The sequence below is a fragment of the Coprothermobacter sp. genome, assembly GCA_013824685.1.
In the GTDB taxonomy this organism is placed as follows: domain Bacteria; phylum Caldisericota; class Caldisericia; order Cryosericales; family Cryosericaceae; genus Cryosericum.
Window position 1 is genome coordinate 1 of the sequence record PNOG01000011.1, and the last position, 57,671, is coordinate 57,671.

Annotated in this window: 49 protein-coding genes (1 of these 49 running past the window's edge); 19 read left to right on the plus strand and 30 right to left on the minus strand. The window is 59.9% G+C overall.

The annotated features are described in order from the left end of the window. The 3 genes from C0398_03885 to C0398_03895 all read right to left on the minus strand — a co-directional run. The coding region (locus C0398_03885) for a heavy metal translocating P-type ATPase (GenBank protein MBA4365131.1) at window positions 1–663 on the minus strand (663 nt) is incomplete at its 3' end. A gap of 209 nt (window positions 664–872) precedes the next feature. After that, the gene (locus C0398_03890; GenBank protein MBA4365132.1) at window positions 873–1,124 is read right to left on the minus strand and encodes a hypothetical protein; all 252 of its coding nucleotides are present in this window, start codon (window positions 1,122–1,124) and stop codon (window positions 873–875) included. 361 nt (window positions 1,125–1,485) lie between these two features. Next, a complete protein-coding gene (locus C0398_03895; GenBank protein ID MBA4365133.1) occupies window positions 1,486–1,701 on the minus strand; it encodes a YHS domain-containing protein in 216 nt (71 codons plus the stop codon). 810 nt (window positions 1,702–2,511) lie between these two features. Between C0398_03895 and C0398_03900 the strand changes: the two genes are divergently transcribed. Beyond that, window positions 2,512–3,510 carry a hypothetical protein gene (locus tag C0398_03900; protein ID MBA4365134.1) on the plus strand — a complete coding sequence of 333 codons (999 nt, stop codon included), beginning with the start codon at window positions 2,512–2,514 and terminating at the stop codon, window positions 3,508–3,510. Window positions 3,511–3,686: 176 nt separating this feature from the next. Here the strand turns inward: C0398_03900 and C0398_03905 are convergent, their stop codons facing one another. Continuing rightward, the gene (locus C0398_03905; GenBank protein MBA4365135.1) at window positions 3,687–5,492 is read right to left on the minus strand and encodes a peptidase M3; all 1,806 of its coding nucleotides are present in this window, start codon (window positions 5,490–5,492) and stop codon (window positions 3,687–3,689) included. A gap of 400 nt (window positions 5,493–5,892) precedes the next feature. Between C0398_03905 and C0398_03910 the strand changes: the two genes are divergently transcribed. The 5 genes from C0398_03910 to C0398_03930 all read left to right on the plus strand — a co-directional run bounded on the left by C0398_03910 (window position 5,893) and on the right by C0398_03930 (window position 12,284). Beyond that, the gene (locus C0398_03910; GenBank protein MBA4365136.1) at window positions 5,893–7,506 is read left to right on the plus strand and encodes a hypothetical protein; all 1,614 of its coding nucleotides are present in this window, start codon (window positions 5,893–5,895) and stop codon (window positions 7,504–7,506) included. A gap of 131 nt (window positions 7,507–7,637) precedes the next feature. Further along, window positions 7,638–8,366, plus strand: coding sequence for a hypothetical protein (locus C0398_03915; GenBank protein MBA4365137.1), 729 nt, complete (start codon window positions 7,638–7,640; stop codon window positions 8,364–8,366). An 8-nt stretch (window positions 8,367–8,374) separates the two neighbouring features. Next, the gene (tilS, locus tag C0398_03920; protein ID MBA4365138.1) at window positions 8,375–9,772 is read left to right on the plus strand and encodes a tRNA lysidine(34) synthetase TilS; all 1,398 of its coding nucleotides are present in this window, start codon (window positions 8,375–8,377) and stop codon (window positions 9,770–9,772) included. A 31-nt stretch (window positions 9,773–9,803) separates the two neighbouring features. After that, complete coding sequence (gene hpt, locus C0398_03925; protein MBA4365139.1) at window positions 9,804–10,370, plus strand: hypoxanthine phosphoribosyltransferase; 567 nt, start codon at window positions 9,804–9,806, stop codon at window positions 10,368–10,370. 39 nt (window positions 10,371–10,409) lie between these two features. Beyond that, window positions 10,410–12,284: a cell division protein FtsH gene (locus C0398_03930; protein MBA4365140.1), complete on the plus strand. Its 1,875-nt coding sequence runs from the start codon at window positions 10,410–10,412 to the stop codon at window positions 12,282–12,284. A 76-nt stretch (window positions 12,285–12,360) separates the two neighbouring features. Here the strand turns inward: C0398_03930 and kbaY are convergent, their stop codons facing one another. From kbaY to C0398_03950, 4 genes are read right to left on the minus strand one after another with little or no spacing between them, the layout of a single operon-like run. Then, the gene (kbaY, locus tag C0398_03935) at window positions 12,361–13,215 is read right to left on the minus strand and encodes a tagatose-bisphosphate aldolase (GenBank protein ID MBA4365141.1); all 855 of its coding nucleotides are present in this window, start codon (window positions 13,213–13,215) and stop codon (window positions 12,361–12,363) included. Window positions 13,216–13,233: 18 nt separating this feature from the next. After that, complete coding sequence (allB, locus tag C0398_03940) at window positions 13,234–14,613, minus strand: allantoinase AllB (GenBank protein ID MBA4365142.1); 1,380 nt, start codon at window positions 14,611–14,613, stop codon at window positions 13,234–13,236. A gap of 12 nt (window positions 14,614–14,625) precedes the next feature. Next, on the minus strand, window positions 14,626–16,377 hold the full coding sequence (gene ade / locus C0398_03945; GenBank protein ID MBA4365143.1) for an adenine deaminase: 1,752 nt from the start codon (window positions 16,375–16,377) through the stop codon (window positions 14,626–14,628). Between the two features lie 10 nt (window positions 16,378–16,387). Continuing rightward, window positions 16,388–17,740, minus strand: a complete 1,353-nt coding sequence (locus tag C0398_03950) for a hypothetical protein (GenBank protein MBA4365144.1) — start codon at window positions 17,738–17,740, stop codon at window positions 16,388–16,390. A 79-nt stretch (window positions 17,741–17,819) separates the two neighbouring features. On the opposite strand from C0398_03950, the gene C0398_03955 reads away from it, so the two are divergent. Beyond that, entirely contained in the window at window positions 17,820–18,878 is a 1,059-nt protein-coding gene (locus C0398_03955) for a hypothetical protein (protein ID MBA4365145.1), read from the plus strand. Window positions 18,879–18,954: 76 nt separating this feature from the next. Here the strand turns inward: C0398_03955 and C0398_03960 are convergent, their stop codons facing one another. Continuing rightward, window positions 18,955–20,802 carry a hypothetical protein gene (locus tag C0398_03960; GenBank protein MBA4365146.1) on the minus strand — a complete coding sequence of 616 codons (1,848 nt, stop codon included), beginning with the start codon at window positions 20,800–20,802 and terminating at the stop codon, window positions 18,955–18,957. A 174-nt stretch (window positions 20,803–20,976) separates the two neighbouring features. Here C0398_03960 and C0398_03965 point away from each other — a divergent pair, with 174 nt between their 5' ends. Further along, window positions 20,977–21,768 carry a hypothetical protein gene (locus C0398_03965; protein MBA4365147.1) on the plus strand — a complete coding sequence of 264 codons (792 nt, stop codon included), beginning with the start codon at window positions 20,977–20,979 and terminating at the stop codon, window positions 21,766–21,768. 84 nt (window positions 21,769–21,852) lie between these two features. On the opposite strand, the gene C0398_03970 is transcribed toward C0398_03965, so the two are convergent. From C0398_03970 to C0398_04010, 9 genes are read right to left on the minus strand one after another with little or no spacing between them, the layout of a single operon-like run. After that, window positions 21,853–22,668, minus strand: a complete 816-nt coding sequence (locus C0398_03970) for a ferredoxin (GenBank protein ID MBA4365148.1) — start codon at window positions 22,666–22,668, stop codon at window positions 21,853–21,855. Between the two features lie 7 nt (window positions 22,669–22,675). Beyond that, window positions 22,676–23,254: an electron transport complex subunit RsxA gene (locus C0398_03975; protein MBA4365149.1), complete on the minus strand. Its 579-nt coding sequence runs from the start codon at window positions 23,252–23,254 to the stop codon at window positions 22,676–22,678. Window positions 23,255–23,262: 8 nt separating this feature from the next. Then, a complete protein-coding gene (locus C0398_03980; protein MBA4365150.1) occupies window positions 23,263–23,931 on the minus strand; it encodes an electron transport complex subunit RsxE in 669 nt (222 codons plus the stop codon). Then, a complete protein-coding gene (locus C0398_03985; protein MBA4365151.1) occupies window positions 23,928–24,950 on the minus strand; it encodes a hypothetical protein in 1,023 nt (340 codons plus the stop codon). The genes C0398_03980 and C0398_03985 overlap by 4 nt, the downstream gene beginning before the upstream one ends. Beyond that, window positions 24,947–25,939: an NADH-quinone reductase gene (locus C0398_03990; GenBank protein ID MBA4365152.1), complete on the minus strand. Its 993-nt coding sequence runs from the start codon at window positions 25,937–25,939 to the stop codon at window positions 24,947–24,949. Before C0398_03990 ends, C0398_03985 begins: the two co-directional genes overlap by 4 nt. Next, window positions 25,929–27,269: an electron transport complex subunit RsxC gene (locus C0398_03995; GenBank protein MBA4365153.1), complete on the minus strand. Its 1,341-nt coding sequence runs from the start codon at window positions 27,267–27,269 to the stop codon at window positions 25,929–25,931. The genes C0398_03990 and C0398_03995 overlap by 11 nt, the downstream gene beginning before the upstream one ends. Further along, window positions 27,270–27,755 (minus strand): hypothetical protein, encoded by a 486-nt coding sequence (locus tag C0398_04000; GenBank protein ID MBA4365154.1) that lies wholly within the window; start codon window positions 27,753–27,755, stop codon window positions 27,270–27,272. Between the two features lie 27 nt (window positions 27,756–27,782). Further along, window positions 27,783–29,120 (minus strand): bifunctional folylpolyglutamate synthase/dihydrofolate synthase, encoded by a 1,338-nt coding sequence (locus tag C0398_04005; protein MBA4365155.1) that lies wholly within the window; start codon window positions 29,118–29,120, stop codon window positions 27,783–27,785. Between the two features lie 24 nt (window positions 29,121–29,144). Continuing rightward, window positions 29,145–31,781, minus strand: a complete 2,637-nt coding sequence (locus tag C0398_04010; GenBank protein ID MBA4365156.1) for a valine--tRNA ligase — start codon at window positions 31,779–31,781, stop codon at window positions 29,145–29,147. 152 nt (window positions 31,782–31,933) lie between these two features. On the opposite strand from C0398_04010, the gene smc reads away from it, so the two are divergent. After that, window positions 31,934–35,386, plus strand: a complete 3,453-nt coding sequence (gene smc, locus C0398_04015) for a chromosome segregation protein SMC (protein ID MBA4365157.1) — start codon at window positions 31,934–31,936, stop codon at window positions 35,384–35,386. Window positions 35,387–35,503: 117 nt separating this feature from the next. Next, a complete protein-coding gene (locus tag C0398_04020; protein MBA4365158.1) occupies window positions 35,504–36,469 on the plus strand; it encodes an aldo/keto reductase in 966 nt (321 codons plus the stop codon). A 74-nt stretch (window positions 36,470–36,543) separates the two neighbouring features. Here C0398_04020 and C0398_04025 read toward each other — a convergent pair whose 3' ends face one another. The 6 genes from C0398_04025 to C0398_04050 are packed head-to-tail and all read right to left on the minus strand — an operon-like array spanning window position 36,544 to window position 44,079. Further along, window positions 36,544–37,740: a hypothetical protein gene (locus tag C0398_04025; GenBank protein MBA4365159.1), complete on the minus strand. Its 1,197-nt coding sequence runs from the start codon at window positions 37,738–37,740 to the stop codon at window positions 36,544–36,546. Continuing rightward, complete coding sequence (locus C0398_04030) at window positions 37,737–39,164, minus strand: Asp-tRNA(Asn)/Glu-tRNA(Gln) amidotransferase GatCAB subunit B (protein ID MBA4365160.1); 1,428 nt, start codon at window positions 39,162–39,164, stop codon at window positions 37,737–37,739. Before C0398_04030 ends, C0398_04025 begins: the two co-directional genes overlap by 4 nt. Then, complete coding sequence (gene gatA / locus C0398_04035; protein ID MBA4365161.1) at window positions 39,161–40,582, minus strand: Asp-tRNA(Asn)/Glu-tRNA(Gln) amidotransferase GatCAB subunit A; 1,422 nt, start codon at window positions 40,580–40,582, stop codon at window positions 39,161–39,163. Before gatA ends, C0398_04030 begins: the two co-directional genes overlap by 4 nt. After that, on the minus strand, window positions 40,575–40,871 hold the full coding sequence (gene gatC / locus C0398_04040) for an Asp-tRNA(Asn)/Glu-tRNA(Gln) amidotransferase GatCAB subunit C (protein MBA4365162.1): 297 nt from the start codon (window positions 40,869–40,871) through the stop codon (window positions 40,575–40,577). The genes gatA and gatC overlap by 8 nt, the downstream gene beginning before the upstream one ends. A gap of 22 nt (window positions 40,872–40,893) precedes the next feature. Next, window positions 40,894–42,915 carry a DNA ligase gene (gene ligA, locus C0398_04045; GenBank protein ID MBA4365163.1) on the minus strand — a complete coding sequence of 674 codons (2,022 nt, stop codon included), beginning with the start codon at window positions 42,913–42,915 and terminating at the stop codon, window positions 40,894–40,896. A gap of 12 nt (window positions 42,916–42,927) precedes the next feature. After that, a complete protein-coding gene (locus C0398_04050) occupies window positions 42,928–44,079 on the minus strand; it encodes a hypothetical protein (protein ID MBA4365164.1) in 1,152 nt (383 codons plus the stop codon). Between the two features lie 137 nt (window positions 44,080–44,216). Between C0398_04050 and C0398_04055 the strand changes: the two genes are divergently transcribed. The 3 genes from C0398_04055 to C0398_04065 are packed head-to-tail and all read left to right on the plus strand — an operon-like array spanning window position 44,217 to window position 48,019. Beyond that, the gene (locus C0398_04055; protein ID MBA4365165.1) at window positions 44,217–45,662 is read left to right on the plus strand and encodes a peptidase C69; all 1,446 of its coding nucleotides are present in this window, start codon (window positions 44,217–44,219) and stop codon (window positions 45,660–45,662) included. After that, window positions 45,556–46,998 carry a hypothetical protein gene (locus C0398_04060; protein ID MBA4365166.1) on the plus strand — a complete coding sequence of 481 codons (1,443 nt, stop codon included), beginning with the start codon at window positions 45,556–45,558 and terminating at the stop codon, window positions 46,996–46,998. The genes C0398_04055 and C0398_04060 overlap by 107 nt, the downstream gene beginning before the upstream one ends. A 25-nt stretch (window positions 46,999–47,023) precedes the next feature. After that, window positions 47,024–48,019 carry a 6-phosphofructokinase gene (locus C0398_04065; GenBank protein ID MBA4365167.1) on the plus strand — a complete coding sequence of 332 codons (996 nt, stop codon included), beginning with the start codon at window positions 47,024–47,026 and terminating at the stop codon, window positions 48,017–48,019. 96 nt (window positions 48,020–48,115) lie between these two features. Here C0398_04065 and C0398_04070 read toward each other — a convergent pair whose 3' ends face one another. From C0398_04070 to C0398_04085, 4 genes are read right to left on the minus strand one after another with little or no spacing between them, the layout of a single operon-like run. Then, entirely contained in the window at window positions 48,116–48,943 is an 828-nt protein-coding gene (locus C0398_04070) for an NAD(+) synthetase (protein MBA4365168.1), read from the minus strand. Next, window positions 48,940–49,779: a carbon-nitrogen hydrolase gene (locus C0398_04075; protein MBA4365169.1), complete on the minus strand. Its 840-nt coding sequence runs from the start codon at window positions 49,777–49,779 to the stop codon at window positions 48,940–48,942. The genes C0398_04070 and C0398_04075 overlap by 4 nt, the downstream gene beginning before the upstream one ends. Further along, window positions 49,776–50,342 (minus strand): hypothetical protein, encoded by a 567-nt coding sequence (locus tag C0398_04080; protein ID MBA4365170.1) that lies wholly within the window; start codon window positions 50,340–50,342, stop codon window positions 49,776–49,778. The genes C0398_04075 and C0398_04080 overlap by 4 nt, the downstream gene beginning before the upstream one ends. Beyond that, window positions 50,339–50,671: a hypothetical protein gene (locus tag C0398_04085; GenBank protein ID MBA4365171.1), complete on the minus strand. Its 333-nt coding sequence runs from the start codon at window positions 50,669–50,671 to the stop codon at window positions 50,339–50,341. The genes C0398_04080 and C0398_04085 overlap by 4 nt, the downstream gene beginning before the upstream one ends. A gap of 83 nt (window positions 50,672–50,754) precedes the next feature. Here C0398_04085 and C0398_04090 point away from each other — a divergent pair, with 83 nt between their 5' ends. From C0398_04090 to C0398_04115, 6 genes are all read left to right on the plus strand, one after another. Next, complete coding sequence (locus C0398_04090) at window positions 50,755–51,012, plus strand: transcriptional regulator (GenBank protein MBA4365172.1); 258 nt, start codon at window positions 50,755–50,757, stop codon at window positions 51,010–51,012. Between the two features lies 1 nt (window position 51,013). Beyond that, window positions 51,014–51,382 carry a thioredoxin gene (trxA, locus tag C0398_04095; protein MBA4365173.1) on the plus strand — a complete coding sequence of 123 codons (369 nt, stop codon included), beginning with the start codon at window positions 51,014–51,016 and terminating at the stop codon, window positions 51,380–51,382. Between the two features lie 104 nt (window positions 51,383–51,486). Further along, window positions 51,487–52,515 (plus strand): heat-inducible transcription repressor HrcA, encoded by a 1,029-nt coding sequence (gene hrcA / locus C0398_04100; GenBank protein ID MBA4365174.1) that lies wholly within the window; start codon window positions 51,487–51,489, stop codon window positions 52,513–52,515. Between the two features lie 3 nt (window positions 52,516–52,518). Next, window positions 52,519–53,244: a hypothetical protein gene (locus C0398_04105; GenBank protein MBA4365175.1), complete on the plus strand. Its 726-nt coding sequence runs from the start codon at window positions 52,519–52,521 to the stop codon at window positions 53,242–53,244. Further along, complete coding sequence (locus tag C0398_04110; protein MBA4365176.1) at window positions 53,241–54,572, plus strand: hypothetical protein; 1,332 nt, start codon at window positions 53,241–53,243, stop codon at window positions 54,570–54,572. Before C0398_04105 ends, C0398_04110 begins: the two co-directional genes overlap by 4 nt. Next, window positions 54,569–54,934 (plus strand): histidine triad nucleotide-binding protein, encoded by a 366-nt coding sequence (locus tag C0398_04115; GenBank protein MBA4365177.1) that lies wholly within the window; start codon window positions 54,569–54,571, stop codon window positions 54,932–54,934. Before C0398_04110 ends, C0398_04115 begins: the two co-directional genes overlap by 4 nt. On the opposite strand, the gene C0398_04120 is transcribed toward C0398_04115, so the two are convergent. Together C0398_04120 and C0398_04125 are read right to left on the minus strand one after the other, a co-directional pair. Further along, window positions 54,931–55,431 carry a hypothetical protein gene (locus tag C0398_04120; GenBank protein ID MBA4365178.1) on the minus strand — a complete coding sequence of 167 codons (501 nt, stop codon included), beginning with the start codon at window positions 55,429–55,431 and terminating at the stop codon, window positions 54,931–54,933. The genes C0398_04115 and C0398_04120 overlap by 4 nt on opposite strands. Continuing rightward, window positions 55,428–57,671, minus strand: the 3' portion of a protein-coding gene (locus C0398_04125; GenBank protein MBA4365179.1) for a DEAD/DEAH box helicase. It continues 66 nt past the right edge of the window; the window shows 2,244 of its 2,310 coding nt (coding positions 67–2,310); its start codon lies off the right edge, out of view — the gene reads right to left on this strand; its stop codon occupies window positions 55,428–55,430. The genes C0398_04120 and C0398_04125 overlap by 4 nt, the downstream gene beginning before the upstream one ends.

Below are 57,671 nucleotides of genomic sequence, written 5' to 3' on the forward strand. Positions count from 1 at the left end.
CACGCGGTCCCCAGCCGCAAGGTGCGCAACCGGGTGGTCCATGACCGTGCCGTCGGGCATGATCACGTGTGCATCAGAGGGCATGAGACGTGCCAGACTCTCCAGCGCGCGGGAGGCCCCCATCACCGACTTCATCTCCAGCCAGTGGCCAAGGAGCATGATGTCGATCAGCGTCGCCAGCTCCCAGTAGAAGACCATGCCCTGAAGACCTAGCGAGACCGTGGCGCTGTAGACAAAGGCCACTGTGATTGCCATCGCGATGAGGGTCATCATACCGGGGGTCCTGGCCTTGAGCTCTTCGAACATCCCTGTGAGGAAGGGCGTGCCACCGTACACGTAGATGAATGCCGACAGTGCGAACAGGAGCCACGTCGAACCGGCAAACTGCAGCTTCGTGCCCAGGTGCAGCAGCATCTGCACGGGCTCCGAAAGGAGCAGAACCGGGACAGTCAAGACGAGACAGACGAGGAATCGGTTCTGGAAGTCACGGATCATGTGAGCGTGGTGGTCATGCCCTTGGTGTTCGTTGTGCTCTGTGTGACCACCCGGCATCACATGCTCAGCATGCGCCATGTCTTCGTGCATGTTGTGGTCGTGTCCTTCCTGATGCATGGCGTGTGCGTCACTTGTCAGGTCGTGATGCGTGTGCTCATGGTCATCCATGTGAAGCCTCCGCTTGTCTGGCGAACTATGCCCAGTCTAGGCCAAAGACCCAGATACTCAACGTGTCCGCACCCCAGACATAGTGAGTATGTGGAACCATGGCACGACGTGAAGCGCGAGCAACGCCCGAACGGAGATGCACACCAATAACCAGAGCGGTTCGGATTTCCCGACGCGCTCGGCAACCTCGGACGATGGAGAAGAATCCGCTAGTGCCTCTCGGGGGCGTCCCTGGGTGTCGGCACGCCTTTGTGTGAGCCGGGCATTTCAATATACCTCTTGGGGTTCCCGTGAAACGAGTCCTTGCACCACTGGCTGCAGAAGCCATAGGTCTTGCCTTCGAACTCCTCCGTGTATTCGGCCTCGAAATTGTTGAGCAACATGCCACAAACTAGATCCCACTGGTTGAAACAAGTCTTGGTCATCAGAGTCTCCTGGGTTGACGAACCCACTTCTCGCATCGATGAGGACAATAGCGCGTCACCCCGCAGGATACCTGCAGGGTATCGCCCGCATGTACCGTGACACCCGGTCGAGCTGACTCGACACGTCTTCTGCCCGGTCACACGCCAGTCGGGATGCGTTCACCATAGCGCAAATACGTGGACAACCATGAAAGCAGCAGACATGTGAGTAGTCATAACATGATGTACCTCCAGTTGGCGGGATCTCTCACTCATCGCTCCAATTGCCGTCGACACACCAAAATCAACATCTCTGCGGGCAAAGCCCAAAGTCGAGATGTTCAGCACGGCCCCGACGCAAAGAGCGGCTCGGAGGAATCCGAGCCGCTCGGCGTTCATCGTGATGAGGAAGTCAGTGTTAGTGCTTCTCGGGAACCTCTCTGGGTGCTGGCATTCCTTTGTGCGATGCCGGGTTCTCGATGTACTTCTTGGGATTTCCACGGAACAAGTCCTTGCACTTCTGGCTGCAGAAGCCGTAGGTCTTGCCTTCGAACTCCTCGGTTTTCACTTCGTTCGTGTCCTTGAGCAACATGCCACAGACTGGATCGAACTCGTTAACATGCGTCTTGCTCATCGTAGCCTCCTTGGCTCACAAGCCAACCTGACAGGACATCGGTATTGAGACCACCAAGCCTGAATCGAATCACCTGCCCCGCGCACAGCGCAACATACAACGCAATACCGGAATATGGTTCAGTTACACACAGGATTCGTTCCGGTCACACCACAGTATGCAATATTTAACTGTAGCACGAGCAGATAAACAATGGTGAACAAAGCAAGATTCTTAATGCTTCAGTAGGTGCGGCTATTCTTACGAAGCAGCCCCGGGTCTGCTACTGCTCACCTCATCGCCCCAACGCTTTGCAGCTCAGCCCTGATAGCACCCAAACATCCATTGACTCAGTCCCGCCTTGAGCCAATTCGCCTGAAGCGCTGCACGTGTCTCAAGCGGCGGGCGAAGATCCTAAGAACCCTTCTTCGAGACACATGGATCGAGTATTGGAGTGAGATATCTATAGCACCTGAGTAGTGGTTCTAGGGACTCAGGTAGTGAGCACGGGGAAGGCATCCCGGTGTTCGAGTATGGTGCTAGGTCATCCCCGGTCTTGGTAGTGCAGCACTTGAGGACTCATGGCCGCTCTCGTTCTTGGATTGCTCAACAATCTTTTGGTGAGTCTAGACAATTCTACGAGCAGAAGGTTCCAACCGGGGGCTACTGGGTCCACCAGTCACTCTATCGTCTGTCTTTCCTCAATAGCTGCTTCCGGCCCTTGCCAGGTCGTGGCGTTCCCGCTTGTCAGCCATCATGGTGAGGAACACCACGGGAGCGTCTCTCGTCTAATCTACGGAACATGGTACGATAGGGACAGGAGGTGAAGACATGCGACGATATGTTGCGCTTGGCTTGGCAGGACTTTTGGCGTTCTGTCTGGTCGTTCCGGGAACGGCGCTCTGCGCTGGCGGCGTGACTTCGACGGTATCGACGGACAAGACCGTCTATCTTCCGGGCGATACGGTCCGGCTGACATACCGGCTGAAGAACGACTCTTCTGATGCACTGACGTTCGCATTCACGTCGAGCCAGCGCTTCGACTTCACGGTGGCCGGCGGTGGCGTCCTCTTCCGGTGGTCCAAAGGACGGTTGTTTGCTGATGTGATGGGCGCCCTTTCGGTATCAGGCGGCGGGAGCCTCGTTCAGGAGTCAACATGGAAGGTGCCGACCGATGCCCACGAGGGTGCCTACACGGTGATGTTCTCCCTGACAAGCCATACTGCGCTCCCATACTCTGCTTCAACGTCTTTCGGCGTCGGTGCGTCCAGTGGTAGCGCGTCTCCTGCCTTCAAGGACATCATTGGGAGTTTTGCTCGCATCTCTATTGAACGCCTGCTGTCCTTGGGGATCGTCACTGGCTACACTGACGGCCTGTTCAGGCCACAGGGTCTCGTCACCCGCGCCGAAGGTGCTGCCCTGGTCGCCCGCGCCCGCGGACTTCAACGTGCCGCCGGAACAACGGTGCGGTGGGCAGACGTGACTCCGCGCCATTGGGCGTACCCTTCCATCATGGCACTTGCCGCGTCACTGGACGAGGCCTCGCTGACATGGACAGGTCCACGCTTCGACCCGTCGAGACCGATGACGCGCATACAATTCATCGTGTGTCTGATGGCGCCCGCAGGGGATGTGGGGTCGCTTCAACTGCCGTTCGCGGACGTGGCCGAAGATGCGTTCGGCTGGCGTGAGGCGTCGGCGGCATATGCCCGTGGCATCGCGGTCGGAACACTGGAGTCGGGCATCAGGAGACTGCGACCGGATGACCCAATAACGCGAGCCGAGGCGGCAACTCTCATCGACCGCTTCCTGGCCCTGCATCAGGAGTAGGGGGGAAGCCAGCCGTTACTGGAGACTGTTACAGAAACGGAACCGTCCCGAACTGTAACAGTGTTACACTGTGGGACGGTTCCAAAAGTGTAACACTCTCGCGGCAAGGCACATTCGCAGCCCGACCTCCCCTGTTGCAACACCCCGATGTCGATGACATCGGGGTGTTTGTCGTGCTACTTGCGCTCAGACACGAGCTTCTCGAGGGGCTCGACCCAGCGGGTGCGCATGAAGTCGAAGCCCTTCTGCCAGAAGGCCTTGTCGCGTGGGTCGATGCCGGCCAAGCCAAGGATCTCGGCAGGGGTCATGGCGCTGCCTGTCTCAAGGATGCGGTAGTAGACGGGCTTGAACTTCTCGCCTTCCTCCAGGTACTTCTGGTACAGTGACAGCACGACGAGTTGCGCGAAGTTGTAGGCGTAGACATAGAAGGGCCACAAGAACATGTGCTGGACGATGGTCCATTCCATGTCGTAGTGTGCGGGGATGGAGACGGAATCGCCAAACATGTTGGCCAGCTCCTCGTGGTAGATGGAGCGGAGCTCATCGGTGGACAGCTGATGGTCGGCGATGAGGCCGTGCGTACGCGTCTCGAACCGGTGGAACATGTTCTGACGGAAGGTCGTGGCGAAGGCCGACTCCAGCTTGGAGCAGTAGAGGGCGATCTTCTCCTCGGGGTCCTTCATGCGGCCCAGCAGGTAGTCGGTGACGAGCATCTCGCCAAAGACCGAGGCCACCTCGGCGAGGGGCAGAATGGGGTCGCGGTTGACCGCAGTCTGCTTGGCCGAGAGGATGCCGTGCATGCCGTGTCCCAGTTCGTGCGCCATGGCCTCCACGTCGTGGCTGGTCCCGGTGAAGTTGAGCATGACCCACGGATGCGCGCCGGGGAGATTGAAGGTGCAGAAGGCTCCACCCGTTTTGTTGGGCAGAGCGCGGCCGTCGATCCAGTTCTTGTCGAAGAACTCCTGGATGATGTCATGTGCCCGCCGGTCGAACTTGGCATACGCATCCAGGACGATAGTCTTGGAGTCGTTCCACGTGTATGTGTGGGGTTTGGCACTGATGGGCGCGTAGATGTCCGCCAGCGTAAGCTTCTTGCTGTTCAGAAGGCGCGCCTTGAGGGTGTAGTACCGCTCGACGATATCGACGTTGTCCCTGGTGACGTCGGACAGCGTGTTGACGATCTCTGCGTCCAGCTCGTTCTCCAGGTTGCGCATGCCCATCGGTTCGTCCACGTGGCGCAGCTCGCACTCGATCTGGTGGTCCTTGAGCAGGGTGTCGAAGACGTTGGTAATGACGAGGCTGTTCTCGGCGTACTTGCCAAAGTACTGTTTCATGGCACGTGTGCGCAGACGCGAGTCGGTGCTTTGCCGCAGTGAGCGGATCTGCTCGCCGTTCATGATCTTGCGCTCGCCCTTCACGGTGACGATGTACTTGAACGAACTCGTGAGCTCCTGGTAGATGCGCTGAACGGCCAGCTTGCCTGTCAGGTCTCGCTTGCTGAGCAGCATCTCTTCTTTCTCGCTGAGGAGGTGTTCTCTCCGCTTGCGCAGGAACAGCAGGTAGTGGCGGTAGTTGTCCAGTGCCTTGTCGGCGACAAGGTGTGCAAAGATTGCCTCGTCCATCTGGCCCAGTTCGATCGGAAAGAACACGAGCGTATTGGCAATGTCGCTGCCCAGTTCCTGTGCCTTCATGACCAGGTTTTTGGCGCCCTCGTCCAGGTTGTCGGTCGTGAGCATGAGTTCGGCGTACTCGCCGATCCGGCCAGTCGCGGAACTGATACGCTCTTCTTCGACCATGAACTTCCTGAGTTCAGCCGGGGTGACCTTGCCGGCTGCGACCCTGCCGCGGTGCTTCGCAGCGAGGGCGGTGGCGTCCCGTCGTACCGCCTTCATATCGCGTGCGATGCGCGGATCGTCAAGGCTCGCATACAGGGCACTCAGGTCCCATATGACGTTCTCCGACCCCAGTTTCGCTGCTTTCATTGATTCCTCCTTAAGGGTATGTTTGTTCGGACACCTTATGATATCACACAATACCGGCGCCTCAATGCTCCAATTCTCATTCCCGCCGTCCTCTCCGTCATTCCCGCGGATGCGGGAATCCAGTCCTTTTGTTGAAGGGTTCAGTCAAGGTGTAACAGTCTCGGAGAAAACGGAACCGTCCCGAGAATGTTACAACAACTACGGCTGTCCCCTGTTACACTGTTACATCCGTCATTCCCGCGCATGCGGGAATCCAGTCCTCTTGCTAACGGGTGCAGCGAGAGCGTAACAGTCTTGGAACCGTCCCGAGAATGTTACAACAACTACGGCTGTCCCCTGTTACACTGTTACACCCTGTTACAGATGTGAGGTGGCGGTAGGGCACAACGCAGCTATACTGATGCAGCGCACGAAGACGGGGCGCATGCTTGATCCGAAGGGAGTGTTGACTGTGGAAAACGATGGTGAAACGATCTCGAGGGTTGCGGCGAAGCGACCCGAGAATACCCCGCGTCAGGCGGCATTCTGGAAGGTCTCGGGCTCATTCCTCTCGAAGGTGCTGGGGTTTCTGCGGGACATCCTTGTGGCGAAGATCTTTGGTGCCACCTACATCGTGGACGTTGCCCAGCTCGTCGAGAGTGTGATCCTGAACATCGTCAGCTTCGTCACGTCTCCCATCTCGATTCCACTTGTCCCCGAGCTGACGCACGCTCGCTTACAGAGCGAACGCGACTACCGTGGTCTCCTGAGCTCCGTGTTTGGCCTGTTTTCGATTGTCGGCCTGGTTCTCTTCACGGCGGTCGCTGTCTTCCCACGCACGTTCGTGACGCTGTTCAGTGGCGGGTTCAAGGGTGACGTCGAAGTCTACGCCGAGTACACGTACCGGTGGATGGCAGCTCTGTCATTGATTGTCGTCATCTCGGCGACCATGAAGACGGCGCTGGCCGTCAAGAAGGACTTCGTCCTGCTGTCGTTCGGCGACGTCCTCATGAATATGGTCGTCATCAGCGGACTGCTGTTCGGCGCGCGCCAGATGGAACTGCCTATCCTCAAGACCGGAGCGCAGCTTCTATCAGCGCTTGCGCTTTGGGCATACTTCGGGATTCGTGAGAAGTGGTTCATCCTGCCGCGGTACGGTCACTGGGACCCCAGGGTGAAGTCGCTGCTCAAACAAGCTGGCCCTCTGTTCATCGGCTCGGCGACGGACATGCTGCTGATTCTCATCGACCGGACGATGGCTTCCTTCCTCCCCGAAGGCTCGATTGCTTCGCTGGGGTACGCTCAGAAGATCTACCTTCTGCCACTTGGTGTCTGGGCGGTTCAGATTGCGGAGTCGTCGTATCCCTACATCGTCTCGGCGTTTGCCACGAGCGACGTGGCGAAGGCCTATCGACTGGCTCGTGGCTCCATCCAGCGTATCCTGTTCTTCGTCGTGCCCGCCGTGGCCGGCCTGCTGCTGCTTGCCCCGTCCATTGTCCGTGTCATCTACCAGCGGGGAGCCTTCAGCGAGGCAAACACGGCTCTCGTGGCGCGCGTTCTGCAGGGGTACATGGGTGTGCTGCTGTTCAGCTCGGTCCAATACATCGAGACCAGGCTCTTCTATGCCAGGCGCAATACCATGACCCCCATGTTTGTCAGCGTTGCCAGTCTGGGGATCAACGTCGCCCTCAACTACCTGTTTGGCTTCGTGTTTCATCTCGGCGCGTACGGGCTTGCCATTGCCTCGTCGATCGCCGCCTTTGTGAGCATGACGCTTATGTATCTTGTGTACCGGCGCATGTATGGAGCGGTCGACTATACCCTGATATTCCGGGACGTGCTGAAGATCGGTGGAGGCACACTGATCATGGCTGCCATGATTGTCGGCCTGCAGGCCCGAATCCACATCCTGCCACTCATCGCTGTCAGTTTCGCCTCGTACATGATGGTGACGGCGCTCCTGCGGGAAGACGAGGCGACGGGCTACCTGAGGATGGGCCGCAGGCTCCTCGCGCGCGTTGGCAAGAAGAGCTGATGCTCACGCCGTGATTTTGTGAGTTTGTCGATTTGCACTAAACTACTCTGTGGCGGCAGAGGCTGAATGCGTGCTGCGAAGGCAGCTGCGCCTGCGTCATGGGCACGCTGGACATGGAGAGGGAGGTTGAGATGACACGAAGGCCGCGAGGTGCTGAACCAGAGGTGATCGACGAGCCCAGGGAGAACGAGGATGTCCGTCACTGTGCTTCGCTGAATGCGTACGGCAGGTACCTGTACGGCCAGGGCAGGTGGGAAGAAGCGCGTGTCTTCTTCGTCAAAGCCTCGAACGTCCTGCCCGACGATGACGTGACGCGTAAGAACCTTGCCGTTGCCTCGAGTGCCTGCGGCTTGAACGATGAGGCCATCGAGATCCTCGCCGATCTGACGGCTAGACTCCCGAATGAGGCATCTCTGCACAACAGCTACGGCCTGGTGCTGCACAATGCCGGTCGCCTCCAGCAGGCGGGGATCGAGTTCGCCCAGGCAGCCGAGCTTGCCCCATCCGAGTACATCTATTGGCATCACAAGGGGACAAATGCTCTTGCCCAGCACAGGACGTCCGCTGCGATAGCAGCGCTGGCCCGTGCCATCGCTCTCCCAGGGGCCGCTCCTGTCTGCTACTACAACCTGGCGATGGCTCTGGGTGCGGCAGGCGAGACGGAACGCGCTACGATGTTCCTGCAGAAGGCGATCGCGCTGCGACCAGACGACCCCGGACTCCTTGTGCGTGCGGTTAAGATCATGAATGGTTGGGGGAGGCATGCCATGGCCATCGAGTGCCTGCAAGCGTTCACCCATGCGGGCAGGCGAAGTCGCGAGGTCGAGGCACTGCTCAGCGAACTGCTTGCTGACGGCTGATCGGGCTCATGCTTCAGGACGACGTCTGGTCATACTGCAGCTCCCTTGAGCTGCTGGCCCCTGGTACCCGTGTGGTCGTCGCCGTTTCGGGCGGGTCGGATTCGGTCGCGCTGCTGCGCCTTCTCTGCTCGCTGCGGGAAACCTGTCATCTCGACGTGATCTGCGCCCATTTCAACCATCAGCTCCGCGGTGCCGAGAGTGATGCGGACGAGGCGTTTGTGCGGGAACTGGCAGGTTCGCTGGACGTGCCCTTTGAAACAGGATCTGACAATGTGGGTGCGTATGCTCTGGAACACCACCTCGGCCGCGAAGAAGCAGCCCGGGAGCTGCGGCTTCGCTTTCTTCGCACGACGGCGCTCACGACGGGAGCTGCGTGCATTGCCACGGCTCACACGCGGGATGACCAGGCGGAGACGGTCCTGTTCCGGCTTCTCAAAGGGACCGGCTTGCGGGGGATGGCGGGCATCGCACCTCGGACAGGGATGTTCATCCATCCGCTGCTCGCAGTGTCAAAGGAACAGCTTCAGAGCTGGCTGAGGGCGCAGGGTTTCGTCTGGCGCGAGGATTCCTCCAATGCGGATGCGCGGTATGAGAGGAACTTCCTCCGCGCGAGCGTGATCCCGCTGATCGAGAGTCGGTTTCCTGCCGCGAAGACGGCCGTCTCCCGAACGGCGAACATCGCACGTGCCGCATGTGAGTTGTTCGAGCGGCAGACCGAGCAGGTGACGGACAACATCGAGATCCTGGAAGCGGGCGACGGGAGGCATCCAGGCGCGTTGCGCCTTGCCAAGGCGGCACTTGTGAGCCTGCCTGACCCCTTACTGCAATATGCGCTCGAGGAGGTGTTTGCGACGTCAGGCGTCGGTCCCAGTTTCGAACGGCTGACGCGGAGTACTCAGGCTATACGGAGCGGCAGGACGGGCATGCGCGTAACGCTGGATGACCGTGTGACGCTGGAGGTGGGTTACCAGCACGTTTATGTCTACGGCGCCGCGTTTACCGGCCGTGTCCTCGAACCACAGGAGATAGGAACGTTCCCCACAACAGTCGACTGGTTCCGGAGACGCCTGACCTTCGAGGGGAAGACGCCTGCGGACCTTCCGTCGGACCTTCGGGACGTTGGTCCGAAGGAAGTATGGTTCGACCTCGACGCAGTGCGATTGCCGCTCTCGGTACGCCACGCGCGGCCCGGGGACCGCATGACGACGTTTGGGGGACATCGACGCAAGCTGCAGGACCTGTATGTCGACGCAAAGGTAGACCGGGTGCTCCGGGCGCGGCGGCCGGTGGTGTGCGATGCAGATGGCATCATCTGGGTGCCCGCCCTTGCCCGCAGCGCCACAGGAGTAGTGACAGCAGAGTCGCGCCGCTTCCTGCGCATTGTATACTATAGTTCACAGTGCTAAGTTGTCTCACAGTGGGAGCGGGGTAGAATACATGGACATGAGAGACGATATACTAGAAGTTCTGGTCTCGACCGAGGAAATCCAGAAACGCACAGCCGAGCTGGGGCAGCAGATAGGACGTGACTACGAGGGCAGGAACCCGCTGATGATCTGCATTCTGCGGGGCGCCGTCGTGTTCCTGTCCGACCTCATCCGCTCGGTGCCTGTTCACGTCATGGTAGACTTCATGGGCGTGAGCAGCTATGGCGGCACCAACATGGATAGCACGGGCGTCATCAAGATCACGCGTGACGTCGACGCCAACGTGGCGCACCGCGACATCATCATTGTCGAGGATATCGTCGACACAGGCCTTACGATGAAGGCGCTGATCGATCTCATGAAGACGAGGGGCCCCAGCAGTATCGAGATCTGCACGTTCCTCTCCAAGCCGCAGCGCCGAAAGGTGGACGTGGACATCAAGTACTGCGGGTTTGAGATTCCCAACAAGTTCGTCATCGGTTACGGGCTGGACTACGACGAGAACTACCGGAACCTGCCATTCGTCGGTGTCCTGAAATCCGAGGTCTACGAGAAGAGAAAAGAGGAGAAAGGATAAGTGGCCAACCAGAAGAAGAATGCAGGCTCTAACCCGAATCTGCTGAAAGAGCTCATCGGATGGGCCCTTCTCTTTGCCGTGCTATGGGGCGCCTATTCGCTGTTCAGGCCTGCTGTGGCCCAGCCGGCGCAACTCACATATACCGATTTCGTGGCCAGGGTTCAGGCCGGAGAGGTCAAGGACGTCAAGTTCGAGATTTCGGACGTTGTCCAGACCGGTACGGGAACGCTGAAGGACGGCACCAAGTTCACGACCATCGCGCCCCTGTATGACGCCAGCCTGTATCCGCTGCTGGTCGAGAAGGGTGTGCAGGGGGACTTCAACAAGGCGCAGACGAGCATCTGGCTGACGCTGCTGGTCAATGTCCTGCCGTTTGTGCTCCTGATCGGGTTCTGGTTCTTCATGATGCAGCGCATGCAGGGCGGCCAGAACAACCAGGTGTTCAGCTTTGGGAAGAGCAAGGCCAAGCTGTTCATGGACAACCGCCCGCGCGTGACGTTCAAGGATGTTGCGGGTCTGGATGAGGCCAAGGAAGAGACAGGCGAGCTGATCGACTACCTCAAGAACCCCAAGAAATTCTCGGCAATGGGTGCCAAGATTCCCAAGGGCGCCTTGCTGGTCGGACCTCCTGGTTGTGGAAAGACACTGCTTGCGCGTGCGATCTCTGGCGAGGCCAAGGTGCCGTTCTTCAACGTGTCGGGTTCGGAGTTCGTCGAGATGTTTGTCGGCGTGGGCGCAAGCCGCGTCAGGGACTTGTTCGCACAGGCGAAGCAATATGCTCCATGCATTGTGTTCATCGACGAAATCGACGCCGTGGGGCGCCATCGCGGCGCAGGCATCGGCGGCGGCAACGACGAACGTGAGCAGACCTTGAACCAGCTGCTCGTCGAGATGGACGGCTTTGACGCGAATAAGGGCATCATCATCCTTGCGGCAACGAACCGGCCTGACGTTCTGGACCCGGCTCTGCTGCGTCCGGGCCGCTTCGATCGGCGCGTTGTCGTCGACCTGCCGGATGCCAAGGGACGAGAGGAGATCCTCAAGGTGCACGCTTCGGACAAGCCGTTTGCAATTGACGTCATGTTAGGCACGATCGCCAAGGAGACCGCCGGCTTCACAGGAGCCGACCTGGAGAACCTGCTGAACGAGAGCGCACTGCTTGCCGTCCGCAGGGGCAAGACGGATATCACGATGGAAGAGGTCGAGGAAGCCATCGACAAGGTCATCGCTGGACCACAGAAGAAGTCCAGAGTCATCAGCGCCGACGAGCGCCGGCGCATCGCCTACCACGAATCCGGGCATGCTGTCGTCGGCAAGGCTCTGGCCGCGCGTGAAGAAGTCCACCGCATCAGTATCGTGTCACGCGGTATGGCCCTCGGGTTCACGTTGCAGCTCCCCACAGAAGACCGGTACATGCGCACGAGCGAGGAGCTCCTCAGAGAAGTTGCCGGCCTGCTCGGCGGAAGCGCTTCCGAGAGACTCTTCCTGGGAAGCATCTCGACCGGACCTTCGAACGATCTCGAGCGGGCCACGGACGTCGTCCACCGCATGATCCGTGCGTATGGCATGAGCGAGAAACTCGGTCCCCTGACCTATGGCAAGACCAGTGACCTGGTGTTCCTTGGGAAGGAACTCAGTGAGGAGCGCAACTACAGTGAAGAGACCGCCCAGACCATCGACGCTGAGGCCAGACGCCTGGTTGAAGAGCAGTACCGCCGCGCGACCGAAGTCCTGGAGATGAATCGTGCCGTGCTGGAGAGTCTGGTGACTACCCTGCTGGACAAGGAGACGTTGCAGGGGCCAGAACTCCAAGAGGCGCTCAGGGGCGTCATCGACCTGACGGCGAGCACTGTGCACATTCAGGCGCCCGCTTCGCAGTCTGGTTCGCCGGTGAGCACGCAGCCTGCCTCATAGTCCGGACACAGAGATATCAGCAAGGCCCCAGCCGTCAGGCTGGGGCCTTTTCTTGTCCTGAACGCTCGTAGCGTTCTCAGGCGCGGTTGGCAGTGCCAAACAATTCGATCTTGCCGCGCACGCCATCCCTGATAGCCTGCAACTGTGGCTTTGCAAGATCCCGGAACCCAATGGCGTCCGGGTTCTGCTCGAACATCGCCTTGACGGCGAGGGCGGCTTTTTTCTGCAGGAAGGTTGCAATATTGATCTTGGTGATGCCTAGCTGGATGACCTGCCTGACATCCTCATCCACTGCGCCCGAGGCGCCATGCATGACAAGCGGGACAGTCGGCATGGCTTCGTGCAGCTTTCGGCAGAGTTCGACATCGAGATGGGCGGCCTGGATGGCCATGGCGTGGACCGTTCCAATGGAAACAGCCAGAGCGTCGACATGCGTATCAGCGAAGAAGCGAACTGCCTCGTCGACTGCGGTGTAGTGCATATCCTCGGCCTCGGCAGCTTCGCCGTCCTCGGACTTGCCGACCTTGCCGATCTCCGCCTCGACGGCCACGCCTACCTGGTGGGCGGCTTCGACGACCTGGCGCGTGATGGCGACGTTTTCGGCGTATGGCAGCGAGGAACCGTCAAACATGACGGAGCTGAACCCGGCACGCAGTCCTTCGACACACCGCAGGAAGCTCTTGCCGTGATCGAGGTGCACGACGACGGGAATGGCAACCTTGGCAGCGTAGTGACGGGCGATCATGCTCAGTTCTTCGAGCCCCGCAAAATCAGAGCTGCCCTGCGAGATCTGGAGGATGACAGGCGCCTTCATCTCAACCGAGATTTCGACGACAGCCTTGGCATATTCCAGGTTGTGGATGTTGTACGCGCCGACCGCGTAGTGGTTCGTGAGTGCGTCCTGCGTGACTTCTTTCAACGTTACCAGCATTGTGCCACCTCCACGTGGTTAGACAGCCTTGATGTATTTTCCGTAGCCGGCTCCTGCAGGAAACCACCCCGAACCGTCGTAGACCTGATTGCCGCGCACAAACGTCTGGCGGACCGCGCCTCGCAGCTCGCGCCCCTCAAAGGGCGTGTACTTGTTCTTGGCGTAGAGGTCCTGGGCGTGCACGGTCAAAGGCGCATTCAGGTCGATGCAGGCGAAATCGGCATCAGAACCGACTGCAAGGACGCCTTTCCGCGGGAAGAGGCCAAGACGCTTTGCCGGGTTGGTACTCATGATTTCGCCAAACCTATAGAGGTTCATGTCCCGGACCGTGCAGGCTTCGTGCAGCATCAGCGGCACACGGAGCTGAACGCCAGGCATGCCCGCATAGGCATTCCAGATATTGTCGGTGACCTTCTCCCGTGGGTAGATGCCGGCTGCATGGTCGGTCGTCACGTAGTCGATCGTCCCGTCCAGCAGCCCCGCCCAGAGCACCTCGTTGTCGTAGCGGTCGCGAAGAGGCGGCGTGCACTTGGCCAGACTGCCCAGGCGCACAAAGTCTTCCCGGTTGAGCATCAGGTAGTGCGGGCAGGTCTCAGCCGTGGCGTCGATGCCCTGACCCTTGGCCTGCCGGACAAGGTCGACTCCTGCGGATGTTGACATGTGGACGATGTGGACGCGCGTGTGTTCGCGCCGGGCGAGAGCAAGGACCGTCGAAACGGCGAGGGGTTCCGCATCGTAGGTGCGGCCGTCCTTGTATGCCAGAGGGTCCGAACGGCCCTCCCGCATGATCTTGTCGGTGTAGTACGTGGCAAGGAAGTAGTCCTCGGCGTGCACCGCCACCAGCATGTTGAAGTCGCGTGCAGCCTCGAAGAGCATCACCATCTGGCGCGTATCGAGACGCGGATAGGTCTGCATGCCCGAGATGGTATAAGCCTTGATGCCGACGACGCCCAGCTCCTTGAGTTCCGGCAGCAGTCGGCGGAAGGCGCCGCTGTCGATGAAGGTTGGGGTCGTTCCGCCCCAGAACGCGTAATCGACGTAGGCCTTGGACTCCACAGCCTTCATTTTTGTTCTGAAGTTGTCGGACGTGGTCACCGGCGGAAGCGACGTGCACGGCATGTCGACGATGGTCGTGACACCGCCCGCGGCAGCCCCCATCGTGCCGGTGCCGAAGTCCTCGCGTTCCGTGAAGCCGGGATCGTCGAAGTGGACATGGCCGTCGACCCCGCCCGGCATGACAAAGAATCCATGCAGGTCGGTTGCGGCGACTCCAGCAGGAGCAGGCTCACCGCGTGCAGGGGAGAACTTTTCGATGATGCCGTCTGTGACCAGCATGTCGACTGCCAGGAGCGTACCGTCGGGTTGTGCTATCTGAGCGTTCTGGAAGAGCAGCTGCATGGCAAACCTCCCTTAGATGAACAGACTGACGACTTTGAACTTCTCGACGTCGATCAGGCCGAAATCCGTGATCTTGAGCTTTGGAATGACCGGAAGAGCCATGAACGCCAGTGTCATGAACGGATCGTCCAGCGGGCAGCCTGTTGCGTCGCGCATCACCTTGCCCAGGTCATCCAGGCGGGCCGCGACCTCAGGTACGGACAGGTCGGACATGAGACCGCCATATGGGAGCGGGAGAGAACCGACAACTTGTCCGTTGGCCGTCACCGCGAGGCCGCCGCCAATGAAGGCGACCTGCTGTACGGCCAGCAGCATGTCGCGGTCGGCAACGCCGCACACGACGATGTTGTGGGAATCGTGGGCAACCGATGAGGCCACCGCCCCCTGTTTCATCTGGAAGCCGCTGATGAACCCTACGCCCACGCGCCCCGTGGCGTGATGGCGTTCGAAAACTGCCACCTTCAGGACGTCCTGGTCGGTGTCCGACACAACAAAGCCGTGTGCGTCGACTCTTGGGTCGACGCGACGCTCGCCGGTCACAACCTGATGGGGGATCAGCTGCAGGACTCGGAGCTGCTTGCCCGGCTCGGCCTTGACACGCAGGCTCTGGTAGGTGGGAGTAGCTATGTTGATGCTGTTCTTGATGCCGTAGCTCCTCGAGGGATGCCCGTCGTCAGCGCCCAGGTAGCGTCCGTCCTTTGCCACCAGTTCTCCCTTGGCATAGGTGGATGACGGCTGAACGTGCCGCGGGTCCGGAAAGATGATGAAGTCGGCCCAGTAGCCGGGGGCAATGGCCCCTTTGCGAGGAAGGTTGTAGTGGGTGGCCGGGTTGAGCGAGCCCAGGCGTACGGCGGTCGGGAGGTCGACACCTGCTTCAAGCAGCAGGTTGACCGCGTAGTTGATATGCCCTTCCGCAAGCAGGTCGGACGGGTGCCGGTCGTCTGTCGCCAGCATGATGCGGTGCATGTTCTCTCTGGTCAGCAGTGGAATCAGGGCTTTCACGTCCCGTGTCACCGATCCCTCGCGCATCATGATCCACATTCCGCGGGCCAGCTTTTCACGGGCTTCATCTGCCGTCGTGCATTCGTGGTCGGTCGAGATGCCCGCGCCAATGTATGCCTCCAGGTCTTGCCCGGTGATGAAGGGCGCGTGCCCGTCGATCAGCTGTCCATCGAAGGCGGCCAGCTTGGCGAGGACCGCCGGATCCCTGAACAGGATGCCAGGGTAATTCATGAACTCCGCAAGACCCAGGACTCGCGGGTTGTGGCTCAGCTCCGACAGACGGTCAGCGTCAAGCGTCTCGCTGTTGGTTTCGAGGTGTGTCGCCGGGACACAGGAGGGGAGCATGAAGTAGAAATCCAGCGGAGAGTTGCGCGTGGCCTCGAGCATGAACCGGATGCCGCGCGCTCCAGCGACGTTGGCGATCTCATGCGGGTCCGCGATCACTGCGCCGGTGCCACATGCAAGCGCCACCTTGGCGAATTCGCCCGGGACGACCATGGTGCTCTCGATATGCATGTGGCCGTCGACAAAACTGGGCGCAGCATAGGCGCTTTTGCCGTCGACGACCGTCACGCCGTCATATCGCCCGATTCCTGCGATCTGGCTGCCCGATACTGCAATGTCGACATCGTCCTCGATGTGCCCGTCAAAGACGTTCACCAGGTGGATGTTCCTGATGACCACGTCTGCCGGTGTGCGGCCGGCTGCGACGTCGATCAGCCGTGCGATGCGTTCCTGAACTGTCTGAGTTTTGCGGTTCATGCGTCTTGCCTCACGCCTTTTCCAGAATGCGGACCAGCTCAGTGTTTGCCTGTTCGACAAGAGCCTCCTCGTCACATCCGATGACCTGGCCATCACGGTAGACGATTCTTCCATCGATGATCGTACACGCTATATTGCTTGTGGACGCCTCGTAGACCAGTCGACAGTATACGTTTGTGTGAGCTCCCGGCTGAGCGAACATGTCCCGTCCAAGGTCCACAAGCACAATGTCGGCTCGCTTGCCCGGTTCCAGCGTTCCCAGTTCCTCGTCCATGCCGAGTGCTTTTGCGGCATCCACAGTCACCATGGAAAAGACCTGTTCGGGAGTCATTGTCTGTGGCCCGTATTGCGGCCTGAACGCCGTCGCCAGAACGGCGAGCTCACGTACGGCGTCCATCCTCCCTCCATACACGGGACTGTCGAACCCGGGAAGGACCGGCGTTCCCTTGCGGACAAATTCGGGGAGGCGGGACAGGGGGCGGCCGAGTTTCAGATCGGCCGTCACGTTGATGACGACGCGCGCGCCGGCCTTGCGGATGACGTTCTGCTCCAGCTCCGAGGCAAACGACGGGTTGACCAGGAACGTATGCTCTCCCAGGACCCCCATCGTCTCGAGAGAAGCCAGCTCCTGAGGGCCGCTTTCGCGGCGCATGCGCTCGATCTGGCTCTTGTCCGTTGTCAGGACGATCTTGAGGGGATAGCCACCTGCATCGGCGAAAGCCTTGGCCTGTGTCAGGCACTCATCGGTACAAAAGAGAGGGTTCGTGGTGTTCACCGCATATCGCAGCAAGCCGCCCTGGCCGCTCGCTGCGATATCGTGGACAAGCGCCTGCGCGTCGGACATCTGTTCGCGGAGCGACATGCGCAGAGTCTCAGGCCAATCCGGCGTGCGGTCGGCCAGCAGGCGTCCGCCGATGAGCCTGAACCCGAGCGTGCGGGCTGCCTGGAAGATCTGATCCATGTGGCGCATCGAGCCGCCTTCGAAGAGCGTCGTGACGCCGCTGCGAATCGACTGGCACATGCCGAGTTCAGCCGAGCAGCGAACCTGTTCGGGAGAAAAGCCTCCAACAAGCCTGAGAGCCGTTCTCTCGCGCTCGGCATCATCCAGGATCTGGTCGGTCTGACCACGAAGAAGGCTCAAACCGAGGCGAGCATGACCAAAGATCAGGCCAGGCAGGACAATCATGCCTGACGCGTCGATCGTGACGTCAGGGCGTTCGCCGCGGCCGATGGCAGTGTCGATGCGCTTGATACGTCCGTCAGCGACGAGCAGGTCAGCCTTGAGGGGCTGACGGTCGCCACCCATGGTCAGCAGTGTTCCGTTCTTGATGAGCAGCTTGTTCATAGTAGTTGTTCTGGTCATTGTACCCTGCGAGCACCTCTTTGTCAAAGCGCGGACGCCTGTGCGAAACCATGTATACTATTGACGACGAGGAGGGACCATGAGCCAGACAGTCATGATAGAAGCATTGGGACAAGGGATCGATGCCCGGACTCAGGCGCTCGACGATGTGTTTCGCTGGATGGAGCCTCAGGGGCTCGATGGCAAGAGAGTTCTTGTGTTGCTTGGTGACATGCCTGTGCGGCCGGACCTGGTGGTGCGGACGGTGCGGACGCTGTCCGGAGCGGCCCGGGTCGACCTTGCGGCAAGGTCTCTGGCTGGCTATGATGAGGCATATCGGAGCGCCTTGACACGCCTGCTGGGCGAACGTGGCGACCTGATCGAGATGATATCCGGGGAGTACGAGTCGCTGACGGTGCCCGAGAGGTCCTACGCACGCCAGCTGCACAAGATGGAGACCCCCGAGCGTCGGTACATCAAGCAGGCATTCGTGTCACGATGCCTTGCCGAAGCTGACCTGTTCGTTGTCGTACGCGGCCTCGAGCTCAACAGGTTCTCCGGCGTTCATGGTATCTTCGCCACTGTCCTCGACTGCGTTCCCACAAAGACGCGGACGGAGGTCCTGAGCTATGCGGCATATGGACTGATGGGAGAGGCTCTTCTGGATATCTGGTCCGCGATCGGGGGAGTCTTCCTGTTTGGTGTCTTCGACGGCGAACGGGCCTGCGAAGAGACGTACGGGAGAACCGCTGAGACCGGCGTGATCCTGGCCGGGATCGACCCCGAGGAATTGGACGGCTATGCGCTCATCGCAAGTGGTGGCAGGGTTTCCTGGTCGCCGTTCGGGTCTTCGGCATCGGCACGCATCGGGAGGAGCGGTCGCGGAAGGACGGCGGATGTTGCCTCCAATATCTCGCTGGATGAACTGCGGGCACGCGTGCCCGACGGGTTCCTGCAGAAGCCCCCTGTCCGCAGTGCATTTGGCTCTCCACCTGTCTTCCGGTTTTCCAGACGTCCAGACAACTTCGACACGCTTGTCTGCCCGACGGGCGCGATCGAGGAAGGACAGAACGGCATACCACTCATCAGGCGCGCAGCGTGCGTCACATGTGGGTGGTGTCTCAAGGAGTATGCCGAGGTATCGGCGTCAAGGAGATAGGTCCTCAAGGCCTCAGCATGAAGAAGGGGCGCACACGTGCGCCCCTTCTTCATGCACTGCGTCGGCCCCTTCGGTCCTAGCTGAAGGAAATAAGATCCTCGAGGGATTCGGCCGATATCTCTGGAGCCTTGAGACTCGCTGTCTCGACGATACTGACGTCCTTGTAGTTCTTCGAGATGTTCTTGTACGTCGTGAGGTAGTTCTGATACCCCATCTTCTTGGTCACCAGCAGAGCTTCGCCGACAAATCCCGGCGCCTCGAGGCGCATTGCCAGATCCCGGGCAATCGACAGCTCGATGGGAGACAGAGCGACGACGGTGAGCTTGATCACCTGGCGCATCTCCTCTGGCACGTTCTGCAGGTCCTTGGCCGAGACGGCAAGTTTGGAGATACGATTGCGATACCCGCCGCGGAACAGCTGCGCCAGCGCGCCGGCGTCAGCGACAACGCCATCTTGCAGCAGCGTGTCGAGTTCGACATCGCCCGAGAACATGGAGGGCGGTGGGGCTGGCCTGCTTGCTGGAAGCGGTGCGAACGGGGGTACGGGGACAGCGGTGCTTGCTGTGGCGCCAGCCGCAGCCATCGTCTGCTGGAACGATTCCTCGTCGGCCAACAGTCGCGACAGGAGGTCCGCGCTGGACGGTGTCGGCGGGTTGGCCTCCGGCAATTTCGTCGCCGCGGGTTCGTTTTCTGCCTCAACAGGGACGACCTCAACAGGAACTGCCTCGGGTGTTGCTACGACTTCTGACGTTTCTGGCGCTGCTGGCAGTGCCTCTTCAGTAGGTGAGACTTCCTCAAGGACCGGAGTAGTCATCTCCTCGGCCGAACCTGGCTCTTCGATGGAACCTGACTGCAGGGTGACAGGTTCCTCTGGAACGGGGATTTCTTCAGCCTGAAGGGTCCCCTCGGCTACCGAAGGCTCTTCGGAAGGCAAGGGTCGATCGAGAGGCACAACGGTGTCAGAAGCGGTGCTTTCAGGCTCAACGGGCTGGACCGGAGCTTCCTGCCCGATAGGTCTCAGGTCGGGTTCAGGGAACGGTTCGGGGAGTGTTTCTGGGGGCAGTTCCTGGGCAAAGGAAGTGTCCTGCAGAGGAGTGAGGAGAGCTTCCGAAGGGATGTCGGCTGGAGCTGTCGGAGCAGCCATGATGGGTTCCGGCTGTTCGGTTTGAGCCGCAGGTGATTCTGCCTCGGACGAGGTGAACTCCAGCGGCGGCGGCATGTCTGGCGCAATCGTGGCGGCAGCATCCGCGGGTACGGTGGGCACTACAGTGGACACCGCATCTGTGCCGCCGAAGAAGCCAAGTGGCTCCAGGGCAATCTCAGGGACGGACAATGGTTCGAGCCGCGTATGCGATGATTCCTCGGCGACTGCGGGTTGGGCTGCCGGTTCCTGCACCGGTGGTGTTTCCGGCTTTTCGTGGGTTCGTGCCAGTTGATCCAGTGATGTCGCCGGCGACGGTTTTGGGCCTTGTTCCACAAGGCCGAACTCAATGACGTTTTCTCCCTGCCCTGCTGTTCTGGGGGACACTCTGGGCAGGCGCTTGCGCACGTTGTGCCGGGGACGCAGAGCGAGGACAAGGATGATAAGGGCAAGAACGACAACGATCCAGAACATCCATATCGCCACAAGCTCAGGCGCCACTGAGAGGCCAGTCACCAGGCGTCCCAGAATTGGCACGATCAGCGCAGACACAGGCAGAAACAACCGGACGGCGAGGTCATTGATCGCCTGTGTCGCAGTCTCGAGAATCTTGAGTGCCTGACCCGAAACGAAGAAATCACGGACACTCATAGACACCGAGGCAACAAACGCACCAGCCGAGCTGGACGAATCCGCCTGAACACACGCCGTCGGCACAAGGGCCACGAAGGCGCAGCAGAATACCAGAAGTCCTGTCAGAGTGTTTCTCGCTTGTTTTCTCATACCATGAGCACCATCCTTGTAGCAAGAATGTTACAGGCCATTCGCCGTTTTGCAACTATGCAGTGCCTGTCCGTGTGCTGCCCCGCTCGGTCAGCTTGTGCAGACTGGTACAGCAAGTATAATGCCAATATTGAAAAGAGTGATGCACATTCGGGCGTCAATGCGGAGGCGCGTATGCCATTGGCTGGTGATCTATCGGGGTTGAGCGTCGATGAAACCATTTTGTTCATCATGAGGGGTGGAAAATCGGGACGCCTCGTTCTGAACCACGATGCTGTGGAGAGCTCGCTGTATTTTGACGCGGGGGCAATTGTCGAGGTGATCCATGGTCGTGCTCATGGTGTGGAAGCCCTTGCCGGTGCGTTGGCCACATGCTCTACCGGACAGGTCACCTTCTACGAGGACGAACAGATACCGGCACCCTCGATGCACGTGGACGAGTCCCAGTTGTCCAGTATGGCGCGACAGGCGCACATTGAGGCGGACACAATGACACCTGCTTTGCCAGACATCGACGAGAAGTTGACGCTGAGGCTGTCATTCGCAGACCCTCCTTCGCTGACACCATTGCAGTGGCTGCTGCTGGCCCAGATCCCCCAGCGTCGCACGTTGCGACACCTGTGCAAGGGGCGAGACCCGCTCGCGGTCAAGAAGGCCTTGTCTCCCCTGCTCCTCAGCGGACTCGTGCAGCGGACTGGACAGGTCATGTCTCCAGATATCGTCGGAGTCCGTCTTGCCGTGGTCAAGGGGTACACGCGGGACGAGGAAGCCGTCGAAGTGGACCAGGAGATCGTTGCGGGATGGCGAGAGTCGGGTATCTTCACGGGGCGGGTGCTCGTCGGAGAGCACGTCTTCACTGCATTGGCGAGACAGGGATTGGGCAAGAGCATCCTGATGTCTGTGCCTGCTTGCCGGCTATGCGGTGTGCGCGACGCACAGGAGGTCAACGTCACCCCTGCGCCATGAGACGCTGTGCCAAGATCCAGAACATCAAACCCCCGGCCGCACGGCAGGGGGTTTGATGCATGAGGACTGAGTTGTTCTCGACAATCAGGACCTGAGGATGTCCTTCTCGATGAGCTTGAAGACCTTTGTGGGACACTTGGCGACGCAGATGCCGCATGAGGTGCACAAGTGCTCGTCCACGACAGGGAGCCCGCGTTCCATGTGAATAGCTCCTTCGGGACAGGACTTGACGCATATCTCGCACTTGATGCAACCGGTCTTGCATGTCGCGATGACCTTCGATTTCACGGGATTCCGATTGGAACAGAGGGGCATTGCGCCCTTTCTGGCGCGCGAAACCTTCGTGAGAACGTTCTGGGGGCAGGAATCGACGCACTTCCCGCACCCGGTGCACTTGACCGTGTCCACATGAGGAAGGCCGTCGTCCCCCATATGAAGCGCGTCGAACGGACAGACTACGGTGCAGTCGCCGAGGCCGATGCACGACCACTGACACAGCTTCGTGCCTCCCGACGTTATCTTGGCGGCACGGCAGGACTGAATGCCTGCATAGTCGGCTTTGAGAGGGGCCTTGTCTTTCGATCCCTGGCACACGAGAACGGCGATCTGGTCGACAGCGCTGGATGTGAGGCCGAGCAGTGCGGCGATCTGGTCGCCCGCATTCCTGCCACCCGTGGTGCAGCGGTCAGGAGCGACCGTCTGATGGGCGACCGCAAGCGCGAAGGCGTCACAGCCCGCGAAGCCGCAGGCGCCGCAGTTGGCCCCAGGGAGGATGGCACGGACCTTGTCGACCAATGGGTCACTGGGGACCGCGAACTTTTCGCGGAAGAAGCCCAGGGCGATACCGATCAGCAAACCGAGGATGGCAGAGACAATTGCTGTTTCGAGGACAATTCTCATCGGGACCTCACTTGATGAGCCCTGCGAAACCCATGAATGCCACCGCTATGATGCTTGTCGTGAGGAACAGGATAGGCGTATCCATCATGAAGGCGGGAATCGCGGAGTTCTTGAGCCGCTGACGCACACCCGCCAGGAGGAGCATCGCAAGCAGATATCCCAGCGACACAGCGACTGCAAAGACGATCGACTGCACGAAGTTGTAGTTGTTCGTGATCTGATCGAACGTGACAGCCAGGATGGCGCAGTTGGTCGTGATCAGTGGGAGATAGATGCCCATGGCATGGTAGAGCGTAGGGACGCTCTTCTTGAGATAGAACTCGACCAGCTGGACCAGCGCGGCGATGACCACGATAAACACCAGGATCTCGAGGAACTCGAGCCCATTCGGCTTGAGAATCCAGTGGTAGATGGGCCACGTGACGGCTGAAGCCATCACGGTGACGAAGGTTACGGCCAGTCCCATGCCCACCGACTGTCCTACGTCGGACGTCATGCCGATATAGGAGCATAGTGCGATGAAGCGCATGAGGATGATATTGTTGATGAGGAACGCCGCGACGAAGATCTTGATCAGGTCAGACATTTCCCCTCCTATGCCTTTTCGGCCGAGCTGTTGCCGGGCAACGTGCAGCAGCTATCCTGGGTCGGTTCCGGTTTTCTGCCAGCCAGCAGTTTTCGGCGCAGGTCGTTGCTTGCTGCCATCCAGAGGGCGAAGACGAGAAAGCCACCGGGTGGCAGGATGAAGAAGATCATGGGTTCGAAGGATGACGGCATGATCTGGAATCCCAGAAGCGTGCCGTTTCCCAACAGTTCCCGGACAACCGCCAGGGCGACGAGTACCCAGGTGAAGCCAATGCCCATCCCGAGACCGTCGAAGAGAGAGTCGAGCACAGGCTGCTTGGAGGAGTAGGCCTCGACGCGTCCCATGACGATGCAGTTCACCACGACGAGCGGGATGAAGACACCCATGGACTTGGAAAGGGCGGGAAAGTACGCTTTCATCTCGAGGTCCATGATGGTCGTGAATGCGGCAATGACAATCAGGAAGATGGGCATGCGGATGCTGTCCGGAATCAGGTTTCGGAACAGTGAGATGATGACCTCGGACAGGACCAGGACGAAGGTCAGCGCGAGGCCCATGCCGATTCCGTTGGCCACGCCGGTGGTGACGGCCATCGAGGAGCAGAGGCCGATCATGATGACAAACAGCGGGTTCTCGACGATGAGACCGTTGACGAAGATACCGAACAGGCGTTTCACAGGCCACCTCCTGCAAGGGCCTTGACGAGAGCGTCGGCAGTTGCTTTCACGAGCGCTGTGGCTCCTGCGCTACTGAATGTAGCCCCTGAGGCTGCGTCGATGTTCGCGCCGACCTCGAGAGGTGCGCCGGCTTTCTTGCCGACGAACTGCTGGGCGAATTCTGGTGCGAGAATCGAACTGCCCAGGCTGTCGGTACACTCCAGAATCTGAACGCCAAGAATCGTTCCATCAGTAGCAACGCCTACAAGAACGGTGACGTCACCATCATAGCTTGTCGCCTTGGCTTTCGCGGCTGCGCCGACGATAGCTCCGGCTTTGGTTCCCACAGACGTTTCCAGGATGGAGACACCAGGAATGCTGGACGTCGCAGGTCTGGAGGACGTTCGGACGGTATCCGCCGACGGAAGGACAGCTTGTGGCTCTTGGGATGAACCTCCAATGCCGAGGACGTCGGAGACAGCCTTGCCAACGACCTGAACCAGATTGGTAATGGCTCTGCTCGTGATGGTTGCACTGGTGATCGCGAGCACGTCCTCCTTGACGACGAAGGGGTCGGTGAGTCTCTTGCCGGCGAACTGCCCCGGGAATGTCGTCCTGGTGGTCTTGTCGACGTAGTACGTTGAGCTTGCGGCATTCGCGCCGAGACCGGGGGTGTCCTTGTTCTCGAGGACTTTCACGCCCGTGATGGTTCCGTCGGTCGAAACGCCGACGATCAGGGTCGTAAGGCCGCCGTAGCTGGGACCTTGGACCTTGACAGCTATGCCGAGTGATCCTGAAGGGCCGTTTGCCGTGTATGCTGCATCGAAGGTGACCTTGGGGTTTGTGGACTTCACCGTATCCGTTGGAGTGAACCCAGTTGCCTTGGGGAATACTTCGCGAAGACCGGCCTGGAGATCGGCCTCCTGACGCTGCGCAATGGTCTTGCTCGTACTGTTGTAGACGAATGCAAGCCCGACACAGCCGACAGTGCAGTATACTGCCAGGATGAGCCCCAGCTTGATCATCTGCCAGCGCTTCATGTGTTCACCTTCCTGGGCTTCACGAACCCGAACTTGTGGGGGATGATCTTGTCCAGATACGGTACGACGACGTTCATGAGCAGGATGCCGTAGGTGACGCCCTCAGGGAAGTTGCCGAGTTGACGGATGAGAACCGTCATGAGTCCTGCGCCAATGCCAAAAGCCCACTTGCCAACGGGCGTCACAGGGGTCGTAACATAGTCTGTGGCCATGAAGAACGCTCCCAGCAGGATGCCGCCGGCCAGCACCGAGAAGACCGGGTCCCGTCCAAAGAGCCAGGACGCGGCGAATGTCGTCGCGACCATGGCGACCGGTGTCCGCAGGTCGATGATGCGTGTCACTACCAGGAACGCGGCTCCCAGCAGGAGCAGTAGCCCAGACGTCTCACCGATACAGCCTGAACGGTTGCCAAGGAACATCTGAAGGTACAGAGCCGACTTTTCACTGACCCCGACACTCTTCATGACGTCGGTGAGGGCTCCGCCCAGCTTCAGGATACCGAGAGGCGTCGCAGTCGTCGTCGCGTCGACGGCAGCCGCGTGCAGAGAGGGAGACCAGCGTGTCATGAACGCCGGCCAGCTCATCACCAGAATGGCGCGCCCCACGAGGGCCGGATTCGCGAAGTTGCCACCGAGCCCTCCGAACAGCTCCTTGGCCACGACGATGGCGAACGCCGAGCCGACCGCAGCCATCCACAACGGTGAGGACACCGGCAGGATGAGCGCAAGCAGCATTCCCGTGATGACCGCGGACAGGTCGGTGATGTGTGTCTCGCGGCGAAGCGCTGTGCGGAACAGGAATTCGGCAGCAACGGCACTGACGACGGATACCGCAGTAACCAGCAGCGCCCGGGGTCCGAAGTAGTAGACGCCTCCGGCCAGGGCGGGGAGCAGGGCGATGATGACCATGCCCATCGTTTTCTGGATGTCGTTGCCGGTCACGAAGTGTGGTGCACCGGACAAGACAAGCTTCATCGCCTTATTTTCCATGGCGGGCCTCCTTGGCACGCTGGTTGCGGAGAAGGTCCTTGCCGAGCTTGAACTGCTGGGTGAGAGGGATACGTGCCGGGCAGACGTAGCTGCAGGCACCGCATTCGAAACAGTCAACAAGGCCGATGGCATCGGCACGGTTGAGATCATCGGAGAGGAGCGCGGCATTCAGCAGCATAGGCAATAGCCGTGCCGGACAGGCATCTGCGCAGCGGCCGCAGCGGATGCACTGACGCTCCACATACTGCTTCGATTCCGCGGCAGTGAAGAACACGATACCGCTGGTGCCCTTGGCGACCGGGATCTGCAGCGATGGTACGGCGACACCCATCATGGGGCCGCCGAACATGACTTTGCGGAGGTCGTCGCTGATCTGAATGACGTTGGGAATGAGGTCAGCGATGAGTGTCCCGATGGGGGCGTACAGGTTTTTGGGTGTTGCGCAGGCTCCGCCTGAGACGGTGAAACCACGTTCGATCAGCGGTTTGCCGTCAGCGAACGCTTCTTTGATGGCCTTGAGCGTCCCGACATTCTGGACGATGACGCCGATGTCAGCCGGCAGTCCGTGAGAAGGGACTTCACGTCCGGTGACGGCCTTGATGAGCATCTTCTCCCCGCCTTCGGGGTACTTGGTTGCAACGAGGACAGCCTCCATCGGAATGCCGTGACTATGCCCGGCAAACTGCTGTTCGATGACAGGAAGAGCGTCCGCTTTGTTGGATTCAATCGCGACGACTGCTCTCGTGGCTCCCACAATGTGTGCCGCAATGGCCAGTCCCTCGACGACGTCCGCAGGCGATTCGATCATCGTCCGGTAGTCGATCGTCAGGTAGGGCTCGCATTCTGCACCATTGGCAATGATGGTGTCCACGGGCTTGTCTGCAGGGGGAGCCAGCTTGACGTCAGTGGGGAAGGATGCGCCGCCCATGCCGACGACTCCAGCATCGCGCAAGCGAGCGATCGCTTCCTCACGTGAGCAGACAAACGCGTCGAGCGGCGGCATGTACGCTGTTTCGTTGGTTCCGTCAGCTTCAATGAAGACAGCCATGCCGTCCTTCAGATTGCTCTGGGGGGCAGGCTCGATCTTCTTGACGATGCCGGTGATGGATGCATGAACTGCCGCTGCAGGACAGGCCTGAACATCGCCGATCTTCTGGCCTTTCAGGACGCGGTCTCCGACCTTTACGAGCGGCTGGTTCTGGGCCCCGATGGCTTGTGTCAGGTGAATGACGACGGACGTAGGCGCTGGCACGTATTCGATGGGCAGGTCTCTGGTTGGTTCCTTGTGCTCAGAGGGGTGAATGCCCCCTCTGAATGTTTTCAGACTCATCTATGCCAACGCTCCTTTCGCTTCAGCCGGTTCGACCTTGTGCCCGCAGTGTGGGCACGATTTCCAGTTTGTTTCCATGAGTTCGCCGCATGCCGGACATATCGTGCGGAGTTCATTGCCGCATGCGGGACAGAACCGGTACCTTGACTTCACTTCGTGTCCACAAACCGGGCACTTTCTGTCCTGCTCGTCCATGAGGAACGCATAGTAGCTTCTCTCGAGCTTGAGAACGTCATTGTTCAACTTATCCGCCATGTGGTCGTCGAGGGTCAGGGGGTCGCGGACCAGAAAGTATACAATCAATGGCAGCAGCCCGAGGCCGACCACGGTGAAGACCGACCAGACGACGGTGTTGGCGCCTCTCCTCGACGTGTCCTTGATGATCCAGACGAGGATGACGGCGACAAGGACAGCCGCGCCCAGCAGGATGGAACTCAGGTTCGGGACGACCGTGTTCTGCCAGAATTCGACCAGTAATGTAGTCATGATGTCACCTCCCAGTGCGAACAAGGATCATGGACGCACAAATGTGTAGAGACCCATGAGCTTGCGGACTGCTCCCACAAGGTAAAGGGAGCCTGTCACAAGCAGCCATGAGCCGTCTGGCGTCAGGTTTCGGGCTCTCTCGTATGCCCGCTCTGTGTCGTCTTCCACGACGATGGAACCATGGGGATGGTAGCGCAGGAACTTCTCCTCCAGTTCCCAGGGGCTGGCAGCCCGGCTGCTGTCAGGGACGCGGGTCAGGACGATGGTGTCCACCTCAGGAGCCAGCATGCTGGCGATCCCATCCATGTCCTTGTCCATGAGCACGCCGAACAGCATCGTGAACCGCTGGCCAGGGAAATGGGCATGCAGCGATTTCACGAGGTACTTGGCCGCTGTCTGCGTGTGTGCACCATCCAGAAGGACCGTTGGCATACCGGGAACGAGCTCCATGCGTCCGGGCCAGAACGTTTGTTGGAGAGCGCGCCGCATTGCAGCCTCAGAGACGTCGATGCCATCTTTGACGGTCAAAGCGATAACGGCACTGATCGCGCTTGCTGCATTCTGGACCTGATGAGTGCCGCGGAGCGAGATCGTTACGTCAGGGAGCGAAACCTGACGACCGAGGACCACGCCTGCATAGTCGAACGTGACGGAGTCCGGTGTGAACCGCTGCGAGGAGAAGGTGTAGTCTCGTCCAGCGAGGACAATCTGGTTTTCCATCGTCTCAGCCTGGGCGAGCAGGGTCGCCTGGGCGCCCGGGTAGTCCTGATGGCCGAGGACGGTGATGCCTCCGTGCTTGATGATGCCGGCTTTCTGGGTCGCGATCTCTTCGACGGTGTTGCCAAGCCGGTCCGTATGTTCCAGTCCGATATTCGTGATGACGGCAACCTCGGGCACGAGGATGACGTTGGTGGCATCGTACAGTCCTCCGAGACCGACTTCCCATACGACCACGTCGACCCTCCTGCGGGCGAAGTGCACGATCGCCATGGCGGTGAAGACCTCGAAGACGGTGACCGGATCGTCTTCCGAGACGGTGCCAATCGCACTCCAGACAGCGTCGAACGCGTCAAGGAAGTCCTCAGGCGAGAGCATTGCCCCATTGACTGAAATGCGTTCGCCGACATCTACGAGAGAGGGACTGATGTAGAGGCCGACGGTGTAGCCGGCTTCCTCGAGCATGCGTGCTGTGAACGCACAGACCGAGCCCTTGCCCTTGGTGCCTGCCACGTGAACGAATCGGAGCTGTCGTTCCGGGTTCCCCAGGCTGGCCATGATACGGCCGATTCTCTCCAGGCCCAGCTTCGAGCCAAACTTGGCGAGTGAGAAAACGCAATCGAGTGCTTCAGCGTATGTCCTTCGCACGCGAGTTTCCACGCCGTGCCAGGGCTAGCCCTGTCCCTTCAGGAAGGTGCCGATGAGCTGTTCTTCGGCCCTGAGGTCTTCCAGTTTCTGCGTGTCCTTGTCGACGACTTCGACCGGGGCACGCGCGAGGAAGTCCTGGTTGCCCAGCCGAGCCTCGAGCTTGATGGTATCTGCGTGCAGGAGTTCCAGTCTACCCCCGAGGACCTTGAGTTCGCCTTCATAGTCGAAGTCAGCCTTCGCAAGGATCATGACCTGCATGGTCCCGTAGGCGCCCTTGATGTAGCGCTGGGTCGAATCGAGCTGAGTCGCAATGTCGGCAAACCGCCCGACGAACTTGACTGCCTCCACGTTTGTCATGATTGCCGCGATGTCACGTTCCGCCCCGACCGCGACCACGCTCTGTTTCTCAGTCGGCGGCAGATGGAAGACCGCCTTGAGGTTCCGGACTGCCTTGATGAATCCGATGAGGAAGTCGGCCTGCGCGGTGTTCCCCTCGTACGTAGCCATTCCATCGGCTTCAGGGTACGCCGCCGTCATGATCAGATGGTCGCCGCCGTACAGCTGCTGCGTGATCGTCTCGGTGACAAATGGGACAAACGGGTGGAGGAGGCGCAGCGTGTTTTCGAGGACGTACGCCAGCACCCAACGGGTTGCGGGTGCCCTGGCCTCGTCGCGGAGTGGGATCTTCGCGAGCTCGATGTACCAATCGCAGAAGTCGCCCCAGATAAACTCGTAGAGCCTGTGGGAAGCCTCGCCAAAGTCATACACGTCCATCTTGGCCGTCACGTCCCGTGTCGCGTCGGACAGACGCGTCAGGATCCATCGGTCGAACAGGCCAAGCTGGTCATCGGACGGACGGGGGCCGGCCAGCGTCTCCTTGACGCCCACGCCGGCGACGACGAACCGCGTCGCGTTCCACAGCTTGTTGATGAAGTTCCGCGACGACAGAAGCTTCTGGTCGGAGAGCAGGATGTCCTGTCCTCCGTAGGTGGAGAGCGAGGCCATCGTGAACCGCAGGGCATCCGTGCCATAGGTACTGATCAGGTCCAGCGGATCCACCTGATTCTTGAGCGACTTGCTCATCTTGCGTCCCTGCTCATCACGGACAAGACCGGTGATGAAGACGGTATGGAAGGGGACATCATCCATAAACTCGAGACCAGACACCACCATGCGGGCGACCCAGAAGAAGATGATATCGTAGCCGGTGATGAGGAGAGACGTCGGATAGTAGTAGTTGAGAGAGGCAGTCTGCTCAGGCCATCCAAGCGTAGCGAACGGCCACAGGGCCGAGCTGAACCACGTGTCCAGGACATCGCTTTCCTGGGTGATATGGCTGCTGCCGCATTTCGGGCAGACGTGGGGGGCGTCGACGGAAACGATGACCTCGCCGCAGTCTTCACAATGGTAGACCGGGATACGGTGGCCCCACCACAACTGACGGGAAACACACCAGTCGTTGATGTTCTCCAACCAGCCCTCATAGACTTTCCGCCACTTGACCGGCAGGACCTCGACCTTGCCCTCGCGTTCAGCCTCCAGTGCCCTGGCAGCCAGACCCTTCATGCGCAAGTACCACTGGTCCGTGACGATAGGCTCAATGGTAGAGCTGCAGCGCGAGCAGTGCCCAACACTGTGTTCGTAGTCGTCCACCTTTTCCAGCAGCCCCAGGGCGTCGATCTCGACGACGATTTTCTCACGGGCCTGGGTGGCAGTCATGCCCCTGTAATGCAAGGCGTTCTCGTTCATGAGACCGTCGAGGCCGATGACGGCCATGTTCGGAAGGCTGTGCCTTTGGCCGACCTCGAAGTCCGTGGGGTCGTGGCCGGGAGTGATCTTGAGGGCGCCCGTCCCGAAATCCAGCAGGACGGCTTCGTCCGCGATCACCGGGATCGTCCGGTTGGCGACGGGGACGACAACGTCTCTGCCGACGATGTCCGCGTACCGCGGGTCGGCCGGGTTGACGGCGACGGCTGCATCCGCGAGGATGGTCTCCGGGCGTGTCGTGGCAATCGTGACGAACCCCGAGCCATCGGCAAACGGGTATCGGACGTACCAGAGATGACCCTTCTCGTTTGCGTACGTGACCTCGATGTCCGAGATTGCCGTGTGGCAATGGGGACACCAGTTGGTGATACGCTGACCCTTATAGAGAAGACCTTTTTCATAGTAGTGGACGAAAGCAGCCTTGACTGCTCGCTCATACGGCTCGTCAAGTGTGAAGCGCAGACGGTCCCAGTCGGCAGAGACGCCGAGCTTCTTGAGCTGGGACAGGATGATGCCTCCGTACTTCTCTTTCCACTCCCAGATGCGACGGACGAATTCGTCGCGCCCCAATCCTTCCTTCGTCAGCCCCTGCTCCTTGATCTGACGCTCTACGACCGCCTGTGTGGCGATGCCGGCGTGATCCATTCCCGGCAGCCACAGTGTCTCGAATCCCTTCATGCGCTTGTACCGGATGGCGATGTCCTGGAGCGTCATATTGAGAGCGTGGCCGATGTGCAGGTACCCAGTGACATTAGGCGGGGGCATCATGACAACGAATGGAGTTCTGTCGGGGTTGGGCTCCGAATGGAAAGCCGCCTGGCTGAGCCACAGACCATAGATCTGTTCCTCGTGCTTTATTGCCTCGTAAATCGGATCCAATTCGATTGGAGTCATCACCCAAACCTCCACGACGGTATTCGCCAAGTATAGGCTGACACTGCTGATTGTCAATTGAACTGAGGCTCGGCGGCCCTGATTGCCACGGCCAGGAACGCGGCTATACTTTCGCTGGACTGGACCCTCTTGAGTCGGAGGACACACACGACATGTATCTGAAATCCCTTCATATTCAGGGGTTCAAAACCTTTGAGCAGAGCACGACACTGGAGCTCTCCTATCCCGTCATCGCTATCGTCGGGCCCAACGGTTCGGGGAAGAGCAACCTGGTCGATGCGTTGCGCTGGACACTGTGTGAGCAGAACCTGAGGACGCTCCGTGCCCGGTCGATGCTGGACCTCATCTTCGCCGGCAGCGCGACGCGCCATCCCGTCAGCTACGCCGAAGCCGAGGTCGTGTTCAACAACGAGGGCAACGTGTTCGGCACCGGCACGGACAAGGTTACTGTGGCTCGGCGCATCTTCCGTTCCAAGGAATCGGACTTTCTCATCGACGGAACCAATGTTCAGCTTCGGGATGTCGAAGAGCTGCTGACATCGACAGGGCTCGGGTTCCGGCACTACCCGTTCATCGGCCAGGGCGAGATGAGCCGCATCTTCACGATGAAACCCGAGGAGCGCAAGGGTCTTTTCGAAGAGGTTGCCGGTATTGCCGAGTACAAACAGCGCAAGAGGGACACCCTGGTCAAGCTGGAAGAGACAAGGGGCAACATCGCACGTGTCGAGGACCTGCTGGCTGAGCTGAACGGCAGCTATGCGCATCTCGGCGTACAGGCGGCGGCGGCACGCGAGTACATCGCCTATCAGTCGCGCCTGCGCAATCTGGAGATGGACATTGCGCACGCGCGGTATCTGTCTGTACTGCGGGAGCAGGACCGCGCTACGGCGCGACTTGCCGAGGCACAGGACAAAATGGCGGAGGTCATCACCAGCCTGAATGGCCGGCAGGCGGCGCATGACGACCTTCAGACCGCACAGCGGAAGCTCAGTGCATCGCTCCGCGAGAAGGCATCAGCTCTCAGCGAGGCGCGGGAGGATGCGTATCGGCTCGAGAAGGAACTGGTATCCGTCCGCGAGAAGGCCAAGTACCTTGCAGCAGAGGAGTCGAGGCTTGTGCGTCAGGAGCAGGACTGGGATGCCAGCAGGCTCCAGACGACCAAGCTGGCCGGCGAGACCGGATCGTCCATCGACCAGCTGAGGGGCGAGGAGTCGCAGGCGGGCGCGGAACTAGCCGGAGAGCAGAGCACCTACGACGAAGTGATCCAGAGCGTTGAACAGAGGCGCAAGAGCCTAGCCCAGGCACAGGGCCAGGTCCTGCAGCTCGAGACCGAGGTCCGTCAGTTATTCAGCCGGTTCAACCCATTGCAGTTCGAACTGGACGAGAAGCGCAAGACGGTCGAGCTGTCCGGACAGGCCACCGACGCCCCCGAACCCGAAACGGCCGCAGAACAGGTGAAGGTGGCGCGTGAGCAGGCAGATGCGCTCGAGAAAACGCTTGAAGAGCGGCGAGGGCAATCTGAGGGCGCTTCCGGCGAGTTGACCATGCTCGAACAGCAGCAGGCCGCGCTTGCAGCGGACAGCAGGGACAGGGCTATAGCTGCAGAATCCTACCGGAAGTCCCTCCAGAATGCTGCAGCGTTCGTTGCCAGCCTTGAGCAGCAGATACGAAACGGGTCCACGGCACGCCGTGTCCTCGACGTGGTCGACCTGGGTGAACGCCGGCTGCTCCTATTGCAGCTGCTGCGGGAGGAGCTGGCCCTCGAGTTGAGCGATGATCCGTGCGATGCTCTGGCGCTGGCTGTCCGTCGTTCTGGACAAGCGGCGATAGGGATCCGGTATGCGCCAGGGGTCGAGACAGCGGACCAGAAGGACGTGGCTACCTCTTCTGTAGCGGCAACGGCTACCAGTCTGGCGGGCGCGCCAGCTCTCGTGGGCGAGCTGCTGTGCCGACTCTTTGTCGCTGCGTCCCTCGAGCAGGGACTCGTGTTCGCCCGCGAGCATCGCCACGACTTCTACAAGGTGTACTGCGAAGACGGATTTGTCATCGACAGCGCGTTTGCGGTGCGGGCGCTGCGCGGGTCCATCGAACGCTCGTTTGCGGGCAAGGGCTCTGCCGAGCTTTCCCGGCTTGAGGCAGACGCTGCCGAAGCGTTGCGGCTGACTACTGACCAGGCACAGACGGTGATGCTTGCGCGCCAGAAGCGAAGCGTGGTCCTGAGTGGCATACAGCAGGCTGAGCGCGATCTGAAGGAGGTTCAGGCGCGGCTGCAGGCGATGGTCGTGGAGGAGGAACGCCGCCTCGCGGTCGAACATGAGCGTGCGAGCCGCCTGGATGCGGCACGGAGCCGTATCGTGGAACTCGAGAAGGATCTCGCGCCTCTCCGCGAGACTCTTGCGGAACGCAGAAGCTCGCTGGCCAAGGCGCGCGACGCACAGGACGGGGCGGACAAGGCTCGCCAGAAGGCCGAGGCGGACCTGCTTGCAGGCAAGGACAGAGTTCAGGCGCTGCAGATCCGGCGAAACTCGGTGTCGGGACGCATTCAGGCCCTGCTGGAGAAGAAGCTGGCATATGAGGATCAGCTTGCGAGCCTTGCCACAGAGATCAAGGCGTCGCAGGATGGATTGGTGCGGGTGCGTGCCGAACGCGTGGCGCTCGAGCAGCGCATCAGTCTTCTGGACGCCCAGTTCAAGGAGAAGTCGAACGGATTGGCGGCATTTCAGGCCGGTATCGACCAGCTCGAACTCGACAAGCGTCACAAGGACGAACAAATGGCGGTCCTGGCCGCGGAGATGGAAGGGGTCAAGGCGAGTCGCACACGTCTCGAGGGCCGCGTACGCGAGCTGGAGGTCCTGCTGGCAGAGGGGAAGGGCAAGCTGGAGCAATTCACAGCGCGCGACGACTTCGCACAGCTGACGGGAAGAATGGAACCAGAGGCAAGCCTCGAGCACATGCAGAGCGAGATGGACGAGGTGCGCCGCAACATGACCAACCTGGAGCCCGTGAACATGGCCAGCATCAGAGAAAGCGAGGAGCTTGCGGCACGCGTTGCGCATCTCCAGGCGCAGGATGACGACCTCTCCCAGTCGAGAACGAAGCTGCTCGCGCTGATCGATGACCTCGATCGACGTGCGTCGACACTTTTCGAAGAGACGTTCGTCGTCATCGAGAAGGCATTCCAGGAGAACTTCGTCAAGATGTTCGACGGTGGCGAGGCAAGGCTGGTGCGTCAGGAGAACGGCGAACTCACGGGCATCGACATCGACGTCATCCTTCCGGGCAAGCGGCGGCAACCACTTGAGCTGCTCTCCGGCGGTGAGAAAGTCCTCACAGCCGCGGCCCTGCAGTTTGCACTCTTCAAGGCCCGGCCCAGCCTGTTCTACCTGCTCGACGAGGTGGACAATGCACTCGACGAAAACAACGTTCATCGTTTTGCGCGGCTGCTGCGGGAACAGGAGGGTTCGCAGTTCCTGGTCGTGACGCACAACCGCGAGACTATGCTCGCAGCCGATGTGCTGTACGGTGTGACGATGCAGGAGACCGGTGTCTCGAAGGTTGTGTCCCTTCGGCTGGATAGTGACGAAGTGCCTGCTGACCAGTCCTGACACATTGTCGTGGCTGACCGTAAGCCTGCGAGAGCTCTCATTTGGAGTGATTGAGCTTTTCAATGTGGAGTACGATAATGGCACAGATGATCACGATCACATGGAAAGGAGGATCGTATGAACTACCGAAAGATTGGCCGTTATGGCGTTAAGGTGAGCGAGATAGCTTTGGGCAGCTGGCTTACCTATGGTGGTTCCTATGGGCAGGAGCAGGCAGATGCATGTGTGAAGAAGGCGTACGACCTGGGGATAAACTACTTTGATACTGCCGACGTCTATGGCGCCGGACAGACACATCCCGGTGCGGCAGAAGAGGTCCTGGCCAAGTCTCTGGAGGGTTTCTCCAGGTCTTCATACGTGCTGGCCACAAAGACCTTCTGGTCTGTGGGTGATGGCCCCAATGACAGAGGACTTTCCAGAAAGCACATTATGGAACAGTGCAATGCCAGCCTGAAGCGTCTCAACACTGATTACGTTGATATCTTCTATTGTCACAGATATGACCCTGAAACACCCATTGATGAGGTTATGAGGGCATTAGATGACCTGATACATCAAGGCAAGGTCCTGTACGCAGGGGTCAGTGAGTGGAGTGCAACCCAGATACTGGACGGCCAGAACACATCGGATCGATTCAATTTGAGCCCGATTGTCATTAATCAGCCGGCGTACAATATGCTGAACAGGTATATAGAAAAGGAAGTAATGTCAATATGCACCAGGGAAGGATTGGGAATTGCGGTATTTAGCCCCCTTGCCGAGGGGGTCTTGACAGGGAAGTACAAGAAGGGACAGGAACTGCCCAAGGGAAGCAGGGCCGCAGATCCCAAGGTCGGACACTTTGTCGAGCGCTATTTGACCGAAGAGAACTTCGCCAAGGTTGAGCGGCTTTCAACAATAGCTGTGGAGAACAAGATCACCATGGCGCAGCTGGCTCTGGCCTGGATCCTTCATCACAAAGAGATCAGCAGTGTCATCATCGGTGCGTCAAGGCCAGAGCAGGTCGAAGAAAATGTCAGGGCTGTCGATGTCGTTCTTGACGAGAATACCATGGAAGCGATTGATGAGGTCTTGACCAAGTAGGCCTCAGGTCGTGAACTCATAGAGACTGTCTGACAAGCGGAGATCCTCTCATGAGAGGACCTCCGCTTGTCATGTCAGCTCTCCCAGTACTGTGTGCCTTTAGTATCGATGTAGCCCACGATGGTCGGCCTGTCTCCCCCATCCACCATGCTGCCCTTTCCAATCAACGAGACCAGCGACAGACCGTTCTCGAAGTTGGTTATTGTATAGTCACCTGCGTCGTACGTCGCGGGGACGGCCATGCTTCCGTCCGTCTTGATGCAGCCTTCCTTCCCATTGACCAGCACGATCGCAAGCCCCTCATGGAAACTGCCTGCAGCATCATAGGAAGGCTGGATTGCCATGGTGCCCTTGCTGTCGATATAACCCCACTTACCACTGACCTTTACTGCGGCCAAGCCCTCGCTGAAGTCAGATATTTCTTCGTAAGACGTGTCGATATCGATGACCTTGTCACCTTTTGTATCAATGAAGAACTTCTTATCGTCCGCTGAAACCTGAGCCAGGCCATCGCGGAAACCCCATGCATAATCATAAACAGGTTGAATCGTCATGGTTCCATCTAAATCGACAAAACCGAATTTATCTCCTACGGCAACCGGTATCGGCCCTTCGCTCGTCAGCCACGCTTCCTGGTCATATTCTACAGGTACAATTCTCTTTGCACTCGTGTTGATCACGCCATATTTCTGGCCGACGGCAACGACGGCGGAGCCGCTATAAAAGTCAAATGCCCGATCATAAACAGGCTCTACTGCAAAGTTGCCCTCTTTGTCAATGAAGCCATATTTGTACCCCTTCTTCTCTATGCGCATCATGACCCACGCACGACCATCATGAAAGTCGCCGGCGCTGTCACAAGTGGATGGCAGACCTATGACCGTCTTTCCTGTCTTGTCGAGATATCTGTATTCACCGTCCAGGCCAACCAGTGCGAGATCCTCACTGAACGCATCGATGTGGCTATAAATAGCAGGGATGACCATGCTCCCGTCCTTGTCGATGCAGCCGAACTTGCCATTTGTCTGCACAATGGCAATTCCATCGCTGAAGGGCCGTGCACCGTCATAAACAGCCGGGATGATCACCTTCTTGTTGCTGTTGCAAAAGCCCCATTTGTCGCCCTTCCTGTAAGGGATAAGCGTTGTGACTTCCACTTTCTTGCCGGTACGTGTTCTGATCACGTGATACATGGCAAGAGACGTGGCCAGCACGACCGCAACGAGGACGATCGCTACGACGGTCCTGCGCCAGGGTCTGCGCTCCTTCATTTCAGCAATCTTCGCAGTGTGTCGCCTGCCAGCTTCGGATTCGCCTTGCCCTTGCTCTTCTTCATGAGCTGGCCGACGAGGAACCCGAGCACCGCTTCCTTGCCACTCCTGAACTGCTCGACCTGAGCCCCGTTCTCCAGTATCACGTCGCGTGCAAATCCTTCGATTGCAGTGGTGTCTGAGACCTGTTCCAAGCCAAGACTCCTGACTGCTTCCGCAGGCGTCGTCCCCGTGTCCATGAGAAGGGGCAGGACGTCCTTTGAAGCTGTGTTGCTGATCTTATCGTGTTCGACCATCGTCAGAAGACCGGCCAGTGCCTCGGGCGTCAGGTGCGTCTCAGCCAGCGTTGTGCCGCGTTCATTGAGGAGCCTGGACACCTCGGTCCCCATGTAGCTGGCCAGCTTCTTCGGGTTGTCATAGAGCGCAACGGTCTGCTGGAAGAACTCTGCCGTGGAGCGTTCCTCGGTCAGCAGGGCCGCATCGTATGGCGAGAGGCCGAGGTCTCGCTCGAAGCGTGACTGCATCTCCCAGGGCAGTTCGGGCATCTGTGCCCGCAGGGATGCCAGCCCTGCCGGATCCAGCTGCAGCAGGGGCAGGTCCGGCTCCGGAAAGTAGCGGTAGTCGTTGCTGGCTTCCTTGCTGCGCATGGTGGACGTCGTTCCCTGCACTTCGTCGAAGTGCCTGGTCTCTGTCATGATGGGAGTACCGTCGGCAAGGCACTGTGCCTGCCGCTGTTCCTCGTAGTCGATAGCCCGCTTGACGCTGCGGAAGCTGTTGAGGTTCTTGATCTCCACCTTTGTCCCTCGCTTTGCGGGATCCGGACTGACGGAGACATTCACGTCACACCGCATTGCGCCCTTCTCCATGTCGCCTGACGATACCCCGAGCCACCTGACAAGCCGTCTCAGGTTGCGCAGGAATTCGTACGCTTCATCGCCGCTTTGCATGTCTGGTTCAGTGACAATCTCGATCAGCGGCATGCCACAGCGGTTGAAGTCAACCAGTGTCTCGCCCCCGAGCGTGATGTCCGCGGCATGCATGGATTTGCCGGCGTCTTCCTCGATATGCGCGCGGGTCAGCCGGACACTGCGGGAGCCTCGTTCGGTGACGATGGGGACTGTTCCCCCTGTCGCGATCGGGCGGTCGAACTGGGTGACCTGGTAGGATTTGGGAAGATCGGGGTAGAAGTAGTTCTTGCGTGAGAACTCCGAGACCTCGTGGACCTTGCACCCCAGTGCCATAGCGAGTCTCGTGGCAAGATGCACGGCTTCGGCATTCAGTGTGGGCAGTGCGCCCGGCAGTCCAAGGCAGACGGGGCAGACATGCGTGTTGGGCTCGTCCCCGAACGCCGTGCTGCAGCCACAGAACATCTTGGTCTGCGTGGCCAGCTGAACGTGGATTTCCAGGCCGATCGTCGTGGTCATGACTCACCTCCAAGTGCTGTGAAGAGGACGTTCGCAGAGGAGAGGAGTTCGGCGTCGCTCCAGCGGGGACCCATGAGCTGCAGTCCGATGGGAAGACCGGCGGTGTCCTTTCCGGCGGGAAACGAAACGGCAGGGACCCCGGCCAGGTTCGCGGGGATCGTGAACACGTCCGCCTTGTACATTTCGAGAGGGTCGGTCACCGCTCCAATCCTGAACGCTGTCGTCGGGGTGGTCGGCGTGAGCAGGACGTCGGCGGATTGCATCGCCGCGTCCAGTTCGTCGGTGATGAGCTGGCGGACATCGGTTGCCTTCTTGTAGTAGGCGTCATAGTACCCGGCCGAGAGCACGAATGCGCCAATAAGGATGCGTCGCTTCACCTCGGTGCCAAATCCGGCATTGCGGGTCCTGCTGTATGTTTCCGTCATGTCTCGTCCATCGACGTGCAGGCCATAGCGGACGCCGTCGAACCGTCCGAGGTTCGCGGAGCACTCGGCGGGCGCGATGATATAGTAGGCGGGCAGAGCGGACAGAATATGTGGCAGGCTGACCTCGACGATGGATGCGCCGCTTTTCACGGCTGCTTCACGGGCCATCTCCATGGCTGCCGCGATTTCCGGCTGCACATCCAGCTCCTGCAGCTCACGGATGATGCCCACCCGCTTGCCTGCAAGGGTCGGCTGCAGTGCGGCCTCGAAATCCACGTGGGGCCGCTTGACGCTGGTGGCATCTTTTGGATCATGGGCAGCCATCACGTTCATCATGATGGCGGCGTCCCGGACGCTTCTCGTAATGGGGCCGATGCAGTCGAGGCTGGACCCGAAGGCGACTAGGCCGTACCGCGAGACAAGCCCATAGGTCGGCTTGAAACCGACGACCCCGCAGAACGCGGCAGGCTGCCGCACTGAACCTCCGGTGTCGGAGCCGATTGCCCCGAGAGCAAAACCTGCAGCGACCGCAGCGTTTGAACCGCCGCTGGACCCGCCGGGAACACGGGTGAGGTCAGCCGGGTTGTGCGTCGGGAAGAAGGCGGAGTTCTCTGTGGACGAGCCCATGGCAAACTCGTCGAGGTTGGTCTTGCCCACGATGACAGCTCCTCCAGCAACCAGTGAGTGCACGACAGTGGCCGAGTAGGGGGCGACATAGTGTTCAAGGATGCGGGAGCCGCAGGTGCAGCGCTCGCCAGCCATCATGATGTTGTCCTTGATCGCTATCGGGGCACCTGCGAGCGGAGAGGTGGGGTCGGCGGCTTGCGCGTCAGACCGGGCAGCGTCCAGGCGCAGGTGCAGAAATGCCCTCACCTGGGGATCGTTGCGTTCGATGAGCCGGCGGGTTTCGTCCAGGTACTCTTCCGCCGACAGTTCGTGGGCACGAATAGCGAGACGATACTGGTCCAGAGTGCGTGGAAGTCCATTAGGCATCCTCGCCTCCCATGACGTTCCGCACGACGACGAATCCGTCACGCGTTGCGGGTGCGTCACCAAGTCCCTGTGCGCGTGTCAGGCCCTCGGACGGCTCATCCGGACGGAGTTCGGTCATGACGGGCCGCCTGCTGACGATGGCTGACGTGTCGACGGAACTCAGCTGAGCAACATGTCCGAGGATTCGTTCGAGGTCCCCCAGGAGAGGTCCCTCCTCTTCTGGTGTTATCTCGAGACGTGCCAGTGCAGCCACGTGCTGGAGCGTCTTGTTGTCGATGATCGTTGCCATGATACCTCCTGTACGCGTTTTCTCAGGTCCCCTGTCCAACGAGAGAGAGGAACTGCTGTTCGTCAAGGATCTCGATGCCCAGTTGCCGGGCCTTGGCCATCTTGCTCCCCGCAGCAGATCCTGCGACGAGCGTGGTCACCTTCCGGGAAACCGTCTCCGACGTCTGGGCCCCCAGCGCACGCACCAGTTCCTGTGCCTTGCTGCGGGCGATAGTGGACAGCTCGCCGGTGAAGACGAAGACCTTGCCGCTGAGGGGACCTTGCGCCGCGGCGGCCGCGGCGCCCTCCATGTGCACTCCTGCCTTCCGAAGGCGCTCGACGAGCGTGCGGTTATGTTCTTCTCGGAAGAAGGCCGTGATGTTCTCCGCCGTTTTCTCTCCGATGCCGTAGACATGGGCAAGGGATTCGGGCGTGGCCGATGCAAGCATCTCCATGGAGCCGAACGCATTGGCCAGATCACGGGCGGCTACCTGCCCGACCTGGGGAATGCCCACGGCATACAGCACACGGGCAAGGCCCTGTCCCTTGCTCTCTTCGAGATGGACGAGCAGCTTGCGGGCGACGAGAGATCCCATGCGCTCCAGTCGAAGCAGCTGTTCCTCCGTCAGTTCGTAGAGGTCGGCAACGTCGTGGGCCAGTTCGGCCGTGACGAGCTGGTCGACAACGGCTTCCCCTATGCCCTGGATGTCCATGGCGTCCTTCGAGCACCAATGCAGCAGCCGTTCACGCACCTGCGCGGGGCATGAGGCGTTCACGCACTTGGTGGCGGCTTCATCTTCGATGCGCACAAGCTGCGAGCCGCACACCGGGCATGCGGCCGGCATGATGAAGGGGCGCTCGATGCCGGTGCGGGCAGAGGGCACGGGTCCCAGAATCTCGGGGATGACCGAGCCGGCCTTGCGCACGATGACGGTGTCTCCGATAAGGACGCCGAGACGCTTGACCTCGTCCTCGTTGTGCAGAGTCGCCCTCGAGACGACCGATCCGTCGATCTCCACCGGCGTGAGCACAGCAACCGGTGTTGCGACGCCGGTTCGACCAATGGAGACAATAATATCCTCGAGGCGTGTTTCCTTTTCTTCAGGCGGGAACTTCCAGGCGGAGGCCCATCGCGGTTCCTTGGCCGTCTGACCCAATGCGTGCTGCAGCGATATCTCGTTCACTTTGAACACGATGCCGTCGGCAGCAAACGGCAGCGAACTGCGTGCAGCCGAAATCTCCCGGGTGATCGCCCACATCTCGGTGGGAGTCCGTACCAGGCGCACAAACGGTGATACACGGAAGCCGACCCCGGCAATCCAGTCCAGCAAGCTCTTCTGGGTAGGAAGCACCAGGTCCTCCGATGTCTCCCCCAGCGCATAGGCCACCATATGCAGTGGGCGTGAAGCAGTGACGCGCGGGTCCAGCTGACGCAGGGTCCCAGCTGCCGCATTGCGTGGATTGGCGAACAGGGGATCGCCTGAGGCAGCTCTCGCAGCATTCAGTACCTCGAAGTCACGCCTGAACATGACCATTTCGCCACGGATCTCTACCAGGTCCGGAATGTGGCTCCCCATGCTGGCCAGATTCATGGGAATGGAGCGCACCGTCCGGACGTTCATGGTGACGTCTTCGCCCGTTGCGCCGTCTCCGCGCGTGGAGCCCTCCACCAGGAGACCCTTCTCATAGCGAAGCGAGATGGCGAGCCCATCCATCTTGACCTCCGTCAGATACTCGACGGGGTCATCCCGTCCGAGTGCTCGCCGGACGCGGGCGTCGAAGAGGATCACGTCTTCCTCGGAGAACATGTTACTGAGGCTGAGCATCGGAACGCGATGTCGAACTGTCGTGAATCCGCCGATGGGAGTTCCGCCGACGCGCTGTGTCGGTGAGTCCGGAGTCACCAGATCCACGAAGCTGCCTTCCAGGGTCTTGAGCTCGCGCATCAGGGCGTCGAAGTCTGCGTCTGATATCCTCGGGCTGTCCAGGACATAGTACTCGTAGTTGTGATGCTCGATCTGTGCCTTGAGCTCCCGTATGCGTTCGCGCGCTTCGTCGCGGTCCACGGATCTCTCCTGTCAGGGTGTAAGAACGAAGAGACCGGTGGCGAGAGCAAGGACGGAGCGCATTCCCGGCAGCTGAAACACTCGTACCTCGTCGCTCTCAGCCGTACTCCACTGGCGCACTAGTGTGCGGGTCTTCATGTCGTAGATACCAAGGAAATAGACTGCAGTCTGAGAGGTGGTCTGTTCCTGGAACAGGAGTGCGCACTCTCCTTCGAAGACCGAGGCGCCGACCGCATTGAAGTTGAGTTTCGAGGCTGACAGGAGCTGCTGGCCGTCCCCACCGACAATCTCCGCAGTGCGCCCGAAGGTCAGGAAGTAATTGCCCAGCGCACGAAGGCCGGGATTGTCGGAGGCGGCCGTCAGCTGGGCTATCTCTGTCCCTGTCTGGTCAAAGAGATAGCGGGGAAGGGGGCCGGCTACGCCCGATACGCTGAAGCTGTAACCGGCCAGGATGCGTGTGCCGCTCTCGTCGACAGCCGTGGTAAGCCCTGCGAGTCTCTGGTCAGGGTTGGGGACTGTGAACTTTGCAATGACCTTGCCTTGCGGCGAGACGGTGTAGATGGTACCGCCCGCCAGTGTCACGACGAGCATGCCGCTGCGCGCAAGGCTGATCTGTGACCCACGGCCAAAATCGGGAACGGTATAACCGCCCATATATTTGCCCGCAATGTCGTAGGTGACGAACTGCCGGGACTGGTTCTCGAGGAACGAGTAGACGACGGCAACTCCTCCGGTGACGGTAAACACGGCTTGCTCGACGACGCTGGGAGCTGTCGTCTTTCGCGACCATTTCTGGCGAAGCGCATCGTCCAGCAGTGTCAGCCGCTGTCCCGCTACCAGAAGGTACTTGCCTGACGTACTCAACGTCAACGACGTGGGGCTGTCCGCCAGCTCCACGCCTTCGCTCTGGCTCGTCCATCCGAGCAGTGAAAACACCTGGCCGGCCGCGGTCAGGACATATCCCTGGTCCTGTGTGCCCACGATCCCAATGGGGTAATCACTGGTCTTGAACTGCGAGGCCACGTGCAGCGCCGTCTGTTTTCCACGAAGCGCCCACATGGTCGTGGCACTCACGGTTGCTGCCACAATGACGAAGGCGGCCAGCCAGCGCCAATTGTGGAGGAACAGTTGCCGCAGACTATGTGACTGAACGGTTTTCTTCATCTCATCACCGTGACAATTCTAGCCTGAACGCCCGATTTGGCAAAGAAGAGGCTGGCAGGAACAACGGCACGTGGCTCCTGGCGTTGCTTTTGACGGGTGCTCCAATATACTGACCATATCGACCAGGGAGGTGACCAGTGGACAAGTTTACGGAACGGGTCATTGCAGGCGCGAAGCGCCTCGGCGCAAGCTACTGCGATTGCCGTCTCATTGAGATGGAACGCGAGGACGTCTCGGTTGTCGGGGGAGCACCCCGCGCCGTCGTGCATGCACACCAGCGTGGATTTGGAGTCCGCGTCATTGCGAATGGGGCATGGGGATTCTCATCATCGTCCATCGTGACCGACGCCGAGGCTGACCATATCGCCGAAGAGGCAGTCGGCATAGCGAACGCGAGTGCGCTGGCAAAGAAGAAGGATGTCATACTGGCCCCCGTCTCGTCCGGCGAAGACATGATACCGCACCAGGCGGACGTGGATCCCTTCACGATTTCCGATTCTGACAAGATTGGACTGCTTGCCGAAGCCACCCGGGCGATGATGTTGCCGGGAGTCGTGCTTGCGCGAGGTCAGATGCAGTTTCTGAAGGAACGTAAGATCTTCGCATCGTCCGAGGGTTCATACATTGTTCAGGACCGGGTCGAGAGCGGAGCCGGCATCAGTGCCATGGCGGCAAGCGACAAAGGTGGTGTCCAGATACGCAGCTATCCCATGTCCTTCTCTGGCGACAACGCTCAGTCGGGCTGGGAATTCGTGGACGCCATGAAGCTTCTGGAACATGCGGAGCCGACCGCCAGGGAGGCACTGGCACTCCTTTCTGCGAAGCCGTGTCCGTCGGGATTCAAGGACCTCGTCGTTGGTGGGCAGCAGCTTGCGCTGCAAGTCCACGAGTCGTGTGGCCACCCCTCCGAGCTCGACCGGGTCATGGGGATGGAGGCGTCGTTCGCCGGGACATCGTTTCTGACGACCGACAAGAAAGGCAGCTTCCGCTATGGGTCTGACATCGTCAATCTGACTGCAGATGCCACGATCCCCCACGCCCTGGGCGGACTCGCATATGACGATGAGGGGGTGAGGGGCCGCAAAGTGTACCTGGTGCGGGGCGGCATTTTTGAGCACTACCTCAACTCGCGTGCATCAGCTCCCGTCGTCGGCGAGGAGCCCATGGGGGCGATGAGGGCCGACGGTTTCGCGCGTTCTCCTATTGTCCGTATGGTGAGCATCAACCTCGAACCGGGCGACCTGACGTTCGAGCAGTTGATCGGGGGCGTGGAGGACGGCCTCTACGTGGACGGCATCAAGAGCTGGTCCATCGATGATCGGCGCCTGAACTTCCAGTTTGGCAGTGAGATCGCCTGGGAGATCAGGGGAGGGAAATTGCAGGACATGGTCAAGAACCCGACGTATACCGGCGTCACGTATGAGTTCTGGAGATCCTGTGACGGCATCGGAGGCCTTGAGCTGTACCACGTGTGGGGTGTCGACAATTGTGGCAAAGGAGAGCCGATGCAGGTGGCACATGTGTCGCATGGCACATCGCCAGCCCGGTTCCGCCATGTTCAGGTGGGGGTGCTTCGTGAGTAAGGAACTGCTTCACGGCCTCATGCACGACGCACTGAGGGCGTCGGATGCAGACCAGACAGAGATCGTGACCATGACGTCCAACAGCGCTCTCACGTGGTATGCCGAGAACATTATCCATCAGAACGTGGCTGAGCATACGGCGCAGGTTCAGGTTCGCGCCATTGTCGGGAAGAAGGTCGGAAGTGCCTCGACGACCGACTGCTCTCCCGAGGGCCTGGCGCTCGTTGTGCGGCAGGCATCGCAGGCTGCGCGGCTCATGACCGACGATCCCGATTTCCCAGGCCTTCCGTCGCCTCAGCCGATCGCCGCAGGAAGCGTCGGTGGATGGGTTGCGGCGACTGCCGCCTCCCGGCCCGGAGAACGTGTTCTGGCGGTGAAGAAGGTCATTGAGCGCGCGGAGCACGAGAGCCTGCGCGCGGCCGGGACCTATCAGGTACAGAGCTCTGAACTGGCAGTCGTGAGTTCGATGGGCGTGGCGGCCTATCACCAGTACACGGTCGCAGGGCTGAAAGCCGTCGTCATGGGCGATGACAGTTCCGGGTATGGACGGATGTCGTCAGCCGATGTTGCGGACATCGATCCGGAAGCCGTGGGCGAGAAAGCCGTACTCACGGCGGTTGAAACACAGCATCCCATCGAGGTCGAGCCCGGAGCCTTTGAGGTGGTCCTGAGCCCGTTTGCCGTCGAGGAGCTCATGGGCATGCTGGCCTATCTTGCCCTGTCCGCTCGCAGTGTCGAGCAGCACACGTGTTTCCTGGAGGGGCACGAGGGCGAGCTGCTCGCCTCCCCTATCGTCAGTCTGTATGACGACGGGCTGGATCCCGAAGGAATGCCCATTCCTTTCGACTTCGAGGGCATGCCGAAGCGCCGTGTCGATTTCCTGACTGAAGGCAAGGGAGGGAACGTCGTGTACGATTCCTACTACGCAGCCAAGATGGGTCGCGCGACGACAGGACATTCGCTTCAGCAGCCAAATGACATTGGCCCCTATCCCCTCAACATCTTCATGGGCGCGGGTGACAGCAGTGAGGCTGACATGGTTTCCCACGTTGAGCGAGGCATCTACGTGACCCGTTTCTGGTACGGAAACCCTGTTGAGCCGCGGCGTGCGGTGGTCACCGGGACGACGCGCGACGGCACGTACCTCATCGAGAACGGCCGCAAGACGCATGGTGTTCGAAACCTGCGGTTCACGCAGGGGCTCGTCGACATGCTTGCGCACACAGTCGAAATCAGCCGGAACCGCGCGGTCCTGGCTTCATCATTCGGAATCGGCGCGATGGTGCTCCCCAGTATCCGTGCCGAGGAGTTCCAGTTCACCGGTGTGACGCGGTAACAGAACGGCAAAGGGAGGAACACAGATGAGACGTATCGCAATCATGACAGCAGGGGCGGACGCACCAGGGATGAACGCAGCCATTCGCTCCGTTGCAAGGCGTTCGTTTGAGCTCGGATATGATGTCCTGATGGTACGGGATGGGTTCGAAGGACTTGTGCGCGGGGACATCGAGATTATGAACAAGAAGACGGTATCCGGTATCCTTCCTCTGGGTGGAAGTATTCTCGGCAGTTCTCGGGTGTCGCCCGAGTTTGCGGTCCAGAACCTGGGGAAAATACGCGATGTCCTGGAAAGCAACAGCATCACGACCAGTATCATCATCGGCGACCGCAGTGCCGTCGGTGTGGCGGCAGTGTTTGATGCAAACAGTATTCCGTGTGTCGTCGTGCCCAATACCATCGACAATGACATCTTTGGCACCGACTTCAGCATAGGATTCGACAGCGCGATCACGACTATCAGCGATGCGCTGGACAAGCTCCATTCGACGGCGTCGGCGCATCACCGGGTCATGATCGTGGAGGTCATGGGTCGTCAGTCCGGCTGGCTGGCGCTGTACGGCGGCCTCGCAGGGGGAGCCGATTTCATTGCCATCCCTGAGCAGCCCGTACCGATAGAGACGCTGGCAACACACCTCAAGCAGCGGAAGGAAGAAGGGAAGGATTTCTCCATCGTCGTCGTCGCCGAGGGATACTCGGTAGCCACACATGAACCGACTGCTGCGGGCAGGCCTGTGGCAGGATACGGACTGGCAGAAGCATTGGCCAGCACGACCAACCTGTCCATACGCGTCACGGTGCTGGGGTATCTTCAGCGGGGCGGCTCGCCCACGGTCTTTGACAGGCTTCTGGCTACCCGACTCGGCCTTGCGGCCGTGAACGCGGTACGTGAAGGCAAGTCTGGAATCCTTGTGGGTGAGGTTGGGCAGCGCATCGCCTTCACCGACCTCAGGGAAGCGACGATTCAGCCGCATGTCATCCCGGCCGAGATCGTCCTTCAAGCCAAGACCTTCTACTAGATCCTGGCCGACCAGTCGCACCCCTGCTTGACAGCAAACGCCCCGGTCTGATGGCCGGGGCGTTTGCTGTTGACCGATGTTGTGAGGTGACGTGGACTACTTCCGCCAGTCGCGTGGGTAGAGAAAATCGATGCCGACGGTGCGCTGGGACAGCTTGGCGATAGGAGGAGAGACGCGCTTGAACTGCGATGCCAGCATCTTGTGCTCGACCCGGTGCACAAGATCGAGTTCGAAGCCTTCTGAGGTGACTTCGGCGGATGAACAGCGCTGGTCGACCAGGAGGTACAGGACCTGGTCGAGCGTCTCATAGCTCACGCCGATTTCTCCCTCATCCGTCTGGCCGGCCCAGAGGTCGGCGGAAGGCGGCTTGGCGATGACCTGCTGAGGAAGTCCAATGTGACGCGCGAGCGACCGCACCTGGGTCTTGTACAGGTCGCCAATGGGCATGATGGCACATGCCATGTCACCATACCAGGTCGAATAGCCGACCAGCAGTTCGCTCTTGTTGCTGGTTCCGACGACGAGTGCATTCTCCTTCTTCGACTGGTCGAAAATGACGGCCATGCGCAGGCGAGCCAGCAGGTTGCCCGTCCGCAGCCGGTCCATGCCGGGCTGCAGTGCGAGGTACGCATCGGCCATGCCGCTGATGTCCAGTTCCTGCCAGGGAATGCCGCAGAACTCGAACATCGTGTGGGCATCGCGTCTGCTTTCGTCGGAACTGGCGCTGTAGGGAAGGAAGATGGCGTGAACATGGTCGGCCCCGAGAGCGTCGACGGCGAGTTTGAGCACCAACGCAGAGTCCAGTCCGCCGGAAAGCGCGATGCACGCCTCTGTGAACCCACTCGTGTGCAGCTCTTCCTGGACGAACCGTTTGAGATAGTCATAGACAAGTGCGTTGTTGAGTGCAAGGGCGTCCGCCGTCATGAGTTCCTCCTCGTTTCCAGAGCATGGCGCACGATCTCCAGGTCTTCCTCCCGGCGAATGGGAAGCTGGTAGCGGTGTCGTGCAATGTGCGCCGTGTCGACGGTCCCGAGGACCTGCACTGCCTCGAACCGTGGGGCCGAGACGGTGATCCCTCCGACTGGGTCGCTCAGAGCCGAACCTCCGTAGAACCCGAGGCCGTCATCGAATCCCACGCGGTTCACATACACGACGAACATCCCGAGGAACGTGCTGGCGGAACCGAGAGCCAGGCCGACGGTCTGCTCGATTGCCAGTTCCTCGCCGCCAAATCCGCGTGCCGGCATGGCACTGGGCGCCAGCAGCAGCTCCACGCCGAGAGCTGCCATGGTGGACACCTCGAGGGGATGGAACAGGTCACGACAGATGACGATGCCGGTCCGCCCAAACCGTGTGTCGAAGACCGAGAGTTGCCTCCCGCGTCCAAGGAACTTGAGTTCCTCGAACATGCCGTGTGTGGGCAGGTACATCTTGCGGTGGACGTGGCGGACTTCACCGGCGTCCATGAAGAACGCACTGTTGTAGGGAATGCCGTCTTCGCCTTGTTCCACGAAGCCTGCGCAGATCGCGATGTGGCGCGAAAGCTCACGGAGGCTGGCGAACTCGGGGCAGTCGGCGGGGCGCATGACGTCGAGCGTCTGGTCCTTGAGGGCGTAACCGGTGAGTGAAAGCTCCGGGAAGACGATCAGGTCGGCGCCGGCCTCAAGCGCCTGCTCCGCCTGGGCGATGTGCATCTTCACGTTGACTTCCAGGTCGCCGCACGCAGGGTTCACCTGGGCAAGAGCGACGGTATACGTCATCGAACCTCCCCCACGGGACGAATATTGTGACGGACCAGGACAAGCACGGGAAGGCCGAGAAGAATGACAACGGCTGCCTCACCGGCTAGGATCGAGAGTGCCACCGGCACGTAGACTCCCCACGAGAAGTGCGTCAGGATGAAGTGCAGACCCGCAGTGAGACTGTGTGTGAGAGGCAGGTTCTCGGCTCCCGGCAGGATGAGTGTCGATACGTATACCGGCACGATGAGCGCGTTGAGGACGATCGGCGGTATGGCCGCCAGCCAGAGCTTGCCGGTTCTGCGCAAACGTTGTGTGAGAAGGGCGGCCAGCGCGGTCACACCGGTGCCGATGACGACATCGATGAGACCAAACGGGGAGAACATGTTGGCCACAAGGCAACCGACGACCACGCCAAGGACTGCCTCGTCGAGCAGAAAGGGCAGCAGGACCAGAGCCTCACCCAGCCGGAATTGCACCGCTCCGTAGCTGATAGCACTGAAAGGTGGAACCACTGTGAAGACGATGTACATTGCGGCAATGAGGGCGGCGCGCGTAATCTGGACAGTACTGTGGCGGTTCATTCCGGAGATGCGTGCTCGCCGGGAAGAGTTGTCGTCGTGGTGTCGGCGATATCCTTACTCCCGCCGTTTGCTTTCAGCCGTTTGCTTTGCTCAAGCATCGTTCCGCGAAACCTCTTGCGGAGGGCCATGTCTCCGGCGAGAGCGATCACGGTGGCAAGCAGCAGCCCGATGAAGAAGGAGGCGTAGGCCAGTGCCTCGGCTGACGTTTGGATGGTCGGAAAGAACAGAATGCTTAGCTTGATGGGTGTCGTGCGCAATGGACCAATGATAAGTGCGAAGACGACAAATACGACAAGAAGGACGAGCAGACTGGTCAACACTCGCTTCATATAACACCTCCAGAATTCACTCCATTATACTATAAGCATTCTTGACAACGGCAACTATCCGCCTAATATACCCCAAGGGGTATATGATGGAGAAGACACAGGTCCTACATAGCCTTCGACGTGTCGAAGGGCAGTTGCGCGGGATTCAGAAGATGGTCGACGAAGGTCGACCGTGCGATGAAGTTCTGGCGCAGCTTGTGGCTGCTCATGCGGCCATAGGCCGCATCGGAACCGACATCCTTCTCAACGAAGTCGGCTGCCGCGTGCAGCAGGATCTTGCCCCCGAGAAGGAACTTGAGCGCCTGGAGAAGCTTCTTCTCACATACAGTGAGCTCAAGTAGAATGGTGAAGCAGACATCCTGCAAGGAGGAACACGTGGAAGACAACGAGATTGTTGCAACAACTGCGAATTTTCAGAGCGAGGTCCTCTCTTCTTCGCTGCCTGTGCTGGTCGATTTTTGGGCTGTGTGGTGCGCTCCATGCCGCATGATTGCACCGGTCGTTTCCGAGATCGCCAATGAATACACAGGCAAGTTGAAGGTCGCTCGTCTGAATGTGGACGACAATCAGGAGATTGCCGCTCGCTATGGTATCATGAGTATACCAACACTGGCACTGTTCAAGGGCGGGGTCGTCATCGACCAGGTTGTCGGCGCCGTTCCGAAGCGGACCATCACCGCGAAGATCGACGGCCTGCTCCAGAAGAGTTAGAACGCCTTCACAGTTCTCCAGAGCGGGTGGTGACCTTCGTGGTTGCCGCCCGCTTCCTGCTTGTCAGCTTGGCGCTATTTGGTACAATAGATAAGGTGAGATAGATGTTCCTGACAGAACGGCAGAAGCGCATATTGCTGGCCATCGTCCGGAAGTACATGGACGACGGCGAGCCTGTCAGTTCGGGATTCGTAACCAGCCAACTGGGCAACGACCTCTCGTCTGCGACGATCCGCAATGAAATGGCGGAGCTTAGCAGCATGGGATATCTTCAGCAGCCCCACATCTCCGCCGGGCGCGTTCCGACTGTCCTGGCCTATCACATGTATATCTCGGCATTCCTCGTCGAGGCGACGCGTCAGCGCATGTTCACCGGACCGATGGATCTCCCGCTGCAGTACGAGAGTCTACCGCGCCTGTTCGACGGGGTGGCCACAGCCGTGTCTGACCGAACGAAGAAAGTGAGTTTCGTCCTGTCCCCCCCCATCAACTCTGTGACCCTGCGTCATGTCAGCCTCGTGCCGTTCAGCGAGACAGGGCTCATGCTGGTCTTCATCACTGACCGCGAGAACGTCGATGGATACAAGCTGCTTGCTCCGGCGGATACGACTGAACAGGAACTCGCAGACATCAATGCCATTTTTGCCCGGGAGCTTCGCGGGAAGAGCATCGAAGAGGGCATTCGTACCCTTCACTGTGGCAACGTGCTGCCACAGGATCTTGCTCTACGCTACGGAGGTGTTCTGGACGCCGTGGCCGAGCTTATGGAAGGCGAGTTGCGCAAGGGAGAGAGCCAGATCTTTGTCCGGGGTATTGAACAGATGTTGAGCGACCTTCCCGATGACCAGATTGGGGCGTTTTCCACGCTGAGCACCTTCCTGAGCCGCGAAGAGGTCGTGAAACCCTACCTCAACTCGCTGAGCGATCGGGGAGAGATCAGCCTGTTCATCGGAGAGGAGAACCAGCGGGAGGAACTGAGGAGCTTCAGCCTCGTGTCGGTCAGCTACTCGCTCGATTCGAACCAGCGGGGCGTGCTTGGTGTCGTTGGTCCCATCCGCATGAACTACATCCGGGCCATCACGGTTCTGGAGAGTTTCGCAGGATACCTCGGCAGGGTCTCGGGTAGCGGCTGATCCATGCCGGCGTTCGAGGCGGGTCGGTCGCTCAGGCTTGGCGAACATGTCATGCTTGGCGGCACGCCTGCCGCACATCACATTGCAGATGTCCTCCGCGCTCGTCACGGCGAACGAATCGTCCTGTTTCATGCAGGAGAACTATATGACGCGGTTGTTGAAGATGCCTCCAGATCCGGCCTCGCCGTCTCCGTGGAGGGCATCCGCCAGTCGCCCTTCTCCCAATACCCGGTCATCCTGTTGCAGGCAATCATCCGGCCTGCACTGCTCGACGACGTTGTCCACGTTTGTGCTCCGCTGGGAGTGCATCGTTTCGTCCTGTTTGCCGCTGAGCGCAGCCAGCCATGGAATGTCGCCGGGCGGCTCGAGCGCCTGAACCAGGTGGCCCTGTCGTCAGCCGAGCAGGCCGAGATGGGCGACGTCCCAACCGTCGAACTGGCAACGGGGCTCCACGGCGCTTTGTCATGTGCCGGCCCCGTGGACAGTCTGGTCATGATGTCTCCTCGCGCAGCCTCGACCATGACGGGATGTGTGCGTGATGGGGCGCTTGCTCTGGATGGTTCCGTTGCGGTCGCAGTTGGCCCTGAGGGTGGGTTCTCGGAGTCAGAGGAAGCCTTGCTCATCGAACGAGGCGCTTTGGCCGTCCGCCTCAGCACGGGCATTCTCAGGAGCGAGCTGGCCGGGTTTGCCGCCATGCTCATGATGCGCGAGTTGCAGGCGACACCGTGAAGGTGTACATTTACACGCTTGGCTGCAAGGTCAACGAGGTCGACTCCGAGCTCTATGCGCAGGAAATGCGATTGCTGGGCGCCGAGACGACCACGACGATGACGGAAGCCGATGCCGTCGTCGTGAACTCGTGCAGCGTCACAAACCGAGCCCAGGCTCAGAGCTTGCAGTTTGCGCGTCGTTCCCTTCGTGAACGGCCGGGTGTGCCCGTGTATCTCACGGGATGCGGAGCAACACTGCTGAACCTGACGCGTACAGAAGCTCCTGCCGGCGTCGCCGTCGTTGCCATGCGCGATCGAGCGAAAGTGGCGAGGCTGGTCGTCCGCTCAGGTGAGGCAGTGCAGGTTCCTGCGCGATGGGTCGATGGGTGCATCCGGAGAGCAGGCCCTCGCAACCGCGTGGATGTGCGCATTCAGGAGGGCTGCGACAACATGTGCACCTATTGTGCGGTCCCGTTTGTGCGTGGCTCGCGCCTGGAATCCAAGTCCGCCCTCGTAGCAGTGGACGAAGTCATGGGGTTGGCGACGGCGGGCGTCAAGGAAGTCGTGCTGACCGGCACAGAGATAGGCAAGTACGGGAAGACGCCACTTGCATTGGAAGAACATGCTCGTGAGGAAGCGCCGGACGGGCTGCCCGTTCTGCTGGACAGCATGCTGGGGGCGCTTGAGACTGCAGGGCTTCCGACTCGTGTACGCATCAGCTCGTTGAACCCGGACGCGATCACGGCAGCACTGGTCAGCCAGTTTGCGAATCATGCCGCGCTCTGTCCACAGCTGCATCTTCCCCTGCAGAGCGGCAGTGACGCAGTGCTGCAGCGCATGCGTCGACCGTACGCATCGAAGGACCTGCTGGGCAGTGTGCAACGCCTGCGGGCGGTCGACCCGTCGTTTACGCTCACGACGGACGTCATCGTCGGATTTCCTGGCGAGACCGAGCAGGACCTGCAGGCTACCCTGGACATGGTCCGGCTAGCGGCGTTTGCCAAGGTCCATGTCTTCCCTTATTCACCTCGTCCATTCACCCCTGCGGCGCGCGAGGAGCACCAGGTCCCGGCCGGAGTCGCGAAGGAGCGGCTGCACCGCGTGCTTGAGGCTGCGGAGCAGACGGGGATGGCCTTTGCCCGCCGGTTCATCGGTCGAGACGTGACGATCGTTTCGGAGAAGTCTGTTCCCGGGGAGGTCGAAGGGTACTCGGAGCACTACCTCTGGACGGAGGGACATGTGTGTGGGAACAAGATGCTCGAACGCGACAGCTTTGTCGTCGTCCATGTCGAGGGCTGTCACTTCGACGGCGACCGGGTCGTCCTTTCCGGGAGTGTAGCCACATGATGAGCGCGAACGAACAGAACTGTGTCTTCTGCCGTGTCGGCCGGCACGAAGCACCGGCCGAATACGTCTATGAGGATGAGACGGTCTTCGTCATCAAGGACCGGTTCCCGAAGGCGCCGGTACACCTGCTCGTGATCCCCCGCAAGCACATCGCTCGCATCGATGCTCTCTGCATAGAAGACAATGGGTTGATCGTTCACCTCTTCGAGGTTGTCCGGCTGATCGCGGTCAAGTATCACCTTGAAGCAGGGTACCGCGTCATCATCAACTCGGGCACCGAAGGTGGACAGACCGTGTCACACCTGCACATTCACATCATCGCGGGCAAGTGTCTGGGGTTCAGGGAGGACGCTGCTCTCTAGAACGGTGCGAACCGGTTCTCCGCCCAGATGCGCTCTTTGAGGAGATCATATGCCTTCTCGAGAAGATGAAGGTGGAGCTTCTCCCATTCTTCCAGCTGTCTGTAGAGTGAAACCTCATCGGGCTGGGTGGCTTTTTCGGCCGCCGCATGATAGAATTCCCATGAATTGCGCTCAAGCAGCATGCTCGTATGGATCGCGGAGGCCTCGTGCTGTGAGAGATCTGTTGCGCTGCGCACGGCGTCGGCCAGGACCCCATCGTGCGTCGTTTCTTTCAGTGCTGCGAGTTCAGTGATGTCCAGCATGCCGCCCGCCAGCACGTGGTCCAGTTCCTTGCTGATGTACTTCCGGTGTTTCTCCTCCTGCTCGGTCAGATAAACGAAAACATCGCGCACATCTCCTTTGGGCAGGGTATAGGTTACGCCGCGGTAGAACAGCCATCCTTCGATTTCCAGCTGCAGTGCATCCTTGAGAAGAGCAACCATTCCTTCTTCGCTCATTTGCCACCTCCAGTGGTCGTGTCGAGTCTGTCGAGCAGGAGCCCGAGCAGAACACGTGCACCGTTCTTGTCCAGCGGCTTGTTGTTGTTGCCACACTTGGGCGAGTACACGCAGCTTGGACAGCCATCCTTGCAGGGGCACTCGGTCACCCGGTCCAGTGCAAGGCTTACGACATCGCGGAAGCGGCCGTATGCCGATTCGGTGAGGCCGACGCCTCCGATATGTCCATCATACACAAAGATGCTGGGTTTCAACGTATCCCGGTGGAGTATCGTCGAGATGCCACCCAAGTCACGCTGGTCGCACAGCACGACGATCGGCATCAGGGCGATGAGCAGGTGCTCGGCTGCGTGCAGGCTCCCTGCGATGTCATAGCCGCCTTCCCCCAGCGTATGGAGCATGGCATCAGACACGGTGATCCACAGCGCCATCGTATCATAGCTGATCTCGGGCGTGTCGATGTATTCTCGCCCAACCTCCGTCTCGATGTGAAAGCTCTTCTTGATGAAGCCGACCGTCTGCTCGGACACCACGACCTTGCCGAACGACAGGCCGACATCGCCGTAGTCACGATGGTCCCGTTCGTTCTGGACGACGACGTCGCTGCGGATAATTGCATCGGTGTAGTAGTTCTGCGTCGTGGGGATGGCATGGACGACCTGCTGTTCGTGATCATTGTCCGTGACGAGATACGAGTCTCCCTGATGGAGGAACACGGCACCGGGGTAGAATTCCTCGATGACCTTGTACGCGTCGGCTTCCTCGATAACCTGCCCGTCGCCCTGGTTGAGAATGTGGTAGCGTTTGTCCGAGAGGGTCCGCAGGCTCACGAACCGATGTGGATAGGTCTCCATCGACACGATGAGTGGGCCACGTGGGCGCAGCTTCCCGTCTGTCACCAACTGTTCGACGAGCGGCGTGCACTCTGGGCCGAAGTATTCGACATCGACTGCTCGCAGCGGGAGTTCATATGCCGCGCAGCGGAGGTGAGCGCTCAGGATGTACTCGTTGTCAGGGTTGATCGTCGGCGTGCCGAAGTGGCCTGACGTGAGGAAGCCTGGCGTCTGAACAACGTATTGGTCGAGTGGGTTTGATGACGCGACAAACACGGACAGCGAATGGTCCCGTTCGCGCCCCGCCCGCCCCATCTGCTGAAAGAGGCTGGTCACGGAACCAGGGTAGCCCGCCGTGATCGACACGTCGAGGTGTCCGATGTCGATGCCGAGCTCGAGGGCATTGGTCGCGATGACGCCGGTCAGCTCACCGGACGAAAGGCGGTGTTCGATGCCCCTGCGAACGGCGGGGAGGTAGCCCGCGCGGTAGGTTGCGACGCGATCCCTAAGGCGCTGGCCCTTGCCAGCTCCGGCATCCCGGACGTACTTGTACAACAACTCCGCTTCCTGACGCGATTTCGTGAACATGATCGTTCGCACATCTTCCTGAACGGCGCGCTGAAAAAGCCACAGCGCTTCCTTCATGACGCTCTTGCGAATGTTGTTCTGCTTGTCGACGATCCTCGGGTTGAACAGCAGGAGGGTCCGCTTGCCCTCAGGGGCTCCCGAGGGATCGGCTTGGCTCACAATCTCACCTGTCAGCTGGGAAGCGAACTTGCCGGGTTCGTCGATCGTAGCGGACGTGACAATGAACACGGGGTGGGCGCCGTAAAAGTTGGCCAGCCGCCGAAGACGCCGCAGGAGCAGAGCCATGTGCGATCCCAGGACGCCATGGTAGTAGTGACCTTCGTCGACGACGACAAACGCCAGTCCGCGCATGAACCGTGACCAGCTCTCGTGATACGGCAGAATGCTGTAATGGAGGCTGTCGGGGTTGGACAGGATGAGGCGCCCGAACTTGCGCAGCTGGCGCCTCGCGTCGGGGTCGGTATCGCCATCATAGACGGCGGTGTTGATGCGGTCCATGCATCGTTCCATTTCCCTGAGTTTGGCCAGCTGGTCTTCGATCAGCGCCTTCGTGGGGTAGAGGAACAGAGCCGTTGCGCCGGGATGCTTGAGGAGATGATTCAGGACCGGCAACTGGAAGGCGAGGCTCTTTCCGCTTGCCGTGGGGCTGACCACTGTTACATTGTAGCCGCCCTCGGCGCTGTCGAAGCAGGCCCGCTGGAAGGCATACAGCTCGCGGATCCCCTTGTCCGCAAGGTCGGCTGACAAGTCGGGATCCACGGCTGGTGGCAGAGGAGCGAACGTCGCTTCCCGCGCTTCGAAGTCCAGTCGGCCGACGAT

Excerpts from the sequence above, each read along its gene's own strand:
- C0398_03890 (MBA4365132.1), bottom strand. The coding sequence starts at position 1,124 with ATGCGAGAAGTGGGTTCGTCAACCCAGGAGACTCTGATGACCAAGACT.
- C0398_03895 (MBA4365133.1), bottom strand. The coding sequence starts at position 1,701 with ATGAGCAAGACGCATGTTAACGAGTTCGATCCAGTCTGTGGCATGTTG.
- C0398_03900 (MBA4365134.1), top strand. The coding sequence starts at position 2,512 with ATGCGACGATATGTTGCGCTTGGCTTGGCAGGACTTTTGGCGTTCTGT.
- C0398_03905 (MBA4365135.1), bottom strand. The coding sequence starts at position 5,492 with ATGAAAGCAGCGAAACTGGGGTCGGAGAACGTCATATGGGACCTGAGT.
- C0398_03910 (MBA4365136.1), top strand. The coding sequence starts at position 5,893 with ATGCAGCGCACGAAGACGGGGCGCATGCTTGATCCGAAGGGAGTGTTG.
- C0398_03915 (MBA4365137.1), top strand. The coding sequence starts at position 7,638 with ATGACACGAAGGCCGCGAGGTGCTGAACCAGAGGTGATCGACGAGCCC.
- tilS (MBA4365138.1), top strand. The coding sequence starts at position 8,375 with ATGCTTCAGGACGACGTCTGGTCATACTGCAGCTCCCTTGAGCTGCTG.
- hpt (MBA4365139.1), top strand. The coding sequence starts at position 9,804 with ATGGACATGAGAGACGATATACTAGAAGTTCTGGTCTCGACCGAGGAA.
- kbaY (MBA4365141.1), bottom strand. The coding sequence starts at position 13,215 with ATGCTGGTAACGTTGAAAGAAGTCACGCAGGACGCACTCACGAACCAC.
- allB (MBA4365142.1), bottom strand. The coding sequence starts at position 14,613 with ATGCAGCTGCTCTTCCAGAACGCTCAGATAGCACAACCCGACGGTACG.
- ade (MBA4365143.1), bottom strand. The coding sequence starts at position 16,377 with ATGAACCGCAAAACTCAGACAGTTCAGGAACGCATCGCACGGCTGATC.
- C0398_03950 (MBA4365144.1), bottom strand. The coding sequence starts at position 17,740 with ATGACCAGAACAACTACTATGAACAAGCTGCTCATCAAGAACGGAACA.
- C0398_03955 (MBA4365145.1), top strand. The coding sequence starts at position 17,820 with ATGAGCCAGACAGTCATGATAGAAGCATTGGGACAAGGGATCGATGCC.
- C0398_03960 (MBA4365146.1), bottom strand. The coding sequence starts at position 20,802 with ATGAGAAAACAAGCGAGAAACACTCTGACAGGACTTCTGGTATTCTGC.
- C0398_03965 (MBA4365147.1), top strand. The coding sequence starts at position 20,977 with ATGCCATTGGCTGGTGATCTATCGGGGTTGAGCGTCGATGAAACCATT.
- C0398_03970 (MBA4365148.1), bottom strand. The coding sequence starts at position 22,668 with ATGAGAATTGTCCTCGAAACAGCAATTGTCTCTGCCATCCTCGGTTTG.
- C0398_03975 (MBA4365149.1), bottom strand. The coding sequence starts at position 23,254 with ATGTCTGACCTGATCAAGATCTTCGTCGCGGCGTTCCTCATCAACAAT.
- C0398_03985 (MBA4365151.1), bottom strand. The coding sequence starts at position 24,950 with ATGAAGCGCTGGCAGATGATCAAGCTGGGGCTCATCCTGGCAGTATAC.
- C0398_03990 (MBA4365152.1), bottom strand. The coding sequence starts at position 25,939 with ATGGAAAATAAGGCGATGAAGCTTGTCTTGTCCGGTGCACCACACTTC.
- C0398_03995 (MBA4365153.1), bottom strand. The coding sequence starts at position 27,269 with ATGAGTCTGAAAACATTCAGAGGGGGCATTCACCCCTCTGAGCACAAG.
- C0398_04000 (MBA4365154.1), bottom strand. The coding sequence starts at position 27,755 with ATGACTACATTACTGGTCGAATTCTGGCAGAACACGGTCGTCCCGAAC.
- C0398_04010 (MBA4365156.1), bottom strand. The coding sequence starts at position 31,781 with ATGACTCCAATCGAATTGGATCCGATTTACGAGGCAATAAAGCACGAG.
- smc (MBA4365157.1), top strand. The coding sequence starts at position 31,934 with ATGTATCTGAAATCCCTTCATATTCAGGGGTTCAAAACCTTTGAGCAG.
- C0398_04020 (MBA4365158.1), top strand. The coding sequence starts at position 35,504 with ATGAACTACCGAAAGATTGGCCGTTATGGCGTTAAGGTGAGCGAGATA.
- C0398_04025 (MBA4365159.1), bottom strand. The coding sequence starts at position 37,740 with ATGAAGGAGCGCAGACCCTGGCGCAGGACCGTCGTAGCGATCGTCCTC.
- C0398_04030 (MBA4365160.1), bottom strand. The coding sequence starts at position 39,164 with ATGACCACGACGATCGGCCTGGAAATCCACGTTCAGCTGGCCACGCAG.
- gatA (MBA4365161.1), bottom strand. The coding sequence starts at position 40,582 with ATGCCTAATGGACTTCCACGCACTCTGGACCAGTATCGTCTCGCTATT.
- gatC (MBA4365162.1), bottom strand. The coding sequence starts at position 40,871 with ATGGCAACGATCATCGACAACAAGACGCTCCAGCACGTGGCTGCACTG.
- C0398_04050 (MBA4365164.1), bottom strand. The coding sequence starts at position 44,079 with ATGAAGAAAACCGTTCAGTCACATAGTCTGCGGCAACTGTTCCTCCAC.
- C0398_04065 (MBA4365167.1), top strand. The coding sequence starts at position 47,024 with ATGAGACGTATCGCAATCATGACAGCAGGGGCGGACGCACCAGGGATG.
- C0398_04070 (MBA4365168.1), bottom strand. The coding sequence starts at position 48,943 with ATGACGGCGGACGCCCTTGCACTCAACAACGCACTTGTCTATGACTAT.
- C0398_04075 (MBA4365169.1), bottom strand. The coding sequence starts at position 49,779 with ATGACGTATACCGTCGCTCTTGCCCAGGTGAACCCTGCGTGCGGCGAC.
- C0398_04080 (MBA4365170.1), bottom strand. The coding sequence starts at position 50,342 with ATGAACCGCCACAGTACTGTCCAGATTACGCGCGCCGCCCTCATTGCC.
- C0398_04085 (MBA4365171.1), bottom strand. The coding sequence starts at position 50,671 with ATGAAGCGAGTGTTGACCAGTCTGCTCGTCCTTCTTGTCGTATTTGTC.
- C0398_04090 (MBA4365172.1), top strand. The coding sequence starts at position 50,755 with ATGATGGAGAAGACACAGGTCCTACATAGCCTTCGACGTGTCGAAGGG.
- trxA (MBA4365173.1), top strand. The coding sequence starts at position 51,014 with ATGGTGAAGCAGACATCCTGCAAGGAGGAACACGTGGAAGACAACGAG.
- hrcA (MBA4365174.1), top strand. The coding sequence starts at position 51,487 with ATGTTCCTGACAGAACGGCAGAAGCGCATATTGCTGGCCATCGTCCGG.
- C0398_04105 (MBA4365175.1), top strand. The coding sequence starts at position 52,519 with ATGCCGGCGTTCGAGGCGGGTCGGTCGCTCAGGCTTGGCGAACATGTC.
- C0398_04115 (MBA4365177.1), top strand. The coding sequence starts at position 54,569 with ATGATGAGCGCGAACGAACAGAACTGTGTCTTCTGCCGTGTCGGCCGG.
- C0398_04120 (MBA4365178.1), bottom strand. The coding sequence starts at position 55,431 with ATGAGCGAAGAAGGAATGGTTGCTCTTCTCAAGGATGCACTGCAGCTG.